The following is a 43,153-nucleotide window of genomic DNA, read 5'->3' on the forward strand; positions in this document are numbered from 1 at the left end:
AGCACGACAGGGCCATCTCCGCGCGCGCGGGCCCGTCCGGCGTCGATTCCGGGTAAGGTGACGGTCTTGCTTAGGGGAGCAATGGATTCGCCGGGGGACGATTGCAGTGACAGCGTGGGCTCAGTGGCGCGCGAAGGTGGAGGACTTGGCCAGCGCGCAGCATGATCTGTTCACGACAGGGCAGGTGCGTGCGCTGGGTGCACCGACGCAGATGCTCAAACGGCTGGCCGGGCCCGGCGGCCCCTGGACTCGGCACGGTCGCGGGGTCTATCGGCTGAACCCGGCCCGGGACGATCCGCACCGGCGCACGCGGGTGGCGTGGCTGATCCTCGACCGCAAAACCACTGTGGCCGACCGGCTTTCCGGGCCGAGTGTCCGCGCCTCCGTCGGGTTGCTGTCAGCGGTCCACCTGTACGGTCTCGGGCCCGAGCCGACGGTCCCAGAGTTCGTGGCTTGTGAGACGGTGTCGCGGGAGTACCGCGACGACAAGATCGTGCACCGCTGCCGCGACATTCGTACCAAGGAGATCACCGTCGTCCACGACATGACCGTCACGACCGTCGAACGCACCCTGCGCGATCTGATCCTGCGGCGGACGAACCCGGATCTGGTGGTCCGCTTCGCGGTCGACGCTGCCCACGCTGGCCTTCAGAACCCTGCCGCAGTCGCGGCGGGGGTGGCGCCGGTGCTGGCGGCCGGGGCGCGGACTATGCACGACGGCCCGCTGTTGTTGTTGAAGATCGCTGTCGTGCTGGACTATCTGCCACCGTTCATGCGCGCGAACCGGATGCGGTCCACCGCCTGGTTCGACGCGCTATCGGTGCCCGATCGCACGCACCACCTCGACCAGGCGTTGCGCGAGTTGCTTACCGCGGCCGCCGAACACGGGCCACGTAGCCGCTCCACCCACGTGCCCGCCCTCGCCGCCCCGCCCTGCGACGCGACACCCTTCACCGAAGAACTCGCGAAACGGTCCGTGTTGGCGTGGCCGATCGGGTCGGACGAGCGTGATCTGCTCGGCTACGGTGACGCTGACGGTTACGGCCGATTCGGGATTCTCGATGATGACGGCGAGACGGTGCTGTGCCACGAGTGCGGTGCCCGGCTGAAGGGTCTGGCCGCACATGTCGCTCGCCGACACGGCATCTCCGTGCGCGACTTCAAGATCCGCCATGGCCTGCCCCTCGGCCAGCCGCTACTCGCCCGTGCCACCCGCGGCAAGCAAGCCCGGGGCGCTCAGGCACGAACCCCCGCCGCGCTGCGACCGCCCTTGGACGGCACCCAACTCGCTTCGGCCAGTGGGGCACATCCTGTGTATCGGTCGGCGCGGCGCAGTCGCGCGGGCCGTGAGCAGCTCGCCGCCGGGAGTCGGCGCACCGTTCACACCTGCGCGTTCTGCGGCGCGCAATGGGTCAACCGACGCACCGGCATCACCCGCAAGACCTGCTCGGAACCGTGCCGCCGCCGACTCGCCGCCCTCACCGCCAAACACAACCGCCATCAACGCCGCAGCGGCAGTACCTGAACACGCACGTCGTCAAAGACGCCACATCGACGAACCGAGCCAGCCGCAGCGTCATCTACGCTTCGCCGCCGCCATCATTCCTCGGCGAGCCATCGCAGTACGGTGCCGAACTGTCCGACCGGACCCGCCGGATTCGGCGTCCCATCCGGCGCAGTCCGCAGAGCCTTGGTCACCGTGTTCTTCGCGGAAGCGAACCACACATCGATCGCCACTCCGTCGCGCTGGAAAGTCAGTTTACGGCGTCGACTCTCACGGCCACTCCAGCCGCGGTATGCCGCTTCCGACGCTACTCGATCGCGTTGGCTGGCTCCTGCGGTTACCGGGCGGTCGCTGCGCAGGGCGACAATCAGTTCATCCCCACGTCTCCACAGGGCCTGGGAAGTGATCCCGCCGGCGGCCCCGTAGCCGTACCAGTTTCCGTCGTCCCCACGCTGATACGGTCGCGGCCGGTCGGCGCTCTCCACCTGAGCCTGGATCACGATCGAATCCGCTCCCAATTCGGCCAGCTCCGCCACACTCGACAACCGCTCGTCTATCACCGCGAACCGGCTCGAAGCCGATCTCCCGGGTTCTGTCGGTGGCCGGACCCCACGGTCGGGGATTTCCGCGATCGAGGCACTCAACTTCGCCCCGTCGACGACCTCGTGTCCGATGGCGACGCTTGCGATCAAGCGGAGGAAGCTGGCTTGCGCTTCGGCGAACTCGCGCAGCACCGCGGTCGCGTCTTCGTCGTTCATACGGTCGACCGCGCTGTCCTCGATCGCCCTGCCGATCCGCGCCAGTTGTTCGTCCAACTGCCGCCGCGCGTGCAGGAAGCTCCGCGCCGCCGTCTGGGCGCGTTCGATCGCGCGGCGCTCGGCCGCATCGAGTCGTGTCGGTAATTGGGTCACGTTGTTTTGCTTGTTCATCACCGCGCTCGTTCCACGCAACCCGCACAGCGTGTGCATCGGCACTTCCGTCTGTCGCCTGCACCTTGCAAGAGGGCAAATTTCACGCTACCTGGTACCGAGCGGATCGCTCCCACTCCCTGAGCGCTGTCGATGTCGTATCATTCGCAACTATGTTCGATATACGTGCGGAGGAGCTGGCCGTTCTTCCGCGCGACCAGCAGCTCTCTGCGCTGCGCCAGCGGATGGCAGCCATCTCGGGGCGCGTGGGCGCAGTCGAGGACGCCCACGTGCCTGCCGCCGACGTGATCAGCATCTCTGGCGGGCTGGGTGAGATCCTTCCTCAGGGCGGGCTGGCTCGCGGCAGCATCGTGGCCTGCCGCCACCAGGGGCTGCTGCCCGGTCTGCTCGCCGCCGCGACCAGTGGTGGCCATTTCGCCGCTGTGATCGGCGGGGCGCGCCTCGGCTTGCTCGCGGTCGCCGAATTGGGCGGGGATCTGGATCGCTTGGCGGTCATCGACCCGAGCTCCGGGGACCCGCTGGAGATCGCGTCCATCCTCGCCGATGGCGTGCCGGTCACGGTGCTCGACGTCGGCCGCCTCGCGGTGCCGCCCGCACGCGGGCGGACTGTTATGTCGAAGGTTCGCAGCCAACGTGGAGTGCTGATCATCACGGGCGCCGTCGCCGGTCTCCGCCCAGACATGGACATCGAAGCCCGCGTCGCCGGCTATACCGGCATCGGCCACGGGACGGGGCGAGTCCGCGAAATACGCCTTGACGTCCGCGTATCCGGTCGCAATCTGCGACCCAGAACATCACAGCTGGTGCTGGCAGGCGAGGACAACCACAGCCGTTGGACCACACCAGCGGGCGAGCCGGCGGCCGTGGTACGGCGGCTGACGAGAGCGGGCTGACGCGGATGGGCGACGACGAACTCGGTGCGTTACGCCGACTGGCCCGTCCCAGACCAGTGCTGGTGGACACGACGCGGATCTGGGTGCCTCCACGCACTCGCAGCCGCGACAAACCCTCGATCGGGTGCATGGCCCGCAGCTTCGAAGGCAACCCCACTACGGACTGGATGCCCGCACTCCAATACGCATGGCTGCTACTGCGGGTCATCGAGCCGTGCTGGTATGCCGAAATCGCTGTCGATTTGCGCACCCGCAACCACCGGCAGGAAGCAACGTTCCGGCAATGGGTGCCCTGGGACGCCGTCCGGCTTCCACCACCGAACTGAGTGAGAAAGTCGGTCGGAGCCGCCGACCAGCCGACCGACTCGCTATCGGACATGGTCCCGACCTGGTATTTGTGGGCCTAACGTGCCACAACCCGAACCCGCTGACGGTCGAAGGCCCGGTGATCCGGATCGTGCCGGTCGGCAAGCGAACGACGGCTGGGACACAGTAAGGACCGCGCGAGGGGCCAACACAGCGGAGCCGCTACGACACGAGCATGTCGAAGCTATGTCGTGGCCACGAAGCATACTCGGCGGTCACACAGGCCCGGCTACACGGACGACCGCGCCGTCGCGCCAACCACGGGGCTCACCTGCCGACAGATCAGCGCCGCATCGCGTAGGTGATGGTCTTGTGCTCCCAGGGGTCCTCCCACGAGAAGCGAACCGTCTTGCCGACTCCTTCAAACTCCCAGCGCATAAAACCAGGACGTTGAATCGACCCCCGAATTGGATTCTCAGGCGCGTTGAACTCCTCTAGTTCCCGGCCTTGATTGAACAGAGTGATCCCGAATTCAGCGCCAGCCAGGCGAACCGTACCTCCGCGAATCGCATTGGTCCGGTTGGCCAAGAACGGCTGCGCAGACCACCAGTCGGAAAGTATCGGTTCCGGGTTACTGAAGGGGTCGAAAATGAGGGGGCTGTCCACTCGGCTTGCCACGCACATTCCCCATGTCGCCGGCCACTCTGCACGGCCAAGCAAGATATCCACTGCCTCCGGGGGTATCGGCGTAGACACGCGGCCGCCGTTTCCTGTGAAAGCGTTCGCGGCTGCATGGTTCAGCAGGAGCTTCAAGACCCACCTCTGGAAATCGTCGCCCGAGATATGCACCTCGGCCTCATCTCCCCAATCACCCGCCCCGCAGCGCCACTCAAGCGCTATGTCCCGAAGGAACCGAGCAAAGCTGATAGCCGCGTCATCCGCAGGGTGAAGTCCGTGGTTGTGGCTGGTGCAGAGCACATTGGCGACAAACTTCTTAGGCTTGACGGGGCGCACAATCCCCGCCCCGTGATTGTGCTGGATCGTGGCGTTCGGGTCATCGAAGGTGAACAGTTTGATCAACCCGTGGGATACGTAGTGCTCACCCGAGATTGTGGCTGAGCAGCCCCCACGGGTATTCGCGTAACAGCGCGGGTGACGGTATTTCGGGTCACCCTCTTGGTACAGCTCAATGATCTCGAAGACCTGATCCGGCGGATACAACCCGCCATCAACACGGGCCGGTTGACTGGGAGTTTCCCCAATTCTCACCTTGACGACTGCGCCGGGGCGTGTTGCACGGTTAGGAATCTGGTGAATTTGGATGATCTGCGCCGGGACATTGAACTTGCCGTCATCCGAATGGGCGGCGATGAAGAGTCCCAGGTGGTCGCCGGTCAGGTCCTTTGCAGCGATTTCATACTGCGACACAACTCCGCGAGACGAGTCGCCATCTATCAAATCGACGCTGCGGAGCGTCGGTTCTCTTTGCTCCAGGGCTTCGTCATTTGGCGCGTTGAAGCATCCGATGACTCCCGACAGCCGATACACCCATCTCCGCCGCACACTGCCCTCTGGCACACCGATGAACCGAGCGACGGGGCCGTGCTCGTGCTCAAGAACCCAGTCGATCTCGTCTACTGTCAGCGGCTTTGTCTCGCGATCTTTGAAGATCGTATCGCCGACGCGAACAGCCAGAACCGGTATGGCGATTGGGGAATCCGAAATCATGCCGAACCGTACCGCCTGGATCTGTTCGGTCGGCAGTCGAGGTTGCTGCGGGCGCATCCACAGCTGTGAAAACCGGTTGGAGGGCTCACCGAAGCGCAGTGGAACCGGGGACCGGTATCGAAAGGCACGGAGCGAGAGCGGGAAGCCGGGTGTATTGCTTGCGTAACAGCGCCTCCACAGAATCGGTCGCCCACGGCAATCGGACAGCGAAGTCCTCCCCGAGTCGCCACAGCCGGTTGTTCCAGCCACGTGCACCGAGGCGCACCGGACAGTCGGCCAGGTTGGGGTGGTCACGCAGCAGATCTCGTAACAACTCCGCAATGATCTTGAGCCCGTTGTGCGTCATCGGGATCCACAGAAGCCAGGTCGCCGCCAACCTTGGAGACTGCACGACACGGCCACCCCAAGGTCAACCACGCAACGTGTTCGCGCAATGCCACACAGCGAAGTAGCCGCAGAACGATGACCTGCGGCTACTTCGGTGGGTGGAGCCTAGGGGAATCGAACCCCTAACCCCTGCCTTGCAAAGGCAGTGCTCTGCCAATTGAGCTAAGGCCCCGAGCCACGGCCGCCCTTCAGGCAGCTCAGCAACGGTACCGCCTGCGTGTCGGCCCGGTCAAAACGCTGAGAGACCGACGCTGCGCACCATCGGCCCAGGCATCGCAGCCAGCGCCACCACTGCAAGCCCCCTTACCCCTCATCATCCACTGCTGTCGGTTCACGGGCGTGCCACAAATCCAGCGGCCCGCCCGGAGACTACTTCGTCACCTCAGCGCGAAAGGACCCGAATCATGGTGCGACCCGCGGCCTTTCCGAGCCCGCCTGGCCAGCAATCTGCTCGACATTTTCCCGGTGGTGGGGTTCCATGGAAAGGTCTTACGCCCGAACATCGTCGGACCGCACCGGCGCTCGCCGGCAGCAGGGGATGGCGTCGCGGGAAGACTGCGCACGGAGGGGATGCACGGATGGTCGACACCTCTTGTCCCACGTGTGGGCAGGTGGACTGGGTTCAGCGTGTTCCTGCCCTGCGTGCCACCGGTGTGTCCACCGTTACCGGGACCGACTTCTACACCGGGATAGGTATGTCCTCCGCTGGCCTGATCCCCGTCGTGGGGACCGCCGTCGTCGAACGGACCAGCACGACCGATCTTGCCCAGACGACAGCCCCTGTCCCCAGTACGGCTCCGACTCGACGTCTTCTGTTGTTCGGGGCGCTAATGTCCGTACCGGCGATCGGTATGGCTGCTGTTTCCGTCCGAGCCGTGGCTGACCGAATCGCTACGCCACCGGCTTCCTTCGCGTCGATCGCCGGAGCTGTTCTTGCCGCGTTGGTCTTCACCGTATTCGTTGCTACGCCATCATTGATTGCGTTCGTGGTTGCCGCGCGGCGTTCTCGTCGCAACACCCGCGTTCTGCGTGGCCGCAGTGCGGCGTACGCGGCGTGGGGTGGTGGTTGTTACTGCCACCGCTGCGGGATCTGTTTCTGGCCGGAGTCCCCAGCGCCGGGTGTGTCCGCACGGCAACCATTCTCTCCCAGCGAATTTCAGTGGGTCGTATGGAATATCGGTGGCTTCAGCCGGTACTTCCGGACTGCGTGACCGCAGCCGCTCCCGAACGCGCTCGCAGCAATCCTCCCCGTGTCAGCCGCGCTCCGTCGGCTTGTCATCCTTGCCGGATTCCCTAGGCACCATGGGGCTCGCGTCGGTGGAGTCTTTGGTGGATGCGGCGGACTGATGAAGTGGGATCGGCTGCGGTACTGCGTGTGCGGTGGGTCGGTTCGTACGCTCGTCACCCTGGTGGCCGTCGAGTTGCCCGGCGTTTCGGGCAGTAACGAGCAGTTGGCGTACCTGTTTGGGCGTGATCTCCAGGAGTTCGGCGATCTCGGAGTCACTGTGGCCTGCGGTCTGAATGGTCGCGGCGGTGTCGGCCTGGGCGCGCTGGAATTCGCCGATTTCGGCCGCGGCGCGGGCAGCAGCGTCGTCGATTTGTTGACGGAGAGCAGAGATTTCACGGTCACGGCGTTGCTCGATGAGCGTGATGGCGTGCCAGGCGCTGATGTAGCTGCGCACTGCGCTGGTCACGGTTTTTTCTTTCTCGCGGGCTACCGCTCTGCGGTCGACTGTTTGCTGGCGTAGCCGTTCAAGGCGGGCGACGACTTCTGGCGAGCGGCCGGCACTACGGCCCGCACGAGGCCTGCGCTTCTTTTCCATGACGGTTCTCCTGACTGGGTGTGTCAACCGGTCAGGTCCCTCGCGCCTCCAGGATACGGGGCCGACATCGGTGCCCGAACGGCCTGTGATTTCAGCCGCGCACACCAGCCGGACTGAAGCGCACGGGACGGCGCCGCCGGTAGCTCGTCTGTCTGTCCTTTGACCCCACGTGCAGCGGCTTTCGTCTCGCTCACACGCGCCCGCCATGCGAGGTGGGGCCTTCCAACCACGACAAGGAGGTCTGTCATGCCTGCACATGCTTCTCCGGCCGACATCTGGGATGAGTTCCACCGGGTCCGCGCACAATTCGGTGCTCCGGTCGCCGAGGCGTACGCGCGAGCGGAGGGATACGTCTGGGGGTGGCAGGACGCGATCGGCCCGGATGCGGCCGATTCCGATCAAGCGACGCAGTTCGCCGAAGCCTGGGCGGTCCACTACGCCGAGCACCTCGCGGCACCTGGCTACCCGGTGCGCTCGATCGACCGCTGCTGGCAGTCATGGCGGGACTGTGGCCGGCTCGCCCACCCGCCCCGTTTCACACCGGCCGTTGCGCCAGCTCAACCGTCGGCGACGGTCATCCGCGCGGCCGACCTGCTCGCCGGGCGCGTCCACACCATGTGCCGCTGGGCGCTGTCCCAGCTGCGATCGCGCTGACGCGCTCACACTCGCTTTCGTGAACCGTGTTGTCTCACAGGAAGGTTGCTGACATGTCTCTCGTCACTCTGGCTGCCGACGTCGACGGGGTGTTCCCGTGTCGAACAGTTGTTGTGGATCGAAGCGCTGAACACATCATTCGACGCTGCCGACTTGGCGCAGTGGCCTGATGCATGGCCGGTCGTCGTTGACGCGATCGCGGAGATCATCGCCCGCGATGAGTCGATCGTTCGTACCGATACCGGGGCGGCGGTCATCTTGGTGGCACGCCATGGCGGCGACGGCGAACTCGCGGTCGAAGCCCACCAGGCCGACACGACGGAGTTGCTGGTCCTCAGCGTCTACACCGTGCCGATCACGCCGCGGCCCGACCGCGCGTCGACCGCGGGCACCGACCACGGGCTCGCCGCAGACGTCGCCTACACGCTGCGCGCGATCCTCGCCGACCTCAACCGCGCGCTCGCCGACGTCCGCCCGCACGGCTGACCACCGTGTAATCAATACCGCCGTAACAGTTTCAGGGCCGAACCCTCATTGGGTCGGCCCTTTGATGTCCGAGGTTGTCGTGGGCAAGTTCTCGCGCCGCCAGTTGGCCGCGCATCGCGAGGCGGCCCCCGTCCCGCACCGCGGCGTGGATCGGATGGCGGACCGTCGGCCGTCGTGACCGCGCCGCGTGAATTGTGCCGGAGCGTCTTCTGAAACCCGTGACCGGAGAGGAGTTTCGTCGTGTCCGTCCAAACGTGTGTTCGTCATGCCGAGCTAGGTGATCTGGTAGCGATGTTGAACCGTCAGCAGGCCGCCAAGGTCGATGTGGTCGCGCCGGCGTCCGCGATCCGCTCCCGGGACGCGATGCTGGAGGTGGCGGGGGTCGAGCCGGTGGTGGACAAGCGCGGGGTCACTCGCGTCGACGGCGCGTATCGGCCGACCGCCGCCGCCGATTCCCACCTCGGCACCAAACTGAAGATCCCGGTCGCCTACCTGAAATGGCTACGCGAGCAGGGCCGTGGCGACCTGTACGACGCCAACGTCAACGGCTTGCTCCACGGCCCGGCCGCAGCGCAGCCGCTCGCAGTGGACGACCAGCGGTCGTTCCTGCTGCGGTTGTTCACCTCCGGGCGCCGGGAGGACCCGGGTGTGTTGCGGGCGGTGCTGTCGGATCGGTACGGAATCATCGACAACCTCGATGTGCTGACCGCGGTCCTCGACGGGATCACCCTCGCCGGTGCCGAGGTACAGGTCCGCTCGTGTGATCTGACCGAGTCGACCATGCACTGCAAGGTGTTCTCCCCCACCGTGTCCACGCTGGCACCGGGATTTCTGGCGAACTACCGCAATCCGTTCGCCAACCCCGAACTCGACGCCGAACGTCGCCGCGTCGCCGGGCAGTTGGAGCGGTGGCGCCCGATCGCGGTACGAGAAGGCCGCGGCCACGCTCCCGGCAGCGAGCCGGTGGTGTTCGCCGGGTTCCGATTCTCCAATTCCGAGATCGGCCACCACGCCGTCACCTTGAAGCCGGAGTTGGTGATCGAGATCTGCGGCAACGGGCTCACCCTGCCGCTGTTCGCCTACACGAAACGGCATCTGGGCGACAAGCTCGATCTCGGCACGGTCGGCGGCTGGTCGCAGGACACCTACCGCAAGCGGCTGTCGGTGATCACCGCCGAGACCCGCGACAAGGTCTCAGAATGGCTGTCGCCGGACTTCCTCACCGCCCGGATCGGGGAGCTGGAACAGCAGGCGGCGACGCCGGTCACGCAGCCGGAGAAGACGATCGAGGTCGTCTCCAAGCGGCTCGGATTCTCCGACGACGAACGCGCCGGGATCCTGTCCCACTTCATCGCCGGCGGACAGCTCACCGCGGCCGGGATCGCCAATGCGGTCACCAGCTACAGCCAGACCATCCCCGACGCCGACCGCGCCGACGGCCTCGACGATCTCGCGCTGCGCGCCATGACCCTGGTCTGACCCGCCCTGTCCCTTTGTCTCCGAGGAGGTTTCGATGACCGACACCATCACCCGCGACGAGTACACCTTCGCCGAGCATCTCGGCGCCGCCGGGGCCATTGCCGCGCTCGGTGAGGCGACCGTCGAGAGCTGGCGCGGCCTGCATCCGGATTGGCAAGGCAAGTACTGGTCCTACACCAACCCCGACGAACACGGTGCCCGCTACCTGGCTCCGATCAACGTCGCCGCCCGCCCGAAGAACCAGAACTGACCGCAACTACCACGGCGCGCACCGCCGCGCCCGTCTCACCCCATGGGGCAGGCCCCGGCAGCACGCACCGCTGCCGGGGCCTCCTCCTTTTCACGAGAGGAGCACCACCTGATGTCCCTCGAGACCACCACCACCGACCTCGACGAGCCGGAAAACCGCAACGTCCGCACGACCCTCCCCTCGGAACCGCCTGCCGATGGCGCCGATCCCGGCAGCCTTCTCCCGGCGGAGGAATCGCCGGTGCCAGCGGTCGAAGCGCGCTTCCTCGATCCGGCCCTGCTGGAGATCGGGGAGAACGTACGCCAGAACTTCCGACTCGAGGACTACCCCGAGGACACCGAATCGATCCAGGTACACGGCGTGCGGCAGCCGATCAAGGTGATTCGGATGCCCGACGGGCGGCTGGTGGTCCGCGACGGCCAGGTCCGCACGTTGACCGCGCTGGCTTTCGAACAGCCGCTGGTGCCGGTGTGGATCACCGACGCCGACACCGCGGTCGACGAGAAGGAGTCGGAGATCGCCCGGATCTTCGAGCAGATCACCCTCAACGACCGCCGGATTCCGCTGACCGATGGCGACCGCGCCGCCGGTATCGCGCAAGCGCTCGACCTCGGGGCCTCGGTCACCCGCGTCAGCAAGGCGTTGCAGACCAAACGCGACCAGGTCAAACTCGCCCGCAAGGTAGGGGTCTCCTCCACCGCGCGCGAGCTGGTCGACGACGGCCAGTTCGACTTCGAGCAGGCCGCGGTCATCGCCGACTACGAAGCCGTCGGCGACACCGACGCGGTGACCCGACTGACCAAGGTCAGCCGCACCTACTTCACCTACGAGGCCCGGCGCATCGCCAACGACCGCGCCGAGCACCGCGCCTACCTGACCGCCGCGCTGCCCTACGCCGAGGCCGGTTTCGGCATCCTCACCGACGAGCCCTACAGCTATGGGACCGACCTCCCCCTCCGGCCCGCCGGCGACCTGGTCAACAGCGCCACCGGCGAGCCGGTCCGCGACGACCGGATCCACGCCGACCCCGCCCGGTGGCTGGTCTTCCTCGAGCTGGCCTGCGATCCGCTGTACGTCGATCGCCACACCGGCGCGGTCGTCGATCCGCAGACGGTGGACTGGGACACCGACCGCAACCCCGAGGCCGAGCCGCGCGACGGGCTGCGGCACGCCCGCGAGATCGACCAGCGCGATCACTGGCGAACCCGGTTCTTCCTGCCCGCCGACCAACTCGAGGCCGCCGGACTCCGCGCGCCCGAACCCGAACAGCCGATCGACACCGACACCAGCCCCGCCGACGCCATCGAGACCGACGCGGATGACCTCGCCGCGCGCCGCGCCGCCGCGGACGCGGCCGCGGCCCAGGCCCTGGTCGAACGTGAGCGGGCACGGCTGGCCGCGCGCCGCGTACGCGAACTCAACAAGCAGGGCCTCGCCGCGGAAGAGACCCGGATCGAGTTCTTGACCCGGCTGCTGGCTCGGAAAACGCCACCACAGTCCTGGGCCAAGTTCGTCACCGAAGCGCTGGTAGCCAACTCCGCGTTGCTGGGGGAATACAACGCGTTCGACACCGCGCAGAAGTTGCTCGGGGTGACCGGATGGCGGCCCGGCCTGACCGCAGCGGTCGAATCCGCCAAACCCGCGCGCTGCCAGGTGATCCTGCTCGGTCTCGTGCTCGGCGCGTACGAGAAGCGCACCGACAAGGATGCCTGGCGCTATTCCGACCCCGGCGTCCGCCGCTACCTGCAATTCCTGCGCGAGGTAGGCCACCATCTCGTCCCCGTCGAACTCGCCGCCATCGGCGAACTCGACGCCGACACGATCGACATCGACACCCCCTCCACCAAGGTCGACGACACCACACCCTTGGCCGCCTGACCCTTCGCGACCATCCGCTCCGGTGCCGGTGCCTACTCCAGGCGCCGACACCGGACAACACCACACATCGCATGCGTCGCGCCGCAGCGGCGCCCGACAGAAGCTGCCCCGCCTCCGGCATGCCCACCCGGACAGTCCATCGAAAGGAACCCCGATGACCGCGCAGCTGCTCGCCGAGGCCACGGTCCAGCAGATCCAGCTCGAGCTGATTCGCCGGACCAACTTCAACTACTTCTGCGGCCCGCGGGTGGCCGACAGCCTCGAAACGCACCACGACCTGTGGCTCGCCGTGTGCCTCGATGCTCCCGGAGTCGCGCAGTCCACCGACTCGTCCGGCCTACTCAGCGGGTCGCTGATCAAACTGCGCGACCTGGACCGCAACAAATGGAACACCGACACGCTGTTCGTTCTCACCGAAAACCCCGAGCAAGCAACGGTATTGGGGCACATCGCCGAAGCGGAGAACTGGAATCCCGACACGATCACCGTGCACAGCAACGCGGACACCAACGCCGCGCTGGGCACGGGCGGAGCCGGGTACGGACTGCTCAGCCTCTGGTGGGATTGACCCGCCACGTCCCCGGGGAGGTGCACGCCGTGAACGGCTCCAACGACCTGCTGACCGCCGCGCTCACCGCTGCGGCTCGTGGCTGGCCGGTACTGCCACTGCGCCCGGGGGCCAAGAGTCCTGCCTTGCGGGGCTGGCCCGACCGCGCCAGCGCCGATCTCGACCGAATCCGCCGGTGGTGGTCCTACAACACGCGATTCAACATCGGGATCGCGACCGGGCCGGCCGGACTGCATGTGGTCGACCTCGACGCCGCCCATCTGCTGTCCACCACCCCACAGTTCGACGACGCGCTCGGCGAGCTGGCAGCCCGCCTGCACCAACCAGCGCCGCGCACCTTCACCGTCGCCACACCCGGCGGCTGGCACTTGTACTACCGCGCGCCCACCCAGCCTCGCCTGGCGTGCACGGTCGCCCGGCTCGGGCCAGGTATCGACAGTCGCGGCCACGGCGGATACGTCGTCGCGGCCGGATCGCGCACGCCCACAGGCGATTACCACGTGATCGATCCCCGGCCGATCGTCGAGCTACCGTCGGCGATGATCACCGCGCTGACACCGCCGCCCCCGGTCGCGCGCGACATAGACGTATTGCGCGCACCGGTCCAGCCGCGGTCCTACCTGGCAGCGATCGTTGCCGGTGAAGCCGACCGCGTCGCCCGTGCCCGCCCGGGTAGTCGTAACCTCACGCTGTTTCGGTCCGCGCTCGTGCTGGGCCGCCTCATCGGCGCCGCGGAACTCGACGAGCGCCATGCCCGCGCCGTGCTCGTCGACGCAGCGAACGCACACATCGGCATCGACGGATTCACCGCCGGAGAAATCGACCGCACCGTGAGCAACGGCTTCCGCTACGGCACCCAGCGCCCCCGCCGACTACACCGCTGACCCCGCCCTGGACGCATCGCGCCCACGACGGTCCGATACCCGACCACAGTGGCCGCTGCCTGTCCCCGGCCCGGCCAGCCCGGGGCCACGACTTCACGCCGCCGCGCGACCGTCGCGCCTTCTTGCAGGCTCCACGATCGACCGAGAAGGGAAATCCGTTGAGCGAGTTCACCTACACCGATATCGACGGGTTCGCCACCTACCACGTGCAACTCACCGAAATCCGCGAGCACTACGGATTCGAGATCCGGACCCGGTACCGAGACGGCATGTTCTCCTCGCCCACAGTCGAACACGGCCACCGCAGCGTCGCGGAGGCCGCCGAGGCCGCGAAGCTACGGCTGTCCGGGCGCATGGCATCGGTCCTGCTGTGGCCGGACCGCAGCGCCGCCCGCAACACTCCTCCACGCCGGAGCACACCGATGAACCGATACGCCGTCACTCACACCGTTACCCAGATCGTCGACAGCCCCGACCCCGACAGTGCCGACGCCCTTGCGCGCCAGGCCCTCGCCGACAGCACCGCACTGCGCTACCCCGTCGTCTCCGACACCGCCGACATCCACCCGCTGCCCGACAACCAGTGAACTTGCCACCCGCAATCGCCACCTGCGGGCCGACACCGTCTCCTTCATACCCATCCCGGGAGGACTGCATGCACGAACCCGGCCCGGCCCTCACCGCCGACGACATCCACGGCGGCTGCCAGCAGGTCAACAACGTCACCTTGTTCACCGAGCGACACGGAGTGCGCCTGCGGTACCGGTTGCATCTCGATGACGTGCTGACACAATCGGCGTTCACCGTCGACGTGTACTCGCGCGAACAGCTCGCTTGGAACACCGTCTGGTCCGTGAGCCCCGACACCTACCGCTACCCCGACGGCCCGACCAGCAACGCCGACCTGATGAACCCCGCATCCCAGTTCATCGCCAGTCCGTTGAGCCGCGACACCGTGGTCAAGACGGCCAGCTGGCAGAAGATCGTCAACGCCCTCACCGACGCCACCGACCGGGTGCTGCGCCCGGCCACCCCAGGCCCCGCGCCCGGCACCGGCGTACTGCCGGCGGTGTCGACGTACCTCAGCACCGACGACGGTGCGACCGTCGTCGAGATCGACACCCTCGCCTTGGACACCGCCCGCCGGTGCCGCGTCTACGTCAATACGCGACCGGTGTACGACGCCCGGCCCGAAACCGGTGACCACGACACCGAACATCTCGGCGGCTACCTCGCCGAGTTGCTGCGCGCTCAGCGCGGTTCACGGTGACCAGTTCACCGGCCTCCTCGCGGCCAGCGACCGCCCTGCCGACGCGGCGGGGAGCGTTCGTAGCGGCCGGGTTCACAAGTGCCCAGTCCCCCGTGGTGTGCCATCACTGCCAGTCTCCGACCGGTCTCCTCCGACAAGGCCTCCGGTGGTGCGATCCGTGTGGAATATGGCTGCTGCCGGATACGCCGACCCGCCAATGGGTCTCGCACGCGGAGCGCCTGCATCGTGACACCACCCGTCGTGCCGCAGCACAGGCGGACACGCACAACCAGGCGGTGACCGTTGTCCTCGCGCAGGTCCGCCGCGCAGCGCCGACCGGCTGGACCGCGGACCCCTTCGGCCCGCTGCGCACCTGTATCCGGGTTCGGCCACCGGCGGGACCGGTCAATGTGGCCGCATATCTTGCGCCACCGCTCTTCCCTGCTCCTGGGTGGACGGTCCATATCGATAACCGCACATGCGGTGTCGCCGCCGCGATCTTCGGCCCCGGCGGCGCTCACGTCGCCCATTTCGACCACCCAGCCACGGCGGCGGCAGCCGCCGTGCGGCGGCTCGCCGCCGAATGTGGCTTCTCCCCGCGAATGCTCACCCAGCCCAACGCCACAGGTCGCTTCGCGTAGGAGACGCGCGTGCTGGTGCCAGCAGGCCACACCGCTGAAAGGTGCTGTGAGGTGGTGCGGTTCTGCATGGCGACGCACGACCGGATGATCGGCCACCGCCGCCTGCTATCCGACCCGTTCCACAGTTGACGGCAGGCTCCCAGCCGTTCGTTTCAGTGGCAGTCGCGCTGTTCTCTCGGCGATTCGACGCCCTGCTCACCCACGCCCCTCCGGTGTGACAGCGCCGTCCCGCCGACATCCACGTGCCGCGGCACGAGCAGACCACGACCAGCTGCCCCGCCGCACGTTGATCGCTTTGCACCGCACTCCAACGCCGAGTCACCTGTCCGGAACCGAGAACGGAGGCAGACGCATATGGCTTCGATCGACCTGTGGTTTCGCGCGCCCGAGGTGCTCGAGATCACCGAACACGCCATGGCCGCACTACAGCACCGGCCGTCGCTGGTCGACCCGCACGCCCAGACACCGTCGTTGGTGTGGGTGAAGGACGACGGCACCTACCTGACCAGCAGCGGCCTGCCTCGCCAGCTCGCCGACCCGCCCAACCCGGACGGCTGGGCGAAAGTCGCCTTCGCCATCGGCTGGGGTCAAGGCACGGGCCCGGAACTCGGTGACACCCCGGTCGGCGGCGACGATTTCGCCGAGTACATCGATCTCACCGAGCCCATGCCGGGCGGCACCACTCTGTTCGACGCGATCCGCGAGTGTGCCGCTATCAACGGCTGGCTCGTCGTCACCGCCCGCCCCGGGCAGTTCGACATCAGCCTCTACCCGACCGCCCCGAAGGGCATCACGGCGGTCGCCGCGCTCCAGTCGCTCGTGAGCGACCCGCCACCACAACAGGACCACTGACCCGCGGGCTCATCGCAGAGATATGCCGATGCGCTCCGGTGTCATAGGCCCGATGCCGTGCCCGCAGGGCCATCTCGCTGCGCACGACGAGGCATCGGTGGCGCTTCCTCTGATTCCGTTCCCCGATAAAGGAGGTTCATGACCATGGCTGGAGACACGGTTCTCACCGTCATCGGCAACCTGACCGACGCGCCGGTCCTTCGCTACACGGCGAAGGGCGTGCCCGTCGCGTCGTTCACCGTTGCCTCGACGCCGCGGAATTTCGATCGTGCATCCGCGGAGTGGAAGGACGGGCAGGCGTTGTTTCTGCGCTGCACCCTCTGGCGCGACGCCGCGGAGAATCTGGCCCAGAGCGATCTCCCCCGCGGCGCGCGGGTGATCCTGTCGGGCCGGTTGAAGCAACGGACGTTCCAGACCCGCGAAGGCGACACCCGCCATGTGATCGAGCTGGAGGTCGATGAGATGGGCCCGTCGAATCGATTCGCGACCACGAAGGTGACCCGCGTGTCCCGTAGCGGCAAGACCACCGGGACCACCAACCTGGCTCCGGCCGGTGATGACCCCTGGGTCCCCGGCGGCGCTCCCGAGCCCGCGCTCGCCGCCGCCGGGACCGGATCCAACGGCTTCGCCGACGAACCGGAATTCTGACCGCTCCTCGTCACATCCTCCCGGCATCGACTGGGCCGCACCCGCCCGATCGACCCCGACACCGAGAGCGGAGGCGGCAGGAGAAGTGGCGGGGTGGGATGCCCGTCCGGCCGCGCGTCCAGCACGGCGAGGGCTACCAGCCCGTCGGACGGTGCGGCAGGGCCCGCGCCCGGCTCCACCGAATTTCGCTCCGCGCCGTCCGATCGCGGCGGCCGGGTGCCGAAATTCGGTGGCGCACGCCCCGGCGCGTTCCCTGCCGCACCGTCCGCCGTCCCGGTCGAGGCGCCCTCCAGCTGGCCGCCCGGCCGGCCGACCATCCCTGTGGTGTGTGCAGTCCCCACGGCGGTGGTCTCCGTTCGCTGTCACGAAGGGAAACACGATGACCTCCACCGATTTCCGGTCGCTGCCCGAAGCCCTGCTCCAGGTCGACTACCTGCTCGACGAGAACCGCCACGACGATGCGCGGGAGCTGTTCGAGCACGCGATCACCACCCTCGCCAGCCACCGCGACATCCAGCGGCTGCTGCTGCTCGCCGACACCTTCCACCACCAGCCCTACCTCACCGCCCGCGCCCAGCTGACATCGCTGTGGCGGCGCTCGCCCGCGGAACTGCGCGCATGGCTCGACACCTTCGTCGCCCGCACCGACCCCGGCCTGCACCGCCCCACCGAACAGCGCCCGCGCCCGTTCAAGACCGTGCCGCTCACCGCCATCGGCTCGAGGGTGCGGCGCTTGGCGGCCTCGAACTACACCCGCATCCGTCAGGAGGTCACGCCGTCGACGGCGACCGAGATCCGCGCCGAGCGCGCCCGTAAACGTCCCGAGCACCGTACCGCGCTGCGCACCAAGCGGCGGCCCGTGCACGAGCCGCGCGTAGTCACCGACTACATCCGCAGCCGATTCCTCGTCGACGCCGACACCGCCTACCCGCCCACCGAGTGGGATCGCACCTACGTCCGCCACGTCGCCGATCAGGTCCGTGGTGAACGCGACCGCGCCGGATACCGCACCCCGGACGACTTCGACACCTTCGCGATCGCGCGCGCCCGCACCGGGATCGCCATCAGCGATGACGAACGCCCGGCATATCTGGCCAACGGCAACGGCCTCGACTACGACCACACCACGCTGCCGCCCGTGCAGGGGTGGGTGTGTGTCTACTGCTTCGCCGAACGCGCCTGCGCCGACCGCTTCGTCACCGGCCCCGACGGGCACCGCGTCAGCGATGACGGCCTGTGCCAGCCCTGCCGCGACACCGGTCGCCCCGGAATCAGCGCACTGCCCGCCGGATTCACTCTCGCCGACGAGGTCGCCGCATACTGCCGACACCTCACCGAGCACTACCCCGCCATTGCAGCCCGCCTGCTCGATGCGTTGCGCCTGCGCTCCACCGGCACCATGTGCGGATTGATCACCGCATTCCTAGACACTCTCAACCAGGCAGGCCACGACGCGACCGTCACGCCGCTCCAGCCGGTGCGGCTCCGGCGCGGCCGCTGCCGCTCCTGCTTCACCGACCAGGTCGTCGACCTCGAAGACCTCTGCGACGACTGCCGCGCCATCTACGCCCCGATCGCCGCCTAACTGCCGCTCCACCGCTGTCCCCGGTCCGCCGCGGAGTTCGTTTCCGCGGCGGACCGGCCACCATCCACTCACCCCCGCGCACCCACAACCACCGCCCTCGCCCCCCTCACGCCCCTACTCCCCACCGTCCCGCCGCCCACCACATCCACCACTTCCATCACTCACATCCCCATTCCTCACCTACTCTTCCCTCTACCCACACAGTTCCGCACCCTCCTTATCCCCAGTTCAACACAGGCAGACCTCTTGCATCCTGGATAACAATTCCATAACGACCAGCGAATACGCCGTCAGTGCTTCTCACAGCAGCACTCACAGCCCTTGCCATTTCGATTCTTGTCGCTATTTGCTGGAATTGTGACAGCGACGCTGCACAAAGTACTGGCCGGGAACGGCTATCTGTATTACCTGCGGCAGGTCGCCGCAGGCGATTCGACGGATCTGGGTAGTGACGGGCTGGCCGATTACTACTCAGCGCACGGGGAGGCACCGGGCCGCTGGCACGGGTCCGGGCTGGCGGCGTTGGGAATCGAAGCTGGTGAGCAGGTCACCGAGGAGCAGATGCGAGCGATGTTCGGGCAGGGCCGGCATCCGAACGCGGAGGTGATCCAGGCGCGGGTGGTCGATGCGGAGATCGCGGCCGGCGCGAAACGCAAAGACGCCGTCCGCGCTGCGGAGAAAGCGACACGGTTGGGGAATCCGTATCGGGTCTATGCCGGTGACAACGAATTCAGAAATCGGTGCGCGGACGCGTTCGTGGCACACAATATCGAGCACGGATCCGACGAGTACGCCGCCATTCCCGACGACATTCGTGCCCGCATCCGGACCGAGATCGCGACCGAAATGTTCCACGACAAGTATCGCCGTGCGCCTTTGGATGCGCGGGAATTGTCGGGGTGGGTGGCACGGATCTCGCGCCCGCAGTCGGCCGCGGTGGCCGGTTTCGACATCACCTTCTCGCCGGTGAAGAGCGTGAGCGCGTTGTGGGCGGTGGCACCGAAGCAGACCGCAGAGCGGATCGCCGCCGCGCACGAGGCCGCCGTAGACGACGCGATCCGGTGGCTGGAACAGCACGGCATCTACACCCGGCTGGGCCGCAACGGCATCCGACAAGTTGATGTCGAGGGCCTCGTCGCCGCCCGCTTCACCCACCGCGAAAGTCGTTGCGGTGACCCGGATCTGCACACCCATATGTTGATCGCGAACCGGGTCCGCACGCTGGATGGCCGGTGGCGGACGCTGGATGCGTCGATGATCTACCGGCTGCTGGTGACGGTGTCGGAGATCTACAACACTCGTCTGGAACAGCATCTCGAAGCCGACCTCGGCATAGCGTTCGCCGAACGGGCGGGGACGGACCCGGTGAAGCGGCCGATCCGCGAGATCGTCGGTGTCCCAGTGGCGTTGACCGAGTTCTGGTCACGCCGTGACGCCGCGATCACCGCCTGCCTCGGCCACCTTGCCGCAGAGTTCCAGCGCCAGGTCGGGCGGGAGCCGACACCGAAGGAAATGTTCGCGCTCGCCGAGCGCGCCACCCTGGAAACCCGCCCTGTCAAGCACGGGTTGCGGTCGCTGGCGCAACAGCGCGCCGACTGGCGCGCCCAAGCCCTCACCGTGCTCGGCGGCCGCAAAGCCCTCGCCGACACCCTGTTCCGCGTCCTCCACCCACCCGAACGGGCGCGGCCGCGGATCGACAGGGACTGGGTCGCGCGTACCGCGGAGCGGGTGCTGGCGGCGGTGTCGGCGCAGCGCGCGACCTGGCAGCGCCACCACATCCGCTCGGAAACCGAACGCCATTTGCGTGGCGCTGTCCCCAGGGATCGGTGGGAGCTGGTCGCGGACGCGGTGGTGGCCGAGGCGCTGGCGCCGTCGCGGTCGATCGCGCGCGGCGACCCGGATATCGCTGCGGAGCCGGTGCTGGGTGAGGTGCCGACGGTGTTCGCGCGCGCCGACGGTGCCAGCGTGCACACCGTCACCGGCACCCAGATCTACACCTCCCCGCACCGGCTGGCGGTCGCGCAGCGGTTGATCGACCTGTCGCTGCAACACGGCGCACGCACTATTCCCGCCCGGTTCGTGACCGCGGCGGTGCACGCCTACAACACCGATCCGGCCCACACCGGCAAGCAGTTGAACGCGGGACAGATCGCTGCGGTGACCGGATTCGCGTCGTCGCCGTTCCGGATCGAAACCCTCACCGCGCCCGCGGGATCGGGGAAAACGACCGCGATGCGGGTGCTCGCCGACGCCTGGCGCGGCGCCGGCGGCACCGTGCTCGGGCTCGCGCCGACCGCGGCGGCGGCCGCCGTGCTCGCCGAAGCGACCGGAGTACGGGCGGAAACGGTCGACAAACTGCTCACCGTCCTCGACCACCACCGCCCCGGCGCGCCGCCGCCCGCAGCACACATCGGCGGCGATGTCGCGCCGTCGCTGCCGCAATGGGTGCTGCAGATCGATACCGGCACGCTCGTGGTGGTCGACGAGCACGTGCGCCTCGGCGACGACAAACGCCTGCGCCTGTTCGAGTTCCTCGCCGCTCGCGAAGCGACGATCCGGTGCGTCGGTGACGACGCACAGCTGCCCTCGATCGAGGCCGGCGGCACTGCCGCCGACACCGCCGACGCTGCGCGGGCGACGACATTGACGCATGTGGTGCGGTTCGCCGACCGCGCCGAAGCCACCGCCACCCTGTATCTGCGCGACGGCGATCCGGCCGGGCTGGCCTACTATCTCGATCACCAACGGGTGCATGCCGGTGCGCACGGCGCGGTCCACGACGACGCCTACACCGCCTGGATCGCCGAGCACACCAGCGGCCGGGACGCGATCATGCTCGCACCCACCCACGACATCGTCACCGACCTCAATGACCGCGCCCGCACCGACCGCCTCGCACGCACCGACACACCTACGACTGGCGAAACCCGGCTGGCGGACGGGCTTTCCGCGTCGGCGGGCGACATCGTCTGCACCCGCCGCAACGACACCCGCCTGCGTGTCGGGACCGCCGATTGGGTGCGCAACGGGTACCGGTGGCTGGTCGACACCGTCCGCCCCGACGGCAGCCTCACCGTCACCCACCTGCGCCCCGGCCGCCAGCTCAGGCACACCACCGTGCTGCCGAGCGCCTACGTGCGGGCGCATGCGCGGCTGGGCTACGCGATGACCATCGATTCCGCGCAAGGCGTCACCGCCGACACCGCCCACATCGTGCTCACCGGCCACGAGTCCCGCAACCAGCTCTACGTCGCCCTTACCCGCGGCGCCACCGCCAACCACCTCTACCTCCCCACCGCCATCGACGGCAGCGAAGCCTCCTTCTGGACCGAACCCGGCCTCCTCCCCACCACCGCGGTAGAAGTCTTGCAACGCATCCTGGCTCGCGACGCCGCGCAGGTTTCGGCGAACCGTGAACTCCGCGACGCCCTCGACCCTTTCCGTCGCCTCGGCCGCGCGATCGACATCTACCTCGATGCCACCGGGCTCGCCGCCGAACACGCCCTCGGCCCCGACGCGCTCGCGTGCCTCGACGCCACCGCCGACCAGGTGCACCCCGGGCTCACCGACGCCCCCGCCTATCCCGTCCTGCGACAGCACCTCGCCACCCTCGCCCTGGCCGGCGACGACCCCGCCGCAGCGCTGCGTGACGCGATCGCCGAGCGCGAACTCGACACCGCGAAAGACAGCGCCGCCGTGCTGGATTGGCGCTTGGACCCTTCCGGCCGCCACTCGACCGGGCCGGGCCCACTGCCCTGGCTGCGCGGCCTCCCCCGAAAGCTCCCCGACGACGCGGTGGCCGCGCAGCTGCGTGCCCGCGCCCGCCTCATCACCGATCTCACCGCCCAGATCACCAGCGACGCCACCACGTGGACCGCCTCCACCGCGCCGATCTGGGCCCGCTCGCTGCTCGCAAACCCGCGGCTGGTCGCGGAATTGGCGGTGTGGCGTGCCGCCCACCACCTCCCCGACACCGACCTGCGCCCCACCGGGCCGGCCCGCTACCCGGCCGGTGAACGCGACCACCAGCAGCTGCTCGACGCCCGCGCCACCGGCACCCTGTCCACCGCCACTCATACCTGGTCCGCCCTCGCCACACGCCTCGAAACCCGCCTCCTCGACGACCCCTGGTGGCCCGTACTCGCCGAACGACTCGACACCGCCGCCCGCGCCGGACTCGACATCGACACCCTCCTCACCCACGCGGCCACCATCGGCCCGCTGCCCGACGAGATGCCCGCCGCCGCGCTCTGGTTCCGCCTCGGCCTCGACCCGTCGGCCCTCACCGATACCCGCAACGCCCACCATCTGCGCCCCGACTGGACCACACACCTGCGCGAGCTGCTCGGCGACCAGGCCGCCGAACACGTTATGACCGACCCCGCCTGGCCACGCCTGGTCGCCGCCATCGACCACGCCACCACCACCGGCTGGACCGCCCACGACCTCCTCGCCACCGCCCACGAACTACTCACCGCCACCACCGACCCCACCACCACACCCGGCCCCCACCACCACGACGTCACCGCGACCGCCCTCGCCTGGCGCATCGAAGCACTCCTCCACCCCACCACCCACGCCGACATCCACACCGAAAACCCGGACCCCCCAACAGCTATGGACCGCCACGACGTCACACCAGACCACCCGCCCATCGACACACCCGCCAGCCGCGACACCGAACCTGGTGCGCCCGAACAACTCCGCGCCGTCGCCGAACTGTTCCGCACCGGCCACATCACCGACGCCACCACCGCCTTCCGCACCCTCGCCCGGGAACTCACCAGCGAGCAACGCGACATCCTCGAACGGGTCGCCACCACCCTGTTCCAGTACGCCTTCCCCATCGCCCGCGCCCGCCTGCGCTGGGCCGCCGACCACCACCCCGACCACCGCGGGCTCATCGAAGCCTGCATCCCCGACACCGACCCACACGTCTACCGACCCGCCGAACACCGCGCTCAGACCTCGGCCTTCGCGCGCGACCGCCACGCCGCCGCCCGCCACCACGAGGAACGAATCGACCCCAGCCACCGCCGAACCCGACCCACCCAGGACCGCGGCGGCGAGTTCGCTGACGCCTACTTCGCCGAACGCGCGGCCGAACAACCCGACCCGACAGCATCCGACCGCAGCCACCGCCACGGCGCGGCTGCATCCGGCCGCGACCGCAGCGGCGACGGATACACCCTCGACTACGACCGCGCCGCCATCCCGCCCACCCACGGATTCGGGTGCGTCCATTGCGGAATCGAACGCGCCCGTACCGACACCCAGCCACAACCGGGCCGCCGCGCCGACGACGGCCTATGCGGAGACTGCCGCGACAACGGACAACCCGCCATCCCCGACCACGACCCCGCCGACCACATCACCGCCCGCGCCGACCACATCACCGCCACCTACCCCACCGACCAAGCCCGCGCGAAACTCCGCCGCGACTGGCACGACGCCCCCACCCACCGCGCACGCCACGCCCTCACCGACTGGGCCCGCCGAAACCCACTCATCCACACCACAAGTCGGGCCGGCGCAGTCACCTTCGACCCCGACGACCCGATCCAAGCACTCACCGACCAGCAACTCGCCGGATACATCGACGACGTCCACCGCCGCCTCGCCCTGCACGCCGACGAAGACACACTCTTCGGACCGGCACCGGCCACACCGGGAGACAACGACCAGCCGGTGGTCCAGCGCGGATGGCTACGCAACGAACTCGCCGACCTCCAAGCCGAACAACACCGACGCACCCGACTGGCTCAAGAGCAAGCCGTCGCCGAACACACCATCCGGCAACAACACCATGCCGACATCCCAGGAACGCCAGCTGGCGAGCCGACTTACGTGGCGGACGCACTGGGCGTGAGCAACGACATCGGCTTTGGGCCCTAAGATTCAGTCGCCCGTCCCGCAGCGATAACCCCTGCACAGTGTCCGCGCGCGTCGAGGTACGGCAATGCGGGCCTCAGGTGATTGCTTCGAGAAGTTGCTCGCCTATAGGCCGACGTACGATGTAGGGCCGTACTGCGAGTCCGACCAAGTCGATTGCCTCCCAGGCGAGGGGATGCAACGCTGTCAGCAACGTTGCCAATCGCGCCTCTATGGCAAGATCGAGAGCTTCGTAGCGCGGTCCGATAGGGTCGACCGCTCCCAGGGAAGTGACCTCCGATGACACGTCTTTTCCTGACTCGCGTGTAATCTTCTCAACGAGTGTTTCCAAAACGTCAATCAATGCGGACGCGTCGTGGAAGGTAAGGTTGTATCGCAAATAATCCTGCCGCAACGTCTGTTGTGCGACTATTAGCTCCGCCATCGCATCAACTCGACTGCTGAGCGTTGGCACAAGACCCACAGAATACGGCGCGGCGGTTCGCTTGTGGTGCTGACGTCGAGTGAGCCTGAATGATCTGTTGATGATCCCAAGAATTTCCGTTGGGATGACTTGCTCGCTCCGCCTTAGTAGCAACGTAGATTTCGGCTTCAGCTCTGGTCCTGCAGAGTCGAGATGTCGCAGAAGTAGGTAGGCGTGCACTTGTCGCGTTCCCCCCGCGGCGAGCGCGGTAGAGATTTCGTTGAACAACAGTTCTCGATCCTCAGCGGTCACGCAAGTACGGGCTAACGATGCGGCAATTGTGCGGTCGTCGAAAGTCGCTGCGTAATCCAGGCATCGAAGAGCCTGTCGAAGATATCGTCGACGAGATTTGGGTGCACGCGCCGCGAAGCCGTCGTCGAGGATGTCACAAGCCAAGACCGGCGCGGAGGCGAGGACTTGCTGTAGTGGGCTTCCAGCTGCGTCACCATTACTGAGCACCTGCACGAGCTGGTCGTGCAGGTGCTCTCTTTCCTTGAACAACCGCCCTGCGGCAAGCAGCCAGATGTTACGCCAATGCGGATGGTGCATCGCCAACTCGAGCCGTCGCAGCGCGGCAGACTCGGGGCCGCTGGTTATCGCAATCGCTGCCATCAGTTCTTGCAAGCTCCGTACTTCGAATCCGATACGGTCACCCGCCGGCACCAGGAGCACCAGACGATGAGTGGCGGCAGTGATCAACTTGCTGCTGATCGTGTCGATTTCGCGAGGCGAGTACTCCTGAGCTTGGAGACGATCGCGAGCGATCGCTTCAAGCTGCGGAATCGACATCGTGGGGTTGTTTTCGGCATTCTCCGCAGCGACGTGTAGTTGCAGTGCGACGCGGGCGTGGAGGTAGTCGATATCGGACTTGTGCTCGTTCAGGATTCGAGCGATCGAGGATCCCGGTTTGTCGACCTCGCGTTGATACACCGTGCGGTAATAGAGCGAGAACAGGCCGAACCGGTCGACGGGCAGGACACCATACCCTTCGACGATTATCGACATGATCGTCACCTGCAGAGGCGTCTCCATCAGTCGCTTAGTTGCGGCATCTTCGGACGCCGACGTGAGCCGCTTCATCACGCGATCCCTCAACTCGGGATCCTCGCCATGGCGAGAGTTGACAACCTCGCGCGCGAAGCTGCGGGCTTGTTGAGGAGTCAATCTGCTCAGCATTACATCAGTGAACAACTCCGCATCGAATCGCTCGTCGTAGCCGAGAGGTCGGGTGGTGGCAATGAGGAGCAGATCCGCATGCAGGTTGTCCGCAGTCTCGATGAAATCGGTGACCCTCTCAAGCAATACCCGTCGCAGGCCCGCATCACTGACTTCGTCCAGCCCGTCCAAGATGACCACCCAAGGCCATGCTCTGAGCCAGCTGTGCAGATCGCTCGGTGAGATGGATGCGTCTGTGCGCAAGCCAATAACCGTCGACAAGAACGCGAACAGGCTCGTATCGGGTTGAGAAGCAAGCCCCTCTGCGTAGTTTGCAAGATCTACCCGCATCGGCCAACGCAAGTTTCGCGGCTCGGGAATGCCATTGCGGGTCAACGCTTCTCGCGTAGATTCGACAATGGCAGACACCTCCGGTGTCATAGGCCCCCGCCCCAGCAGGGCGACACGGTATATCTGAGCGATGAGCGAACTCAACGTGGTCTTGCCCTGACCGGGCCCCCCGATAATCACCCAATGCGGTCGCTCGACGCGATCGGGTAAATCCCGCTGGAGCACAGCATCACCGTGCTCGACAATGTGCGCAACGGTTTGGACAGTGCGAGCCGGATGCACGCTCGTAGTGCGCTCGAAATCTATGTTTTCGATAAAGACTCCGGGAAGGTCGACACCAACATCTTCCAGTTTTGCTCGCTGCCCTGGCGCTCCTGCCTCGCTCAGCCGGATCCAGTGCTCGTTGCGCAGGCACTGCCCCGCATGGAGACGCATCTTCGAGGCCAGGTCTGGGATCGCCGCACCAGAGACGTGGTCGCCGATTCGTGCCAGCACGTCACCGACAGTCAGCAACGCAGGAAAAGCATGGCGCACCGCATCAGCACCGTCGAGATAGGTGTAGAGCTGATCGGCGTGCCAGATTCGGAAATCGCGGATCCCCAGCTTGGAGACCTCGTCTTCTGGGTCGGTCAGGCGAGAGTTGATGTCAGCAGTAAGAGTATCGATCCCGCCGATCACCCCTACTGGTGAAAGCCGGACATTGGAGGCAACGATCAGGTATTGCGGCGCACGACTGCGAGTCTGCCTGCGCATCGCGGAGACCCATCGATCGAGTTCCGTATTGATCTGCCCTTTCAACCACGCGGCATTGCCCTTCGGGCTTAGTTGATGGTAATGAAACTTGGCCTGCAGCACTGTATATCCGTTCCACATGCCCGTCGGACCCGAGCTGGTCGCCGACCAGTTGATCGGGCCGTCGAACGTCGCCTCTCTACCACCGTCGGCACCGTCACCAAAAGCCTGGACGCCCGGGCCGAGAACACGGGCAGCCAAGCTCACTACCAGTTGCTCAAACGCTCGATCGCCAAGACGGTCGATGTCGTAGTCAGGCACCGAACCATGATGCCTCCACCCACGCTTGGGTGCACCCGACACTTCGGTCCGTCGTTGCTCGACGCCTTCGAAACCACCACGCTCGGCGGGCACAAGGAGCTATCCTTCGGGTGGGAGTGACAGGACGCGCACGCGCTCCCCCTTTTTCGCCGGAGTCGCCCGGCCCACGCCAGTTCGGTGACTGTGAAGGCCAAGGTCCCTCCGGGCCCGCGTATCGCTCAATTCGCCGTGTTCCCAGTCGTCTTCGTCATGTGGGCATGGGGCAGCGTGGGTGCCCTGTGCCGGGATGGACGAGAGATGCCGAAGAACAGCAGCGCCCGCCGACGGCAACGTGCCCGCGTCATAGCGGCCGAGGAAGGCGTGCGGAAGTATCGAGAAGCGTTGCGCCGCGGCGACGAACGCGCCGCCGCGCCCGCTCGCTCGCCACTGCGGCCACGCAAATTCACCATCGACGGCGTCGACCGGTACGCCCGGCGCGCCGACGCTGTCGCGTTGGCTCAAGACGACATGCGCGACCCGGCAGGCACGGAGGTCGTGGCCGGAGCAGATGTGCTGCGCCGGCAGGTACGTGCGCTGCTGTCGGTGCGGTTGAAGCCGGTGACGGTGGCCGGGGAGGACGGCCCACCGACCAGAGTGGTGCAATGCGAACGGCCTGAAGTATTCCGCGCTGAGGTGCGGGAGATTCTTTCCGATCTGGCGAGAGTGCGCGAGGACGCCGACATCGCGGACGTCGCACCGGCGACCGTCGCCATCACCCAGCACCTCGAGTCGCGCCTTCACCATCTGGACCGGACGACCGGCGGTCCGCTGCGCGCACGGGTGCGCGACGCCAGCGACACAGCGGAGTCCTTGTTCGCCACAGTCGAAGCAGTCCACAGTCGGGGGTGTCGTCTCGGGGCGGGCGAGAACAGGCACCGCCGCGGATGGGGGTACACACCCTGCGGTGGCGGCCTCGTGCGCATACGAGTGCGGATATTCGACTACGACGACACGATCGTCACCGACGCCGGCTGCCCGCGTCATGCCGCCGAGGAGATCGTCTCGTGGGACGCCGACGTCGAGTACTACGGAACAGCCACGACGGAGATCATGGGCGGGACGGACACAGACCTCGACACGATCTACGACCTCGCCGACGCCGTGCGTCACGAACGCATTCCACTGCGGATCGCGCGAGAAGCGGAAATGAAAGCCAATGGCACGTATCGGTTGCCGTCGCCACCCTGGATGCGGCACGACGCGTATTGAACCATCCGAGCGGCTGACGCCGCGGCCCCACCACAACACGGGAAGGTCGACGACTCGGGCTGGGTCACCGCAGTGCACAGAACCACCGGGTGTGTGCTGCGGTGGCACGCCCGAGTACACCGTCGCGAACTTTCGACTCCGCGATGGTCACGCCGGGCAAGCGGTCATGAGCGGTACCGGTGTGGCGCAGTCACATCGCCGAACTGTGGTCCGAGTCGTCGGACCAGACACGTCGCAGCCACGACGGGACGGGAGGCGGGTTCTGGATCAGCGCCAACCGGCGCAGGATTCGAATCAACGGGAGGTGCAGGTCTGCGGCGAGGTCGCTCATCATCTGCAGCATCGTGGCGCTGTCCTGATCGTGCACGGTGAGGATTTCGTTGAGCACCATGGCGCTCAACACCTGCTGGCGGGTCAGCACCATCTCCGGAAGCCAGCTCGCCAGCCACCGCTCGCCATCGATGCCCCCGGCGACCCGGGCCGCGAAGGAATCGCTGTTACGGCTGGTGATCAACAGCGGAGTCGCCGATAACGCCGCCAGATACGCCCCCGCGGGACCTGGGTGCGCCGCCCGCCAGGCCCGCGCGGGGTCGCCGTCACAGTGCTCGGCGGCAGAGCATTCCGATGGCGCTTCCGTGACGTGCGGCGGCCGCGGGTCGGTAGCGCGCAACGCCGCTTTCAGTTGTGCCAGACCGTGGTCGAGGTCGAAGTGGTAGCTCGGGACGCGTTTGGACAGGTAGACATCGAGATCACGGAAAGCCCGACGGATCGTGACCATCTTGCGGTCGTCGTCGGCAGCGTTCATGCCCACAGTTCACCTCCCCAGGCGAGGTCGGGACGATCGAGCGCGGGATCGGTGTCGAAGGTGATGCGGTGGCGGCCGGTGCGCACCATCGTGCTGATCTTCCTGCGGGCCCGGCTCTTGTGGGTGCGGACGGTGGTCACGGCGACGCCCATAATCTCGGCGACCTCTCGGTCGGGCAATCCGAGAATCCACACCATCAACGCGACCTGGTACTCGGTCTCCGTCAGCGACATCAGCAGCACGTGCAGAAAGTTCTTCACCTCCTGGTCCTCCAGCATCTGATCGAGCGGATTCCCGGTGACCGACGTACTGCGGAACATCGGCACATCGCTGTCGAGGTACTCCGCCACCGGGACGGGGCGCCGTGCCGCAGCCCGCCACGCGTCGAGAACACGGCGGGCGGTGATCGTCTTGAGCAACCGCTCCACCACCGCTTCGCCAGCATCGGCGAAGTCGCGCTCGAACTGATCCCACACACAGGTGAACACTGCCTGCACCACGTCGTGCGCCGCATGAACGTCGCCGCGTAATGCCTTGTGCGCGTAGTGGTAGACGCCCGTGGCGTAGATCTTGTACAGGTTGTCGAAACCCTCGTGCCGCGACACCGCATCGTCCTCGTGCGGTGGGGGATGTTCGCTCACGCGCCGCCTCGTCTCGCCACGCGCCAAGGCGCTGCCGTGTCTCGCTCCCGTGCCGAGCCCGGCCCGATCTCGACAATGTGCCCGGTGACCGTCCCGTTACGGCGGCGGCTCAGGACCACGATCCGTGTTCCGGCGGTCGCGGTATCGAGAATCATGCGAGTCGTGCAGTGCCGCTGCCATTCCCGCGCGAGACCGGCCAACATGCATAGCATCACCGAAGCGGCGGCCACAGCGGCCGGGAACCACACGATCCGGCCGCCGGCCACATGCCAGCATCCGGTCATCCACAGCAAGGTCATACACAATCATCGGCGCACCCATATCGAATATTGAGCCGCTTCGGCGCGCCGCCACAGACACGCCGCAACCATCCAGCGCGGCAGCTGGTGGCGAAACATTGACGGGTTGTGCTGCAGTGGTTCCGTGCGTATCGATCGCGACCGTTCGGGCTGGCGCTCAACCGTATTGACCGCGAGAACTGAGGTGGCACTGCGCGACTGCGCACATCGCCTCGACGGCTGCGGCGTCCTGGTGATCGCCGGTTTCCCGTCGTCCGGCAAGAGCACCGCCGCACGATTCGCGGCGGAGGTGGCTGGCGCGACGGTGCTGGACAAGGATTCCTATGCGCCAGGCCTCGAGGACGCGGTGATGGCCGCGCTGACCGGCAATCAGTTCGATCGCGACAGCGACACCTACCACTCCGTGGTGGCTCCGCACCTCTACACCGGCCTGGTCCGTGTCGGATTGACCGTGGGCGCCCGCCACCCGGTGGTGCTCGACGCGCCGTTCCTCGCTATCATCCGGCAGGCCGCCGCCACTGGAAACTCGTTGCGCGAGTATCTGTTCGCGATCACCGATATCACCGTGTCGGTGCCGGTGACCACCGTGTGGATCGACGCGCCCACCGACCAGATCCGGGCGCGCATGGCCGCGCGCGGCGCCGAGCGCGACAGCGGCAAGCTCGCCGACTGGGAGACCTACCGGACCGGAGTCCTCGACAGCGGTCTGCGCGACCTTGCTCACTCGGTCGTCGACCACGTCATCAGCAACTAATGACCTCCCGTTTCGAGCGACCGCGCAGCCGGACCGAGTGTGTTGGCCGCGTCATTCGTGCAACCGCCCGATGATGTTGTTACGCAGGATAGTTCGGATGGTGTCGGCCTGTTCTGAGGTGGCTGTGGACAGGGGTGCCCGGACGGTGGTGGGGAAGCCGGGCAGTCGCGCCGACAACGCGGCTTTCGCGAACGCGATGTCCGACAACGGCATCGCCTTGCGTGCTTCGGTGTAGACGTCGAACACCGCCTGCACCTGCCGCGCCCGCGCGCTGTCGCCGGCCGCGATCGCGGTGGCGATGCGCACCGGCAGTTCCGCCACTGGCCCGCCGGCACCGGTGGCCACCCCGTCGATCCCTAACGCGGCCGCGTGGGGTGCGAGGCGGTCGTCCCCGGCGAACACCCGCAGCCGCGGGCACAGCCTCTTGTACTCCTGCGTCACGGCGCGGTCCTTGCCCGAGTCCTTCACCCCGCACACCAGTGGGAACCGGGACGCCAACCGCGCCACCAACTTCGGGGCGAGCACGTTCCCGGTGTGGCGCGGGAAGTTGTACAACAGCACGGGCCGGCGGGCGTGGTCGAGCACCTCGGTGAAGAAGGCTTCGATCCCGGCGGCCGGGGCGTCGGCGAAGAACCACGGCGTCAGCACCGCGAGGTAGTCGGCGAAGTCGTTGGCGTGCTGGATCGCCTCGATCACCTCACCGGCCGCGCACGACCCGACCTGCACGATCAGCGTGTGCGGCCACGCGGCACGCACGTATTCGGTGACCTGGCGGCGTTCGCGGGCGCTCAGGCTGGCGAACTCGCCGGTGGTGCCGTTGACCAGGACCGTGGTGACACCGGCATGGTCGAGCAGCGCCAAATACTCCCCCAGCGCGGTGAAGTCGATACTTCCGTCGGGCCGGAACGGGGTCACGGTGGCAACGATCGGAGAGACGAGCATGCCTGATTCCTAAACCAGCCACCATTCCCCGTCGAGCAGCACACGCCCGACCGTGTGCTCCCTCGTCGTGCACCGGCCAGGAACCGGCGTGCCCGACGGCACCGCACAGGTACCGGCAACGACGATCCTCAGCACGCCCCTGCGCACGTCGGCTCGGAGAGGACAGCGCAGACATCGGCGACGGCGCAGGGGCGAAGGCTCATCTGTCCAGAGGTTTGGTGAAGTGCAGAGCGCTGCCGTGTACTGCGGTGAAGCCCTCCCGCAGGAAGAAGCGACGACGGTCCCACCGCCGCCCGGCCTCCGTATCGAGGACCACCGACAACTCGCGCGCTCCGGCACGGCGCGCGTGCTCGGCGAACGCGCGAAGCAACAGCGACCCCACTGCGCGGCCCGGCTCGAGCACCCCGATCAACGCGACATGCCCGCTGCCCGCCTCGCCACCGAGAAAACCTCGATAGCCGTCCGGGCCGTCCGCGACCAGCCGCAGCAGACCATCCTCGGACCGGGGCACGTCCGCCCACCGCGGCTGGCGAAAGGAGGCGTCGCTGAGCCGGTGCACGACGTCCAGCTGCTCGAGGAGAACCTGGAACGCGGCCAGCGCGGCAGGGTTGACGACGACTTGCCCGTCGGCAACGATGATCCGCACGCATCCGAGGATGGCAGCTGCTGAACTGTGCGCCACCGCCTGGTGTGTCAAGGCGCCGTTTTCCGACCGTTGACCGCGTCACGATCGGGCTCGTGCCGGAGCGGAGGGTCGCTAGGGTGGCCACCATGGACAGGATCGCCGTGGTGGGCTGCGGCGGGTCGGGGAAGACCTGGCTGGCCACTCAGCTCGCCGACCTGCTGGGCCTGCCGCTCACCCATTTGGACAACGTGTTCTACGACACCGACTGGAATCCGTTGCCCCGCGACGAGTTCGCGCGCCGCCAACGGGACTTGGTCACCGCGCCGCGCTGGCTGGTCGAGGGCAACCATGCCAGCACCCTGCCGATCCGGCTGCGTGCCGCCGATACCGTCATTTTCCTCGACCTGCCCGCGGTCGGCTGCCTGACCGGCGTGCTGCAACGCCGGCTGCGCTACCGCGGCGGCCAGCATCCCGACGTCGGTGTCTACGACCGCATCACCTGGAGCTTCCTCCGCTATATCTTCCGTTACCGCGCGACCATGCGTCCCCGCGTGCAGCAACTGCTCGCCGAGCACGGCAACCACGTCCAGCTCGTCACCCTCACCAGCCGCCGCCACGCCGCGCGCTTCCTGCAAACGCTGCGCGCCCAGCGCATTTCACATCCCTGACCCGTTGTTGGTGACCTGCTTCTCTGCAACCCCGCGCGTCACCGCGCGACGGTGAAATCGGTTGTCCGGAGGCACTGGCCCGCGATCAATCCTGGCCGGTAGCACCGGTTTCCAGGGCAAACGTCAAAGTGTGGCAGACGCAGGAAGTTCGGAGACGACGATGTCCTTCGCCGTATTCAGGGTCTTGGCGTTGGTCGTCGCGGCCGGGCGGCCGCGGGGGTGAGACCCGAGGGACAGTGTCGACCTCGGGCCTCACCGGACTGCAGTACAACGGGGCGTTCGGCGGCTTGGGCTACCGCCGAACACCGGATAGAGCGTCCCGAAGGGCACCTCGGGACAACCACGACCTTAGGATGAGCAGACCACTCGGTGGTGCACTTCCGGCTGGGAGTAGTCGACTCGTTATCTCCTACCGAACAGTCCACGAAGGGATGCAGTATTTTCGCGACGGCCGGAAAGCGCGGCTTAGCGGCCCGCCGGCGTTGCGGCTGGCCCGGTGGGGTCTGGTGCGAGGAGTGCATGAATTTGGTTCATCACTCGGGCCATTACGTGTGTGGCGTGCGCGGAGACTGCGACCAGCGCGTTCGGTTCGGCCCTGCGTGGCACCCGGAATTCGCAGAACGTGGCGCCGCGCCCGAGGGACCGGTTCAGCTCGATGTCGACGCGTGCGGGCTTCAGTTCGAACAGCTCCGGCCACAGCAGGTACGCCGCAGCGCAAGGATCGTGTAGGGCCATCGGGCGGGGCGTTGCGGGGTCGATCATGCGCAGGTAGAAGCCGACGTGGTCGGCAACGATCGCGGCGCGCTCGGTGCTCAGTGCTCGCAGCTGGTGCTCGTGTTCGGGGGTGAGCAGCACTTGGCGGGTGAGGTTGAGGCCGAGCATGCGCACCGCGACGCCGGCGCGCAGCACACCGTCGAACGCTTCGGGGTCGGCGTAGGCATTGAACTCCGCGGCGGCGGTGTGATTGCCGCTGGTTGCCGAACCTCCCATCCACACCACCGACTCGATCGCTCCGGCCAGCTCCGGGTGCAGCAGCACCACGGCGATATTTGAGGATCCGGCGACGCAGGGCCGCCGGGGGGTCGGACCGGATCCGATGACCGGCGCGGCGCGCCCGGTGTGCTGGTGGGTCAGTGGCCGGATGCGGCGGCGGGCGGACCGCCCGGGCCGGGGGCGGGTGGTGCGGTGTCGTCGGGGTCGTAGGCGAGGCGGAGCACCGCTTCGGTGAGTGCGTGCAGGGATTCGGCGGCGAGGTCGGTGTCGTGGTCGGCGAGCCAGGCCAGCATGGTGCCGTCGATGGCGGTGGCGATCATGCGGGCCAGCGCCGGACCGGGCACACGCCAGCGCACCTGGAATCGCTCGGTCATCTGGTCGAGGAATTGCGCGACGCGCTCGCTGTAGAGGCGGTACTGCCAGCGGCCGAGAGCTCCCGGATCCTGCGGTGCGCGCAGGTCGAGCAGCATGAGCTCGTACAGCACGGCCTGGCGGTCCGGTTCGGCGACACCGGCGGCGAGCAGCCGCTGCATCGCCGCCGTCAGCGCCGACCGCAACGAGTCCGCGCTGACGCGTACCTCGGCCAGCGCGCCGGTTTGCGCGTCGACCACCGCCGCAGTCAGCTCGCGCAGCAGCTCCTCCTTGGAGCGGAACGCGTAATGGAACGCGCTCTGCGCCATCCCCGCCTCCGCGCTGATCGCCCGCGTCGTCGCGCCGGCGACCCCGTCGCGCGCCATGACCGTGAACGCCGCGTCCACCAGCAGCCGCCGTCGCTGCTCGGCCTTCAACCGCGCCACCACACACCCCTCTCCCGCCCACCCGGCCGGATCCATTGCTCCGTCCCGCACTCTACTCGGGCGACCGACCCAGTCACCGTTCCAGTGCTCATGAGCCGTGCCTGGCACGTCCCGGGCCAGCATTGTGCGCTGCTGAGCTGGGCAGCGGCGGGATCCTGCGGAAGGAGGATGGCGGACGGCGTCGGACCGCGCTACTCTCGACACAACTTGGTCGATCGACCAAGTCGGGTGACCGGATCGGTTTTCTGTTGGGAGCAAGGGTGATGGAATCGACTTATGCGCTGGTGACCGGTGCTGCGGGCGGGATCGGTCTCGAGGTGGCGCGGCGACTGGCGCGGCGCGGGCATCGGGTGATCGCGGTGGACCGCGACGAGGCGTTGTCGGAGCGGGCGGCGCAGCAGATCGGTGCCGGCGCGATTCCGGTGGCGTGTGATCTGGCCGACCGGGCCGCGGTCACGCGGTTGTGCGCGCGGCTGGAGCAGGAATGGGCGGACGAGGTCGAGGTGTGTTTCCTCAACGCCGGGGTGATCGTTCCCGGGGACGTCGCCGACATCGCCGCCGCCGACATCGACCTGCAACTGGAGGTGATGCTGGGGTCCGCGGTGCAGCTGGCCCGGTCGGCGGCGGTGGTGCTGCGGGCGCGCGGGCGCGGGCACATCGTGGCGACGGTGTCGCAGGGCGGGCTGCTGGCGCTGCCCGGGTCGGCGACCTACAGCGCCGCGAAGGCCGGGCTGCGGGCGTTTCTGGCCGCGCTGCATCTGGAATTGCGCGCCTACGGTGTGACCGTGGGCGGGGTGTATCCCAGCGCGGTCGATACCGCGATGCTGCGCTTCGAGGCCACCCACGGGGGCAGCCTGCTGAATTTCGTGGGCGCGGTCTCCTCGGTCGGCCAGGTCGGCGACGCGGTCGAGAAGCTGATGCGCACCGGGCGGTGCGAGGCGTTCGTGCCGGTCTCCGACGGCATCGCCGTGCGGGTGCTGCAGCAGTTCCCGACGCTGGTCGCGCTGCTGCTGCCGTGGGCCGACCGCGTCGGCGAGCGCGGGCGGCGCCGCTTCCTCACCAGCATCGGGCAGTGACACCCCCGACCCGACCCCACCCCCACTGACACCTGCACCGCAGACGGGAGCATCCGATGACCACCGACCACACCGTCCCCACCACCCCCGGGCCCCCGGCGGCCGCGCGCAGTATCGGTGAGGTGATCGCGAGCGGAGCGGCCGTCGCGATCGTCGGCGCCGGCCCGGCGGGGCTGAGCGCGGCCCGCATGCTGCGCCACCTCGGCCTCGACTACGACCAGTTCGAACGCCACACCGACGTCGGCGGGATCTGGGACATCGACAACCCGGGAACACCGATGTACGAATCAGCGCACTTCATCTCCTCTCGCGACGTGTCCGGGTTCTACGACTTCCCGATGCCGCGCCATTTCGGCGACTACCCCACCCGCACCCAGGTCCTGGCCTACACCCGCGCCTTCGCCGACACGTTCGGGTTGCGCGAACACATCGAGTTCACGACCCCGGTGGAATCGGTGGTCCCCGACGGCGACGGTTGGCTGCTCACCCCCGCGGGGGAGTCGCCACGCCGCTACGGGGCGGTGATCTGTGCGTCGGGAACCAACTGGCACCCCCGTCTGCCGCAGCATCCGGGCCGCTTCGACGGCGAGATCCGCCATGCCGTGTCACATCGCCGCGCCGCGGACTTCGCCGGCAAACGCGTCCTGATCGTCGGCCTGGGTAACTCCGGCGCCGACATCGCCTGCGACGCCGCCCAAGCCGCCGACGCCGCGTTCCTCAGCGTGCGCCGCGGCTACCACATCGTGCCCAAACACGTCTTCGGCGTCCCCGCCGACCAATTCGACCAGGCCGGCGCCGCGCTGCCCCGCTGGATCGAACGTCCGCTGGTGACCGCGCTGCTACGGCTGCTCGTCGGCGACGTCACCCGCTGGGGACTGCCCGCACCCGACCACAAACTCTTCCAATCCCACCCGCTGCTCAACAGCCAGCTGCTGCACCACCTCCAGCACGCCGACCTCGCGGTCAAACCCGACCTCGCGCGGTTCGACGGCCCCGAGGTCGTCTTCACCGACGGCTCCCGCGAACGCGTCGACGTCGTGCTGTACGCGACCGGCTACCAGATGCGTATCCCCTACCTCGACCCCGCGCTGCTGCACTGGAACGGTGACCGGCCCGCGCAGTACCTCACTGCGTTCCACCGCCACCACCACACCCTGTTCACCCTCGGGTTCCTCGAAGTCAACTCCAGCGCCTACACCCTGTTCGACGCCATCTCCCACCTCGTCGCCCACTACCTGCGCGACCGGATCGAACGCCCCGCCGCCGCCGCCCGATTCCACCGGCTCGCCGCCACCGACCAGCCCGACCTCACCGGCGGGCTACGCATGATCGACTCCGCCCGCCACGCCGGCTACGTCGACGCCAAAACCTTCGCCAAGACCCTGGCCCGCGTGCGCGACCACATGGGATGGGAGCCGCTGAGCCCCGGCTTCGCCGACCACCTCACCCGCTCCCGGCCCGCCCCCACCCACACCGCCTAGACGAGGCCGGCCGGGCCGAACGACACCACCGGAAACACACACCGGGTCCCGGTGTCCTCGCCGGTGTAGTGGCGGGCGACCAGCGCCGAGCACAGCCGCCACAAGCCGGTGGGGTCGGACAGGTCGATCCCGGTCAGCTGCGCGACGCGTCGGAGCCGGTAGTCGACGGTATTGGTGTGCAGGTGCATCGCACGCGCGGTCTGCTGCCGGTTGCGGTTGTGGGCCAGATGGCACGCCAGGGTCTGCAACAACTCCGGATGCGACTCGAGCGGCTCGAGCACCGCCCGCAACGAATCCAGCGCGGGCCCCGGCCGCGTGATCTGATGCTCGAGAGCGACCTCGGCGAACAGATACATCCGCGGGGCCCGCCGCAGATTGTGAATGGTGTCGAGTACCTCGTGGGTTTCGTGCGCGACCGCGGGAATCTCCCCGGCAGGCGCGCACAGCGTCGTCGCGGTGATCGGCACCTGCGCGGCCACCGACAACGACTCCACCAGCCCGCACAGCTCGGTCTCCGACATCAGCGTCACCGGAACCAGCACGGTGCCACCGGACACACTCAGCAGCGACAACGCCGCATCACCACAGCGCGCCGTCAGCTCGGCCTCCACCCGCTGCAACTTGCGGCGAGCCACGACCGCGCCGTCCACCCCGGGCACCTGCTCCTCCGGATGCGGCGGGATCGCCACCGCCACCACGTGATACACCTCGGCGACATCGACCCCGCACTGCCGCGCCATGGTCGAGTCCACCTGCCCGCTGAGCAGCGCCCGGGTCACGATCCGCTCGGGGGTGTGCTCACCGGTCAGCACCGACTGCAGCTCCCGGACATATGCCCGGGTGAAGGTCACGGTGAGCCGTTCGAGAACGGCCGACTGACCCAGCATCAGATCCCCGCCCGTGCCGGTCGCCGCACTCGCGCGAGTCCGCAAGAATCCCGCGGCGACCCGGAACCCCTCGTGCAACGCCTGCTGAATCACCTCCAGCGCGATACCCTCACGCGCCCACCGCGCCGCCGCCTGCTCCAGCCGCACCAGCGTGCCCGGCGACTCCCGGCCGTCGAACGAGCGCACCGCCAGCTGCAGACACAACCGGATCACCGTCGACACCTCACCGCGCAACGCCTCGCCCGGCAGCGCTCCACACGGCATGACCCGCTCGACCAGATGCGCCACGATCCGCCGCGACACACTCCACACGTCCTCGCCTGTCGAAGTGAACACCCCGGCGCCGTCGTGCCCGGCAGGTTCCGTCGCGTCGTCGTCGACTGTCACCGAATCCCTTTCCGCCGCACCCCGGCCCGCCGACCGGTCCCAGCCGACGCGCCCGCACCCACCGCAGCTCCGCAGCCCGCCGAGGACCTCGGATCCGCGCGCGGCACCGCAGCACCGGCGTCGAACCGGCGGCGCGCACGGCCGGGGAAGGCAGCGCGCTGCCAAAGGCAACGCGCTGCCATCGGAAACGGTGGGTACATCTGTGTACCCGAGGGAGGGTACGCACATGTACCCACCAGCGGCAAGGGGCACCGGGAACCTCCGCGCCCGCCACACCCGACACTCGTCCGACGCCCCCCGCGGTGACCGTGCGCGGTGACGGCACCGAATGCGTCATCCCGCAAATTCCTCGACGCGAAGGGGGCGACGTTTCGATTCGGGCGGATTCGCGGCAGCGCCGAGAACGACTGGGGGCGAGGAAGAAAGGGACCGGTCGGGTGGGGTTTCTGCTGGAGACCTTCGACCCTGTTTTGCTGCCGTGTCGCTGTGTTCTTCTGAAATGGGCCGGGGAGTCCATTATCGACACTGGGACAGAATTGCCGAACGACGCTTCGAGAAGTGGGACTCGCATTTCTGTACGGCGATGAAAGTGGGCGGAAACAGTTTCGATGAACACGCGTCTCCGGCGGTGATCGCGACCGGAAATGCGGGCTTTGAATGCGGTGGCTCGTGCAGACATACTGCGCCGCCGCACAAGGGAGGAAAGATGAGGAATTCTCTGCGTCGGCGCGTCGCTGCCGGTGTTGCCGCAGCGAGTGCGGCAAGTGTGCTCGCTCTGGGGGCCGCCACGGTCACGGCGCCGGTGGCGTCCGCCGATACGCCCGGCTACGGGCGGGTCGTCATCGACCAGTTGTGGCGGCCGTATTTCAACTTCGGGATCCCGGCGTGGGTCACGAGCAACAAGGGCAGCCGTGAGGCCGCCAAGGGTGCCTGCGCCGCCTACCTCGGTGATCGCCTGGGATTGAGGTGGTGGATGTGGTGGGCGCCGGATGTCGCCTGCGGATACGTGGTCGACCAGGTGTGGTCACCGAACAACGGCACCGCGGTCTGCGGCTCGATCCCGCTTCGGGATGTCCGCGGGACCCGCGTGTGGAGTTGCTGATCGCGACGACTCCCGCTGTGGATCGGGTATCGGGCCCGGTCCACAGCACCGGCCTCGCATCGCCCCGGGCCTCAGGAAAGGCCATTCGACCGGCAGTCGAGGGCCGCGCAGCCGAACACACGCGACGGCCGCGATCCCATCCGGCCCGGTGATTGCCGGCTGAGGCCATCTCCTTGTCGCCTCGGTGGCCGATCGGGAGGTACTGCCCTCTCCCGGTCGGGCCGATTCGTCGGTCGACACGCACCGGTTCGTCCGATTGCCCGGCGTCTGCAGATCTCGATCGACATGCGCGGACCACTCCTGAATGAGGCGATGGTGTTCCGGTTATCGCCCGGTTCGCGTGGGTGTGGCGAATTCGCGGTGCAGGTCGGGCAGGATGCTGGCGAGGTGGTTCATTTCCTGCCCGCAGTGCAGGAGCAGTTCGCGTGCCAGGTCGAGTTCGAGCGCGAGGTCGGCGGGGTCGATGCACAGGCCGCGGGCGACCGCGCGCGCGGCTTGTCCGACGTCGGGGTGGCGGGGGCCGAAGAGTTTGAGGTAGATGCGGCTGCGGATCTCGCATCCTCCGGGGATGGGACGCACCTGGTGGGCCAGCCACCCCAGATCCAGCGGGGCCACGGCGCTGCCGATACGGGCGAGGATGATCGTGTGCTCGTCGGGCACGGTGAATCCGTGCGCGAGGGGGTCGTGGAAGGTGAGGGCCAGCTGCTGGATCTTGGTGCCGAAGTATTCGTCGACGTAGACGGTGTTGCCGAGGTATCTGTCCCGGTCGGGGATCGGTTCATCGGACAGGTCGCGGGCGGCGCCGGCGTAGAGGTGGGCCTCGGGGTGCCAGAGTTTGAATCGTGCGGGCTCGTTGAGGTGCCAGCCGAACCACCAGTCCCACATGCGCGCGGTCCCGCCGGGCATCACGGTGAGCACCGCCACCCAGACCGCGCCCGCAACGGTGTGCCCGTACCCGGTTTCGACCGCGAGGGCCCCGGCCGGGCTGAGGTCGTCGGTGAGTTCGTCGAACTCCGGGATCACCCGCGCCGCGGTGGCGGGGCGGGCGTAGGCGGCGGCCACGAGCCCGGGTGCGGGCAGCGTGCGTTCGGCGAAGAACCGGGCGTAGGGCTGTGCCCGGTCGGCCGGGGAATAGCCGCGGTAGCGTTCGTCGCGTGCCGCTCCGTCGGCGTTGGTTCCGTTCGTCAACATGTCGGCTCCGCCCCGCGCTGCCGGGCCCGCGGCCGTGCGCCGGGAACCCCCGAGTTACTCACGTGCCGAGCCTAGATCCGCCGGTCACACCAGGCATTTCGCTCACAGCCCTCTGTGACAGCGCACAGTCCTGCCGAATGGTTTTGTGTCACACCATGATTACCGGCAGTGGCGCCGACCGGGCCGGCCTTCCCTTCCGCGCCGGCCCGGGGATCGCGGGTGTCATCGCGGGATCGCTCGGGCCGCGCGATCGAGTTCGGTGGAGTTGGCGTATTGGGTGTGGACCCATATTTCCCCGGCCAGGGTCCCGGACTGCCATGCGGCGACGCATGCCGGGCTGGTCAGGCACCACCACGGGACGGCGCCGAGTTCCGGGGAGCACACGGCGTCCTGGGGTGCGCAGACATCGCGGACGTCGGGGATGGTGAAGCGGGCCGGGTTGCTGCCGGAGATCCAGGGCCAGTACTGGCCGACACCGGGTTTCGCGGGATCGGCGCCACCCCAGTGGTTCATGGTGTCGTAGGCGACGCGGTCGCCGTCGGCGACCAGCAGCGGACTCCACACGTTCACTCCCGCGAGGGCCGCCGGGTCGTGCAGGATGCGATGCATGATCATCGCGCCTTGCGAGTATCCGGCCAGCATCACGCCCAGGCCGTCGCATTCGCGGTGGGAGCGGTACTCGTCCAGCAGCCTTCTGGTGGCGTTGATGCCGCCGGCGAGGGAGGCGAAGAACGCCGGTGGGTTGTAGACGAGATTCCAGGCGCTGGCCGCGTCGTATTGCACCGCGACGACTCGCAGTTTCTGGCCGTTGAATCCGTGATTGGCGACCTCGTCGTACATCGACGCGTACGCCGACCACATCGTTTCGCCGAGACCGTATCTGGAATTCGCGAGGTCACCGGATCCGCGGGCGGCGATGAGAATGATGTCTCCCTGCTGGCAGGCCTGCAGCATGGACGCCGCGGGCGCCGGCGGCTGCGGCGCCGCGCTCGCGGGCGGCGACGCGGCCACGCCGATCACGGCGACCGCGCCGACGGCGGTGAGGGCTTTCGCGGCGTGGCCGACTGCTCGCAGAATGCGTGTGGGTCCGGACATGACTTGTCTCCCGAAGAAGTGTGCGCCGTGTTGCCGTCGCCCCCGACGATCCAAAACCTGAAACAGAAATACCATGCGGGCGAGGTGCTCGGCGTGTGATCGAAGGATTTGTGACTTCTCGCAAATTTCGAAACCGGCCGGTCGCCAGCTTCGGAGGCGTGTGCGCGCACATTCCCGGGAGATTGTCGTTCGCCGTCCTGTGCCGCGCGCGGAAATATCCCGTGGCCGGTTCTCTGTTCGTGTCGCGGGCATTGCGTGTCATGGGCCGGTGTCGGTGAGGAATGCCTGGATCAGCCGCGTGGTGGCGGCGGGCCGGTCGATGTGGGGGAAATGCGAGCTGTGGGTGACGGTGGCGTAGTGGGCGGTGGGGACCAGGCGGTGCAGACGTGGTCCGTGGTCGGGCGGGACGAGGCGGTCGCGGTCGCCGTAGACGAGCAGTATCCGTGCGGCATCGGCGGGGTCCAGCAGGCCGGCGGTGAGGTCGGCGGTGAGCCGGCGCAGGGC

Annotated in this window: 36 protein-coding genes and 1 tRNA gene; 22 read left to right on the forward strand and 15 right to left on the reverse strand. The window is 67.7% G+C overall.

Going from position 1 to position 43,153, the window contains the following annotated elements; all coding sequences use genetic code 11:
* Positions 1 to 145 precede the first annotated feature (145 nt).
* The gene (locus IU476_RS19165) at positions 146 to 1,525 is read left to right on the forward strand and encodes a MucR family transcriptional regulator (RefSeq protein ID WP_195101905.1); all 1,380 of its coding nucleotides are present in this window, start codon (positions 146 to 148) and stop codon (positions 1,523 to 1,525) included.
* A gap of 74 nt (positions 1,526 to 1,599) precedes the next feature.
* Here IU476_RS19165 and IU476_RS19170 read toward each other — a convergent pair whose 3' ends face one another.
* Positions 1,600 to 2,472, reverse strand: a complete 873-nt coding sequence (locus IU476_RS19170) for a hypothetical protein (protein WP_195101907.1) — start codon at positions 2,470 to 2,472, stop codon at positions 1,600 to 1,602.
* Between the two features lie 113 nt (positions 2,473 to 2,585).
* Here IU476_RS19170 and imuA' point away from each other — a divergent pair, with 113 nt between their 5' ends.
* On the forward strand, positions 2,586 to 3,326 hold the full coding sequence (gene imuA', locus IU476_RS19175; protein WP_195101909.1) for a DnaE2-dependent mutagenesis accessory factor ImuA': 741 nt from the start codon (positions 2,586 to 2,588) through the stop codon (positions 3,324 to 3,326).
* A gap of 5 nt (positions 3,327 to 3,331) precedes the next feature.
* On the forward strand, positions 3,332 to 3,652 hold the full coding sequence (locus IU476_RS19180; protein ID WP_195101910.1) for a hypothetical protein: 321 nt from the start codon (positions 3,332 to 3,334) through the stop codon (positions 3,650 to 3,652).
* 322 nt (positions 3,653 to 3,974) lie between these two features.
* On the opposite strand, the gene IU476_RS19185 is transcribed toward IU476_RS19180, so the two are convergent.
* The 3 genes from IU476_RS19185 to IU476_RS19195 form a co-directional block, all read right to left on the reverse strand.
* Positions 3,975 to 5,417 carry a hypothetical protein gene (locus tag IU476_RS19185; RefSeq protein WP_195101911.1) on the reverse strand — a complete coding sequence of 481 codons (1,443 nt, stop codon included), beginning with the start codon at positions 5,415 to 5,417 and terminating at the stop codon, positions 3,975 to 3,977.
* Between the two features lie 429 nt (positions 5,418 to 5,846).
* Positions 5,847 to 5,919 (reverse strand) — tRNA-Ala (locus tag IU476_RS19190).
* Positions 5,920 to 7,000: 1,081 nt separating this feature from the next.
* Complete coding sequence (locus tag IU476_RS19195; protein ID WP_195101912.1) at positions 7,001 to 7,570, reverse strand: hypothetical protein; 570 nt, start codon at positions 7,568 to 7,570, stop codon at positions 7,001 to 7,003.
* Positions 7,571 to 7,816: 246 nt separating this feature from the next.
* On the opposite strand from IU476_RS19195, the gene IU476_RS19200 reads away from it, so the two are divergent.
* From IU476_RS19200 to mobF, 13 genes are all read left to right on the forward strand, one after another.
* A complete protein-coding gene (locus tag IU476_RS19200) occupies positions 7,817 to 8,224 on the forward strand; it encodes a hypothetical protein (RefSeq protein WP_195101913.1) in 408 nt (135 codons plus the stop codon).
* Between the two features lie 108 nt (positions 8,225 to 8,332).
* Positions 8,333 to 8,710 carry a hypothetical protein gene (locus tag IU476_RS19205; RefSeq protein WP_195101914.1) on the forward strand — a complete coding sequence of 126 codons (378 nt, stop codon included), beginning with the start codon at positions 8,333 to 8,335 and terminating at the stop codon, positions 8,708 to 8,710.
* 291 nt (positions 8,711 to 9,001) lie between these two features.
* Complete coding sequence (locus tag IU476_RS19210) at positions 9,002 to 10,189, forward strand: hypothetical protein (RefSeq protein ID WP_228823832.1); 1,188 nt, start codon at positions 9,002 to 9,004, stop codon at positions 10,187 to 10,189.
* A 34-nt stretch (positions 10,190 to 10,223) separates the two neighbouring features.
* Positions 10,224 to 10,439 (forward strand): glycosyltransferase family 32 protein, encoded by a 216-nt coding sequence (locus IU476_RS19215; RefSeq protein ID WP_195101916.1) that lies wholly within the window; start codon positions 10,224 to 10,226, stop codon positions 10,437 to 10,439.
* A gap of 111 nt (positions 10,440 to 10,550) precedes the next feature.
* Positions 10,551 to 12,317, forward strand: coding sequence for a ParB/RepB/Spo0J family partition protein (locus tag IU476_RS19220; RefSeq protein WP_195101917.1), 1,767 nt, complete (start codon positions 10,551 to 10,553; stop codon positions 12,315 to 12,317).
* 154 nt (positions 12,318 to 12,471) lie between these two features.
* Positions 12,472 to 12,885 (forward strand): hypothetical protein, encoded by a 414-nt coding sequence (locus tag IU476_RS19225; RefSeq protein ID WP_195101918.1) that lies wholly within the window; start codon positions 12,472 to 12,474, stop codon positions 12,883 to 12,885.
* Positions 12,886 to 12,914: 29 nt separating this feature from the next.
* Positions 12,915 to 13,769: a bifunctional DNA primase/polymerase gene (locus tag IU476_RS19230; RefSeq protein ID WP_324194125.1), complete on the forward strand. Its 855-nt coding sequence runs from the start codon at positions 12,915 to 12,917 to the stop codon at positions 13,767 to 13,769.
* Between the two features lie 158 nt (positions 13,770 to 13,927).
* The gene (locus IU476_RS19235) at positions 13,928 to 14,356 is read left to right on the forward strand and encodes a hypothetical protein (protein WP_195101919.1); all 429 of its coding nucleotides are present in this window, start codon (positions 13,928 to 13,930) and stop codon (positions 14,354 to 14,356) included.
* Between the two features lie 68 nt (positions 14,357 to 14,424).
* Entirely contained in the window at positions 14,425 to 15,039 is a 615-nt protein-coding gene (locus tag IU476_RS19240) for a hypothetical protein (RefSeq protein WP_195101920.1), read from the forward strand.
* Between the two features lie 974 nt (positions 15,040 to 16,013).
* Positions 16,014 to 16,511, forward strand: a complete 498-nt coding sequence (locus tag IU476_RS19245) for a hypothetical protein (protein ID WP_195101921.1) — start codon at positions 16,014 to 16,016, stop codon at positions 16,509 to 16,511.
* A 144-nt stretch (positions 16,512 to 16,655) separates the two neighbouring features.
* On the forward strand, positions 16,656 to 17,159 hold the full coding sequence (locus tag IU476_RS19250) for a single-stranded DNA-binding protein (protein WP_195102078.1): 504 nt from the start codon (positions 16,656 to 16,658) through the stop codon (positions 17,157 to 17,159).
* A 379-nt stretch (positions 17,160 to 17,538) separates the two neighbouring features.
* Positions 17,539 to 18,744, forward strand: coding sequence for a hypothetical protein (locus IU476_RS36825; protein WP_195101923.1), 1,206 nt, complete (start codon positions 17,539 to 17,541; stop codon positions 18,742 to 18,744).
* A 357-nt stretch (positions 18,745 to 19,101) separates the two neighbouring features.
* Entirely contained in the window at positions 19,102 to 24,639 is a 5,538-nt protein-coding gene (mobF, locus tag IU476_RS36830; protein WP_195101927.1) for a MobF family relaxase, read from the forward strand.
* Between the two features lie 73 nt (positions 24,640 to 24,712).
* On the opposite strand, the gene IU476_RS19265 is transcribed toward mobF, so the two are convergent.
* On the reverse strand, positions 24,713 to 27,658 hold the full coding sequence (locus IU476_RS19265; protein ID WP_195101928.1) for an NACHT domain-containing protein: 2,946 nt from the start codon (positions 27,656 to 27,658) through the stop codon (positions 24,713 to 24,715).
* A 297-nt stretch (positions 27,659 to 27,955) separates the two neighbouring features.
* Between IU476_RS19265 and IU476_RS19270 the strand changes: the two genes are divergently transcribed.
* Complete coding sequence (locus IU476_RS19270) at positions 27,956 to 28,906, forward strand: hypothetical protein (protein ID WP_195101929.1); 951 nt, start codon at positions 27,956 to 27,958, stop codon at positions 28,904 to 28,906.
* Between the two features lie 190 nt (positions 28,907 to 29,096).
* On the opposite strand, the gene IU476_RS19275 is transcribed toward IU476_RS19270, so the two are convergent.
* Both IU476_RS19275 and IU476_RS19280 read right to left on the reverse strand, forming a co-directional pair.
* Positions 29,097 to 29,711 (reverse strand): hypothetical protein, encoded by a 615-nt coding sequence (locus IU476_RS19275; RefSeq protein WP_195101931.1) that lies wholly within the window; start codon positions 29,709 to 29,711, stop codon positions 29,097 to 29,099.
* Positions 29,708 to 30,352, reverse strand: a complete 645-nt coding sequence (locus IU476_RS19280; protein WP_195101932.1) for an RNA polymerase sigma factor — start codon at positions 30,350 to 30,352, stop codon at positions 29,708 to 29,710. The genes IU476_RS19275 and IU476_RS19280 overlap by 4 nt, the downstream gene beginning before the upstream one ends.
* 483 nt (positions 30,353 to 30,835) lie before the next feature.
* Here IU476_RS19280 and IU476_RS19285 point away from each other — a divergent pair, with 483 nt between their 5' ends.
* A complete protein-coding gene (locus IU476_RS19285) occupies positions 30,836 to 31,405 on the forward strand; it encodes a P-loop nucleotide/nucleoside kinase family protein (protein WP_195101933.1) in 570 nt (189 codons plus the stop codon).
* A gap of 51 nt (positions 31,406 to 31,456) precedes the next feature.
* Here the strand turns inward: IU476_RS19285 and IU476_RS19290 are convergent, their stop codons facing one another.
* Both IU476_RS19290 and IU476_RS19295 read right to left on the reverse strand, forming a co-directional pair.
* Positions 31,457 to 32,347 carry a dihydrodipicolinate synthase family protein gene (locus tag IU476_RS19290; protein WP_195101934.1) on the reverse strand — a complete coding sequence of 297 codons (891 nt, stop codon included), beginning with the start codon at positions 32,345 to 32,347 and terminating at the stop codon, positions 31,457 to 31,459.
* A gap of 199 nt (positions 32,348 to 32,546) precedes the next feature.
* Positions 32,547 to 32,993, reverse strand: a complete 447-nt coding sequence (locus IU476_RS19295; RefSeq protein WP_195101935.1) for a GNAT family protein — start codon at positions 32,991 to 32,993, stop codon at positions 32,547 to 32,549.
* A 125-nt stretch (positions 32,994 to 33,118) separates the two neighbouring features.
* Here IU476_RS19295 and IU476_RS19300 point away from each other — a divergent pair, with 125 nt between their 5' ends.
* Positions 33,119 to 33,640, forward strand: coding sequence for a P-loop NTPase family protein (locus IU476_RS19300; protein ID WP_195101936.1), 522 nt, complete (start codon positions 33,119 to 33,121; stop codon positions 33,638 to 33,640).
* Positions 33,641 to 34,105: 465 nt separating this feature from the next.
* Here the strand turns inward: IU476_RS19300 and IU476_RS19305 are convergent, their stop codons facing one another.
* Together IU476_RS19305 and IU476_RS19310 are read right to left on the reverse strand one after the other, a co-directional pair.
* The gene (locus tag IU476_RS19305; RefSeq protein WP_195101937.1) at positions 34,106 to 34,681 is read right to left on the reverse strand and encodes a nucleoside hydrolase; all 576 of its coding nucleotides are present in this window, start codon (positions 34,679 to 34,681) and stop codon (positions 34,106 to 34,108) included.
* Positions 34,682 to 34,770: 89 nt separating this feature from the next.
* Positions 34,771 to 35,430, reverse strand: coding sequence for a TetR/AcrR family transcriptional regulator (locus IU476_RS19310; protein ID WP_195101938.1), 660 nt, complete (start codon positions 35,428 to 35,430; stop codon positions 34,771 to 34,773).
* A gap of 263 nt (positions 35,431 to 35,693) precedes the next feature.
* On the opposite strand from IU476_RS19310, the gene IU476_RS19315 reads away from it, so the two are divergent.
* Complete coding sequence (locus IU476_RS19315; protein WP_195101940.1) at positions 35,694 to 36,506, forward strand: SDR family NAD(P)-dependent oxidoreductase; 813 nt, start codon at positions 35,694 to 35,696, stop codon at positions 36,504 to 36,506.
* Positions 36,507 to 36,562: 56 nt separating this feature from the next.
* A complete protein-coding gene (locus IU476_RS19320) occupies positions 36,563 to 37,987 on the forward strand; it encodes a flavin-containing monooxygenase (RefSeq protein ID WP_195101941.1) in 1,425 nt (474 codons plus the stop codon).
* Here IU476_RS19320 and IU476_RS36835 read toward each other — a convergent pair.
* Positions 37,984 to 39,261, reverse strand: coding sequence for a PucR family transcriptional regulator (locus IU476_RS36835; protein ID WP_324194126.1), 1,278 nt, complete (start codon positions 39,259 to 39,261; stop codon positions 37,984 to 37,986). The two genes, IU476_RS19320 and IU476_RS36835, sit on opposite strands and share 4 nt — an antisense overlap.
* A 706-nt stretch (positions 39,262 to 39,967) precedes the next feature.
* On the opposite strand from IU476_RS36835, the gene IU476_RS19330 reads away from it, so the two are divergent.
* Positions 39,968 to 40,363, forward strand: a complete 396-nt coding sequence (locus IU476_RS19330; protein WP_195101942.1) for a hypothetical protein — start codon at positions 39,968 to 39,970, stop codon at positions 40,361 to 40,363.
* A gap of 324 nt (positions 40,364 to 40,687) precedes the next feature.
* Here IU476_RS19330 and IU476_RS19335 read toward each other — a convergent pair whose 3' ends face one another.
* From IU476_RS19335 to IU476_RS19345, 3 genes are all read right to left on the reverse strand, one after another.
* Positions 40,688 to 41,554: a DAPG hydrolase family protein gene (locus IU476_RS19335; RefSeq protein WP_195101943.1), complete on the reverse strand. Its 867-nt coding sequence runs from the start codon at positions 41,552 to 41,554 to the stop codon at positions 40,688 to 40,690.
* 222 nt (positions 41,555 to 41,776) lie between these two features.
* Positions 41,777 to 42,649, reverse strand: coding sequence for a cutinase family protein (locus tag IU476_RS19340; protein ID WP_195101944.1), 873 nt, complete (start codon positions 42,647 to 42,649; stop codon positions 41,777 to 41,779).
* 258 nt (positions 42,650 to 42,907) lie between these two features.
* Positions 42,908 to 43,153 (reverse strand): alpha/beta fold hydrolase (locus IU476_RS19345; protein WP_228823834.1); only part of this gene is annotated, 246 nt, incomplete at its 5' end.

The organism is Nocardia blacklockiae (assembly GCF_015477355.1).
In the GTDB taxonomy this organism is placed as follows: Bacteria; Actinomycetota; Actinomycetes; order Mycobacteriales; family Mycobacteriaceae; genus Nocardia; species Nocardia blacklockiae.

Bases quoted from the DNA above. Each gene is read 5' to 3' on its own strand.
- IU476_RS19170 (WP_195101907.1), bottom strand. From the start codon at position 2,472: ATGCACACGCTGTGCGGGTTGCGTGGAACGAGCGCGGTGATGAACAAG.
- imuA' (WP_195101909.1), top strand. From the start codon at position 2,586: ATGTTCGATATACGTGCGGAGGAGCTGGCCGTTCTTCCGCGCGACCAG.
- IU476_RS19180 (WP_195101910.1), top strand. From the start codon at position 3,332: ATGGGCGACGACGAACTCGGTGCGTTACGCCGACTGGCCCGTCCCAGA.
- IU476_RS19185 (WP_195101911.1), bottom strand. From the start codon at position 5,417: ATGCGCCCGCAGCAACCTCGACTGCCGACCGAACAGATCCAGGCGGTA.
- IU476_RS19195 (WP_195101912.1), bottom strand. From the start codon at position 7,570: ATGGAAAAGAAGCGCAGGCCTCGTGCGGGCCGTAGTGCCGGCCGCTCG.
- IU476_RS19200 (WP_195101913.1), top strand. From the start codon at position 7,817: ATGCCTGCACATGCTTCTCCGGCCGACATCTGGGATGAGTTCCACCGG.
- IU476_RS19210 (WP_228823832.1), top strand. From the start codon at position 9,002: ATGTTGAACCGTCAGCAGGCCGCCAAGGTCGATGTGGTCGCGCCGGCG.
- IU476_RS19215 (WP_195101916.1), top strand. From the start codon at position 10,224: ATGACCGACACCATCACCCGCGACGAGTACACCTTCGCCGAGCATCTC.
- IU476_RS19220 (WP_195101917.1), top strand. From the start codon at position 10,551: ATGTCCCTCGAGACCACCACCACCGACCTCGACGAGCCGGAAAACCGC.
- IU476_RS19225 (WP_195101918.1), top strand. From the start codon at position 12,472: ATGACCGCGCAGCTGCTCGCCGAGGCCACGGTCCAGCAGATCCAGCTC.
- IU476_RS19240 (WP_195101920.1), top strand. From the start codon at position 14,425: ATGCACGAACCCGGCCCGGCCCTCACCGCCGACGACATCCACGGCGGC.
- IU476_RS19245 (WP_195101921.1), top strand. From the start codon at position 16,014: ATGGCTTCGATCGACCTGTGGTTTCGCGCGCCCGAGGTGCTCGAGATC.
- IU476_RS19250 (WP_195102078.1), top strand. From the start codon at position 16,656: ATGGCTGGAGACACGGTTCTCACCGTCATCGGCAACCTGACCGACGCG.
- IU476_RS36825 (WP_195101923.1), top strand. From the start codon at position 17,539: ATGACCTCCACCGATTTCCGGTCGCTGCCCGAAGCCCTGCTCCAGGTC.
- IU476_RS19270 (WP_195101929.1), top strand. From the start codon at position 27,956: ATGCCGAAGAACAGCAGCGCCCGCCGACGGCAACGTGCCCGCGTCATA.
- IU476_RS19275 (WP_195101931.1), bottom strand. From the start codon at position 29,711: ATGAACGCTGCCGACGACGACCGCAAGATGGTCACGATCCGTCGGGCT.
- IU476_RS19290 (WP_195101934.1), bottom strand. From the start codon at position 32,347: ATGCTCGTCTCTCCGATCGTTGCCACCGTGACCCCGTTCCGGCCCGAC.
- IU476_RS19300 (WP_195101936.1), top strand. From the start codon at position 33,119: ATGGACAGGATCGCCGTGGTGGGCTGCGGCGGGTCGGGGAAGACCTGG.
- IU476_RS19315 (WP_195101940.1), top strand. From the start codon at position 35,694: ATGGAATCGACTTATGCGCTGGTGACCGGTGCTGCGGGCGGGATCGGT.
- IU476_RS19320 (WP_195101941.1), top strand. From the start codon at position 36,563: ATGACCACCGACCACACCGTCCCCACCACCCCCGGGCCCCCGGCGGCC.
- IU476_RS19330 (WP_195101942.1), top strand. From the start codon at position 39,968: ATGAGGAATTCTCTGCGTCGGCGCGTCGCTGCCGGTGTTGCCGCAGCG.
- IU476_RS19335 (WP_195101943.1), bottom strand. From the start codon at position 41,554: ATGTTGACGAACGGAACCAACGCCGACGGAGCGGCACGCGACGAACGC.
- IU476_RS19340 (WP_195101944.1), bottom strand. From the start codon at position 42,649: ATGTCCGGACCCACACGCATTCTGCGAGCAGTCGGCCACGCCGCGAAA.